The sequence below is a fragment of the Streptomyces sp. NPDC054796 genome (assembly GCF_053611545.1).
On the sequence record NZ_JBSHAO010000020.1, the window covers coordinates 84,899 to 141,839 of the forward strand.

Annotated in this window: 49 protein-coding genes, 1 pseudogene and 1 riboswitch (1 of these 51 only partly in view); of the genes and pseudogenes, 31 read left to right on the forward strand and 19 right to left on the reverse strand. The window is 71.1% G+C overall.

Annotated features, from left to right (window positions below):
- The first annotated feature begins 157 nt into the window (after positions 1-157).
- From ACWGJ2_RS18695 to ACWGJ2_RS18710, 4 genes are all read left to right on the forward strand, one after another.
- The gene (locus tag ACWGJ2_RS18695) at positions 158-925 is read left to right on the forward strand and encodes an enoyl-CoA hydratase/isomerase family protein (protein ID WP_453347211.1); all 768 of its coding nucleotides are present in this window, start codon (positions 158-160) and stop codon (positions 923-925) included.
- 348 nt (positions 926-1,273) lie between these two features.
- Positions 1,274-1,777, forward strand: a complete 504-nt coding sequence (locus ACWGJ2_RS18700; protein WP_453347265.1) for an ATP-binding protein — start codon at positions 1,274-1,276, stop codon at positions 1,775-1,777.
- A gap of 178 nt (positions 1,778-1,955) precedes the next feature.
- The gene (locus ACWGJ2_RS18705) at positions 1,956-2,612 is read left to right on the forward strand and encodes an ADP-ribosyltransferase (protein ID WP_453347212.1); all 657 of its coding nucleotides are present in this window, start codon (positions 1,956-1,958) and stop codon (positions 2,610-2,612) included.
- A 125-nt stretch (positions 2,613-2,737) separates the two neighbouring features.
- A complete protein-coding gene (locus tag ACWGJ2_RS18710) occupies positions 2,738-3,196 on the forward strand; it encodes a hypothetical protein (RefSeq protein WP_453347213.1) in 459 nt (152 codons plus the stop codon).
- 170 nt (positions 3,197-3,366) lie between these two features.
- On the opposite strand, the gene ACWGJ2_RS18715 is transcribed toward ACWGJ2_RS18710, so the two are convergent.
- The 4 genes from ACWGJ2_RS18715 to ACWGJ2_RS18730 all read right to left on the reverse strand — a co-directional run bounded on the left by ACWGJ2_RS18715 (position 3,367) and on the right by ACWGJ2_RS18730 (position 5,711).
- Positions 3,367-3,777, reverse strand: a complete 411-nt coding sequence (locus tag ACWGJ2_RS18715) for a rodlin (RefSeq protein ID WP_453347214.1) — start codon at positions 3,775-3,777, stop codon at positions 3,367-3,369.
- 310 nt (positions 3,778-4,087) lie between these two features.
- A complete protein-coding gene (locus ACWGJ2_RS18720) occupies positions 4,088-4,423 on the reverse strand; it encodes a hypothetical protein (RefSeq protein ID WP_453347215.1) in 336 nt (111 codons plus the stop codon).
- 334 nt (positions 4,424-4,757) lie between these two features.
- Complete coding sequence (locus tag ACWGJ2_RS18725) at positions 4,758-4,991, reverse strand: chaplin (RefSeq protein WP_453347216.1); 234 nt, start codon at positions 4,989-4,991, stop codon at positions 4,758-4,760.
- Positions 4,992-5,309: 318 nt separating this feature from the next.
- Positions 5,310-5,711, reverse strand: a complete 402-nt coding sequence (locus tag ACWGJ2_RS18730; protein ID WP_453347217.1) for a rodlin — start codon at positions 5,709-5,711, stop codon at positions 5,310-5,312.
- 282 nt (positions 5,712-5,993) lie between these two features.
- Between ACWGJ2_RS18730 and ACWGJ2_RS18735 the strand changes: the two genes are divergently transcribed.
- The gene (locus ACWGJ2_RS18735; protein ID WP_453347218.1) at positions 5,994-6,233 is read left to right on the forward strand and encodes a chaplin; all 240 of its coding nucleotides are present in this window, start codon (positions 5,994-5,996) and stop codon (positions 6,231-6,233) included.
- Positions 6,234-6,522: 289 nt separating this feature from the next.
- Entirely contained in the window at positions 6,523-7,464 is a 942-nt protein-coding gene (locus tag ACWGJ2_RS18740; protein ID WP_453347219.1) for a D-alanyl-D-alanine carboxypeptidase family protein, read from the forward strand.
- Positions 7,465-7,568: 104 nt separating this feature from the next.
- On the opposite strand, the gene ACWGJ2_RS18745 is transcribed toward ACWGJ2_RS18740, so the two are convergent.
- The 4 genes from ACWGJ2_RS18745 to gcvT form a co-directional block, all read right to left on the reverse strand.
- Positions 7,569-8,951 carry an L-serine ammonia-lyase gene (locus ACWGJ2_RS18745; protein ID WP_453347220.1) on the reverse strand — a complete coding sequence of 461 codons (1,383 nt, stop codon included), beginning with the start codon at positions 8,949-8,951 and terminating at the stop codon, positions 7,569-7,571.
- A 113-nt stretch (positions 8,952-9,064) separates the two neighbouring features.
- Positions 9,065-10,351, reverse strand: coding sequence for a serine hydroxymethyltransferase (glyA, locus tag ACWGJ2_RS18750; protein WP_453347221.1), 1,287 nt, complete (start codon positions 10,349-10,351; stop codon positions 9,065-9,067).
- A 57-nt stretch (positions 10,352-10,408) separates the two neighbouring features.
- On the reverse strand, positions 10,409-10,789 hold the full coding sequence (gene gcvH / locus ACWGJ2_RS18755; RefSeq protein ID WP_453347222.1) for a glycine cleavage system protein GcvH: 381 nt from the start codon (positions 10,787-10,789) through the stop codon (positions 10,409-10,411).
- A 210-nt stretch (positions 10,790-10,999) separates the two neighbouring features.
- Complete coding sequence (gene gcvT, locus ACWGJ2_RS18760) at positions 11,000-12,127, reverse strand: glycine cleavage system aminomethyltransferase GcvT (protein WP_453347223.1); 1,128 nt, start codon at positions 12,125-12,127, stop codon at positions 11,000-11,002.
- 143 nt (positions 12,128-12,270) lie between these two features.
- Positions 12,271-12,404, reverse strand: a riboswitch (glycine riboswitch).
- A 186-nt stretch (positions 12,405-12,590) separates the two neighbouring features.
- Here gcvT and ACWGJ2_RS18765 point away from each other — a divergent pair.
- Positions 12,591-13,271 carry an AAA family ATPase gene (locus tag ACWGJ2_RS18765; protein ID WP_453347224.1) on the forward strand — a complete coding sequence of 227 codons (681 nt, stop codon included), beginning with the start codon at positions 12,591-12,593 and terminating at the stop codon, positions 13,269-13,271.
- Positions 13,272-13,486: 215 nt separating this feature from the next.
- Here ACWGJ2_RS18765 and ACWGJ2_RS18770 read toward each other — a convergent pair whose 3' ends face one another.
- Positions 13,487-15,076, reverse strand: coding sequence for a hypothetical protein (locus ACWGJ2_RS18770; protein ID WP_453347225.1), 1,590 nt, complete (start codon positions 15,074-15,076; stop codon positions 13,487-13,489).
- A gap of 306 nt (positions 15,077-15,382) precedes the next feature.
- On the opposite strand from ACWGJ2_RS18770, the gene ACWGJ2_RS18775 reads away from it, so the two are divergent.
- From ACWGJ2_RS18775 to ACWGJ2_RS18810, 8 genes are all read left to right on the forward strand, one after another.
- Positions 15,383-16,156, forward strand: a complete 774-nt coding sequence (locus ACWGJ2_RS18775) for an enhanced serine sensitivity protein SseB (RefSeq protein ID WP_453347226.1) — start codon at positions 15,383-15,385, stop codon at positions 16,154-16,156.
- Between the two features lie 156 nt (positions 16,157-16,312).
- Positions 16,313-17,086: an enhanced serine sensitivity protein SseB C-terminal domain-containing protein gene (locus ACWGJ2_RS18780; protein ID WP_453347227.1), complete on the forward strand. Its 774-nt coding sequence runs from the start codon at positions 16,313-16,315 to the stop codon at positions 17,084-17,086.
- A 488-nt stretch (positions 17,087-17,574) separates the two neighbouring features.
- A complete protein-coding gene (locus tag ACWGJ2_RS18785; protein WP_453347228.1) occupies positions 17,575-18,576 on the forward strand; it encodes an ABC transporter permease in 1,002 nt (333 codons plus the stop codon).
- A gap of 82 nt (positions 18,577-18,658) precedes the next feature.
- Positions 18,659-20,428, forward strand: coding sequence for an ABC transporter substrate-binding protein (locus tag ACWGJ2_RS18790; protein WP_453347229.1), 1,770 nt, complete (start codon positions 18,659-18,661; stop codon positions 20,426-20,428).
- Positions 20,429-20,574: 146 nt separating this feature from the next.
- The gene (locus ACWGJ2_RS18795; protein WP_453347230.1) at positions 20,575-21,573 is read left to right on the forward strand and encodes an ABC transporter permease; all 999 of its coding nucleotides are present in this window, start codon (positions 20,575-20,577) and stop codon (positions 21,571-21,573) included.
- On the forward strand, positions 21,570-22,799 hold the full coding sequence (locus tag ACWGJ2_RS18800) for an ABC transporter ATP-binding protein (protein ID WP_453347231.1): 1,230 nt from the start codon (positions 21,570-21,572) through the stop codon (positions 22,797-22,799). The genes ACWGJ2_RS18795 and ACWGJ2_RS18800 overlap by 4 nt, the downstream gene beginning before the upstream one ends.
- Before the next feature lie 23 nt (positions 22,800-22,822).
- Positions 22,823-23,923, forward strand: a complete 1,101-nt coding sequence (locus ACWGJ2_RS18805) for an ABC transporter ATP-binding protein (RefSeq protein ID WP_453347266.1) — start codon at positions 22,823-22,825, stop codon at positions 23,921-23,923.
- A 117-nt stretch (positions 23,924-24,040) separates the two neighbouring features.
- A complete protein-coding gene (locus tag ACWGJ2_RS18810; RefSeq protein ID WP_453347232.1) occupies positions 24,041-24,697 on the forward strand; it encodes a trimeric intracellular cation channel family protein in 657 nt (218 codons plus the stop codon).
- A 40-nt stretch (positions 24,698-24,737) separates the two neighbouring features.
- Here the strand turns inward: ACWGJ2_RS18810 and ACWGJ2_RS18815 are convergent, their stop codons facing one another.
- The gene (locus ACWGJ2_RS18815; protein ID WP_453347233.1) at positions 24,738-26,195 is read right to left on the reverse strand and encodes an aldehyde dehydrogenase family protein; all 1,458 of its coding nucleotides are present in this window, start codon (positions 26,193-26,195) and stop codon (positions 24,738-24,740) included.
- Positions 26,196-26,370: 175 nt separating this feature from the next.
- Between ACWGJ2_RS18815 and ACWGJ2_RS18820 the strand changes: the two genes are divergently transcribed.
- The gene (locus tag ACWGJ2_RS18820) at positions 26,371-27,204 is read left to right on the forward strand and encodes a thioesterase family protein (RefSeq protein ID WP_453347234.1); all 834 of its coding nucleotides are present in this window, start codon (positions 26,371-26,373) and stop codon (positions 27,202-27,204) included.
- Between the two features lie 134 nt (positions 27,205-27,338).
- Here ACWGJ2_RS18820 and ACWGJ2_RS18825 read toward each other — a convergent pair whose 3' ends face one another.
- Positions 27,339-28,175, reverse strand: coding sequence for an alpha/beta fold hydrolase (locus ACWGJ2_RS18825; protein ID WP_453347235.1), 837 nt, complete (start codon positions 28,173-28,175; stop codon positions 27,339-27,341).
- A gap of 194 nt (positions 28,176-28,369) precedes the next feature.
- Here ACWGJ2_RS18825 and ACWGJ2_RS18830 point away from each other — a divergent pair, with 194 nt between their 5' ends.
- Positions 28,370-29,302 (forward strand): SRPBCC family protein, encoded by a 933-nt coding sequence (locus ACWGJ2_RS18830; protein ID WP_453347236.1) that lies wholly within the window; start codon positions 28,370-28,372, stop codon positions 29,300-29,302.
- 91 nt (positions 29,303-29,393) lie between these two features.
- Positions 29,394-29,870, forward strand: coding sequence for a Dps family protein (locus ACWGJ2_RS18835; protein WP_453347237.1), 477 nt, complete (start codon positions 29,394-29,396; stop codon positions 29,868-29,870).
- Between the two features lie 145 nt (positions 29,871-30,015).
- Here ACWGJ2_RS18835 and ACWGJ2_RS18840 read toward each other — a convergent pair.
- A pseudogene (locus ACWGJ2_RS18840) lies at positions 30,016-30,387 on the reverse strand (hydrolase); the annotation flags it as partial.
- Between the two features lie 178 nt (positions 30,388-30,565).
- Here ACWGJ2_RS18840 and ACWGJ2_RS18845 point away from each other — a divergent pair.
- Complete coding sequence (locus tag ACWGJ2_RS18845) at positions 30,566-31,426, forward strand: thermonuclease family protein (protein ID WP_453347238.1); 861 nt, start codon at positions 30,566-30,568, stop codon at positions 31,424-31,426.
- Between the two features lie 24 nt (positions 31,427-31,450).
- Here ACWGJ2_RS18845 and ACWGJ2_RS18850 read toward each other — a convergent pair whose 3' ends face one another.
- Together ACWGJ2_RS18850 and ACWGJ2_RS18855 are read right to left on the reverse strand one after the other, a co-directional pair.
- Positions 31,451-31,708 (reverse strand): holin, encoded by a 258-nt coding sequence (locus ACWGJ2_RS18850; protein ID WP_453347239.1) that lies wholly within the window; start codon positions 31,706-31,708, stop codon positions 31,451-31,453.
- Positions 31,709-31,886: 178 nt separating this feature from the next.
- Positions 31,887-33,173 (reverse strand): hypothetical protein, encoded by a 1,287-nt coding sequence (locus tag ACWGJ2_RS18855; RefSeq protein WP_453347240.1) that lies wholly within the window; start codon positions 33,171-33,173, stop codon positions 31,887-31,889.
- Between the two features lie 272 nt (positions 33,174-33,445).
- On the opposite strand from ACWGJ2_RS18855, the gene ACWGJ2_RS18860 reads away from it, so the two are divergent.
- Both ACWGJ2_RS18860 and ACWGJ2_RS18865 read left to right on the forward strand, forming a co-directional pair.
- Positions 33,446-34,624, forward strand: coding sequence for a cysteine desulfurase family protein (locus tag ACWGJ2_RS18860; protein ID WP_453347241.1), 1,179 nt, complete (start codon positions 33,446-33,448; stop codon positions 34,622-34,624).
- 172 nt (positions 34,625-34,796) lie between these two features.
- Positions 34,797-35,039, forward strand: a complete 243-nt coding sequence (locus ACWGJ2_RS18865) for a hypothetical protein (RefSeq protein WP_453347242.1) — start codon at positions 34,797-34,799, stop codon at positions 35,037-35,039.
- A 291-nt stretch (positions 35,040-35,330) separates the two neighbouring features.
- Here ACWGJ2_RS18865 and ACWGJ2_RS18870 read toward each other — a convergent pair whose 3' ends face one another.
- Both ACWGJ2_RS18870 and ACWGJ2_RS18875 read right to left on the reverse strand, forming a co-directional pair.
- The gene (locus ACWGJ2_RS18870; RefSeq protein ID WP_453347243.1) at positions 35,331-35,996 is read right to left on the reverse strand and encodes a biliverdin-producing heme oxygenase; all 666 of its coding nucleotides are present in this window, start codon (positions 35,994-35,996) and stop codon (positions 35,331-35,333) included.
- 201 nt (positions 35,997-36,197) lie between these two features.
- Positions 36,198-36,878, reverse strand: a complete 681-nt coding sequence (locus ACWGJ2_RS18875; RefSeq protein WP_453347244.1) for an N-acetylmuramoyl-L-alanine amidase — start codon at positions 36,876-36,878, stop codon at positions 36,198-36,200.
- A gap of 45 nt (positions 36,879-36,923) precedes the next feature.
- On the opposite strand from ACWGJ2_RS18875, the gene mnmA reads away from it, so the two are divergent.
- Positions 36,924-38,066, forward strand: a complete 1,143-nt coding sequence (gene mnmA, locus ACWGJ2_RS18880) for a tRNA 2-thiouridine(34) synthase MnmA (protein ID WP_453347245.1) — start codon at positions 36,924-36,926, stop codon at positions 38,064-38,066.
- A gap of 582 nt (positions 38,067-38,648) precedes the next feature.
- On the opposite strand, the gene ACWGJ2_RS18885 is transcribed toward mnmA, so the two are convergent.
- Positions 38,649-39,647 (reverse strand): rod shape-determining protein, encoded by a 999-nt coding sequence (locus ACWGJ2_RS18885; RefSeq protein WP_453347246.1) that lies wholly within the window; start codon positions 39,645-39,647, stop codon positions 38,649-38,651.
- 293 nt (positions 39,648-39,940) lie between these two features.
- Between ACWGJ2_RS18885 and ACWGJ2_RS18890 the strand changes: the two genes are divergently transcribed.
- The gene (locus ACWGJ2_RS18890) at positions 39,941-41,590 is read left to right on the forward strand and encodes a glycine/sarcosine N-methyltransferase (RefSeq protein ID WP_453347267.1); all 1,650 of its coding nucleotides are present in this window, start codon (positions 39,941-39,943) and stop codon (positions 41,588-41,590) included.
- Here ACWGJ2_RS18890 and ACWGJ2_RS18895 read toward each other — a convergent pair.
- Positions 41,587-43,599, reverse strand: a complete 2,013-nt coding sequence (locus ACWGJ2_RS18895) for an NAD-binding protein (RefSeq protein ID WP_453347247.1) — start codon at positions 43,597-43,599, stop codon at positions 41,587-41,589. The two genes, ACWGJ2_RS18890 and ACWGJ2_RS18895, sit on opposite strands and share 4 nt — an antisense overlap.
- 22 nt (positions 43,600-43,621) lie before the next feature.
- On the opposite strand from ACWGJ2_RS18895, the gene ACWGJ2_RS18900 reads away from it, so the two are divergent.
- The 7 genes from ACWGJ2_RS18900 to ACWGJ2_RS18930 all read left to right on the forward strand — a co-directional run bounded on the left by ACWGJ2_RS18900 (position 43,622) and on the right by ACWGJ2_RS18930 (position 54,931).
- The gene (locus tag ACWGJ2_RS18900) at positions 43,622-44,146 is read left to right on the forward strand and encodes an LOG family protein (RefSeq protein WP_453347268.1); all 525 of its coding nucleotides are present in this window, start codon (positions 43,622-43,624) and stop codon (positions 44,144-44,146) included.
- A 1,103-nt stretch (positions 44,147-45,249) separates the two neighbouring features.
- The gene (locus ACWGJ2_RS18905; protein ID WP_453347248.1) at positions 45,250-45,939 is read left to right on the forward strand and encodes an SDR family oxidoreductase; all 690 of its coding nucleotides are present in this window, start codon (positions 45,250-45,252) and stop codon (positions 45,937-45,939) included.
- Between the two features lie 54 nt (positions 45,940-45,993).
- Positions 45,994-47,028, forward strand: coding sequence for a methionine synthase (locus ACWGJ2_RS18910; protein WP_453347269.1), 1,035 nt, complete (start codon positions 45,994-45,996; stop codon positions 47,026-47,028).
- Positions 47,029-47,043: 15 nt separating this feature from the next.
- Positions 47,044-49,245, forward strand: coding sequence for an NAD-dependent DNA ligase LigA (gene ligA, locus ACWGJ2_RS18915; protein WP_453347249.1), 2,202 nt, complete (start codon positions 47,044-47,046; stop codon positions 49,243-49,245).
- A gap of 341 nt (positions 49,246-49,586) precedes the next feature.
- On the forward strand, positions 49,587-51,761 hold the full coding sequence (locus ACWGJ2_RS18920) for a putative bifunctional diguanylate cyclase/phosphodiesterase (protein ID WP_453347270.1): 2,175 nt from the start codon (positions 49,587-49,589) through the stop codon (positions 51,759-51,761).
- A gap of 226 nt (positions 51,762-51,987) precedes the next feature.
- The gene (locus ACWGJ2_RS18925; RefSeq protein ID WP_453347250.1) at positions 51,988-53,307 is read left to right on the forward strand and encodes an SLC13 family permease; all 1,320 of its coding nucleotides are present in this window, start codon (positions 51,988-51,990) and stop codon (positions 53,305-53,307) included.
- A gap of 115 nt (positions 53,308-53,422) precedes the next feature.
- Positions 53,423-54,931 carry an amidase gene (locus ACWGJ2_RS18930; protein WP_453347251.1) on the forward strand — a complete coding sequence of 503 codons (1,509 nt, stop codon included), beginning with the start codon at positions 53,423-53,425 and terminating at the stop codon, positions 54,929-54,931.
- A 64-nt stretch (positions 54,932-54,995) separates the two neighbouring features.
- Here ACWGJ2_RS18930 and ACWGJ2_RS18935 read toward each other — a convergent pair whose 3' ends face one another.
- On the reverse strand, positions 54,996-55,712 hold the full coding sequence (locus ACWGJ2_RS18935) for a FadR/GntR family transcriptional regulator (RefSeq protein ID WP_453347252.1): 717 nt from the start codon (positions 55,710-55,712) through the stop codon (positions 54,996-54,998).
- A gap of 179 nt (positions 55,713-55,891) precedes the next feature.
- Between ACWGJ2_RS18935 and ACWGJ2_RS18940 the strand changes: the two genes are divergently transcribed.
- A protein-coding gene (locus tag ACWGJ2_RS18940; protein ID WP_453347253.1) for a CaiB/BaiF CoA transferase family protein crosses the window boundary here: on the forward strand, positions 55,892-56,941 show its 5' portion. 231 nt of this gene lie beyond the right edge of the window; only the first 1,050 of its 1,281 coding nucleotides appear in the window; the start codon lies at positions 55,892-55,894; its stop codon lies off the right edge, out of view.

Sequence of the window (56,941 nt, forward strand, 5' to 3'; positions counted from 1 at the left end):
CGGCCCCGGCGGTGTGGTCCCCGGGTGTGGGGTGGTTCCGGGGCCCCCGGGGGGCTGCCGCGGGTTCGGGGGGGCGCGGGTTGGGGGTGCGCCCCCCCGCGCCCCCGCCGCGCGCAGCACAGGTCACGGTGCGCGTAACGGCCGTTAACCTTCCCCCATGACTGTGAACCTTGAGGTCGCCGAGGGCGTCGCCACCCTCCGTCTGGACCGTCCCCCGATGAACGCGCTGGACACCGCCACCCAGGACCGGCTGCGCGAACTGGCAGCCGAGGTCACCGACAGGGACGACGTACGGGCCGTCGTCCTGCACGGCGGCGAGAAGGTGTTCGCGGCGGGCGCGGACATCAAGGAGATGCAGGCCATGGACCACGCGGCCATGGTCGTACGGTCCAGGGCGCTCCAGGACTCCTTCACCGCCGTCGCGCGCATCCCCAAGCCCGTCGTCGCCGCCGTCAACGGCTACGCGCTGGGCGGCGGCTGCGAACTGGCGCTGTGCGCCGACATCCGCGTCGCGGGCGAGAAGGCCAAGCTCGGACAGCCCGAGATCCTGCTCGGCCTCATCCCCGGAGCGGGCGGCACCCAGCGCCTCGCCCGGCTGATCGGCCCCTCCCGCGCCAAGGACCTCATCTTCACCGGCCGCCAGGTGAAGGCCGACGAGGCGCTGGCGCTGGGCCTCGTGGACCGCGTGGTGCCCGACGCCGAGGTGTACGAGCAGGCGCACGCCTGGGCTGCGCGGCTCGCCGCAGGTCCGGCGCTGGCGCTGCGCGCGGCCAAGGAGGCCGTCGACACCGGTCTGGAGACGGACATCGACACGGGCCTCACCGTGGAGCGCACCTGGTTCGCCGGGCTCTTCGCGACCGAGGACCGTGAGACGGGGATGCGCAGCTTCGTGGAGGAGGGCCCGGGGAAGGCGAAGTTCCGCTGAGCCGAGGGCGCTTGCCGCAGGCATGAGGGCGGTGCGCGCGGGGCCGTGGCGCGGTGGCCGATGGCGCCGGGCAACCCTCCGGACGGGTGGGGTGGTTGGGGGTGGCGTGGAACGCGCCGCCCACGCGCCCCGCCTTGTGGGGGACTGAGCTACGGCTTAAATGAGCCTTAAGGGAAGCCCGTTCGTGGCGCCTTGTGATCACGGGTGCACACATCGTCATCCCTGGTCGCGCGGCACTGTCCGCTCCTTCACTGCCCTCGGCATATGCCTCGGCCGGGTGACGGATGGGGAGATTTCGCGACCGCGGATCCCCGCGAACGGACCCGCGAGCCCCACGGGGCCGCCATGATGGTGGCCATGGCGGGACAGGGAGATGTGGCGAGCGTGACCGACTGGGTTCCTGACGGCCCGAGTGAGCCGACGGGAGGTGAGCGCGCCAGCAGGGTCTTCGATCTGGTGGGCGATCCGACGGTGGCCGAGGTGTGCCTGCCCAACCGTCCCGAGTCCGCCGGCACCGCGCGCCAGCTCACCCAGGCCGTGCTCCAGTCGAGCTGGGCGCTGCCGTCCCAGTTGACCGAGCACGCCGTCCTCCTCGTCTCGGAGCTGGTCGGCAACGCGGTACGGCACACCGGCGCCCATGTCTTCGGCATCCGCATGCTGCGCCGCCGGGGCTGGATCCGCGTCGAGATCCGCGACCCGTCCCGCGGCCTCCCCTGTCTGCTCCCCGTCCACGAACTCGACACGAGCGGACGCGGTCTCTTCCTCGTCGACACCCTCTCCGACCGCTGGGGCGTCGATCTGCTGCCGCGCGGCAAGACGACGTGGTTCGAGATGCGGGTCGCCGACCACTGAGCGTCCCGCCGCTGCCGCTCGCTGTTGCCGCTCGCCGCTGCCGCGGCCGCCCGCTGCCGATGTCGCCCCGCCGCTGACGTCGCCGTCCGCCGCTGACGCCGCCGACGCCGCGCGGGACACGCCGCCGATCGGGTGACGGTGCCCAACTGGGGCCGCGCGAGGGGCGATTCTCCTGCTCGTGACGACTACTCGTATCCGCGGCCGTGTCGCCGCCGCCGTACTGACCCTGGCCGCCCTCCTCACCCCGGCCGCCGCAGCGGCCTCCCCCGGGTCTCCGGGGGCCGCGTCCGCCGCGCCGGACAAGTCCACGGCGGCGCCGTCCGCCACGTCGAAGAAGGCCGCCAAGCCCTCCTCCTGCCCCGTGGTCAGCGACCGCCTCCACGCCGCCGCGACGCGCGACGTCGACCTCGGCCGCATCACCCCGAAGCCGCACTACCGCACCACCTGCCAGCAGCTCTACCGCTCCGACGGCCGCCCGCCGTCGGTCATCTTCGCCGAGGGCTTCCAGCCCAGGGATACGAAGAACGGGCAGTACGACCTGGAGGCGTACGTGCTGAAGAACCAGCACTCGCCCTTCGTCAGCACCAGCTACGACCACGACCTCTACAAGAGCTGGCGTCCGGGCTACAACTACTACATCGACGCACCCGGCGGCATCGACGTGAACAAGACCATCGGCGACGACCACAAGTACGCGAGCCAGGTGGAGGTCGCGTTCCCCGGTGGTATCGACAACGACTTCATCGTGGGCGCCTGCCCCGTCGACAAGGAGAAGCGCGTCGAGATCATGTCGGAGTGCGTCGACAACCCCTCCTACGACCCCTGGCGCAACTGACCGGCGCGGCAGCGGGGTCATATCGTAAGCAAAGGGGTGGCATTGGGACGACAGGGCCACAATGGACTACCGTGTGCGATGGAACGGTTACACATGGTTTCTCTCATTCGCACCTGGTGGTGGTCGTGGCTTCCCGCGCATCTCGCACGTCGTCCTACACACAGCGCGCCCTGTTGCGCGCAGGTCTGGTGGCCGCCGCCGCCGGTGCCGCACTCGGTGCCGGCGGCGCGGCCACCGCGAGCGCGGACTCCCCCTCGGCGGCGCCCGCCTCCTCGGGCGACTCCGGGGCCACGGGCGAGGAGGAGTCCTCGCTGTCGGCGGCGGTCGGGGGGCTCGGCGAGGCCGGCGTGCAAGGGGTGCGGGGCGCGCACGAGGGCCTCGGTGGCTCCATCGGCGCGGTCAAGCGGCTCCAGCTCGACCCCCTGGCCAACACCGGCTCGGACCCGCTCGACAACGGAGTCGTCACCCAGGTCGCGGACTTCCGCCCCATCAGCACCCGCACGGTCACCGGCCCGATCACCCGCGGCGACTCCCTCTCGGAGCTGCCGCTCGTGGGCCCGGTGACGAAGGTGCTGCCCGGCTGACCTCTCCGGCCGCACCGCCCCACCCACGTCGAACGGCGCGGTGAGCGGTCCCGTACGCGACTTCCGTACGGAACCGTCCACCGCGCCGTTCGCGCGTCTGATCCCACAGGCGGACAGCACACGGCCCGGGACGAGCGCACTCGTCCCGGGCCGGGGTGACGGTCAGGCTGTCAGCGGTTGTTCTTGCCGTTGCCCGAGAGGATCGGGATGTCCTGCAAGATGTGCGAGAGCGGCTCGTCACCCTTGGCCTGGGTGGAGTTCTCGGTGCACTGCTGGTTCTGCGGGGAGGACAGGATGTTGATGTCCTGGACCGTGATCGGCACCAGGCCGACGAGGGAGCCGAGGTTGGCCTTCGCGGGCAGGGCGATGCAGGGCTTGTTGAGCGAGCCCTGGATCAGCGCGAACTGCGGGCTCCAGTTGCCGTGAGTGGCGGAGTTGCCGTACGTCTGCGCCGCGCCGTTGCCGTTGACCGAAGTGGTGCCCTGGTCGTCACCCACCGCCATGGCCTGCGGGGCCGTCATGGCCGAGACACCGGCGATGGAGACGGCGACGGTGGCCGTCGACAGAATCTTCTTGATCACTTTTTACCCTTCATATGACGTGCGGGCATCCCGACCCGGGACACCGTGCCTAACTCCCGCACCTGCGGTAAGTTCTTCCGATTCACCTGAACGGTGTTGGACCGGGCCGTTCAGGAGGCGGCCGGATTCTGGAGGAAGAAAACCGGCGGAAATCACCGAGGGCGGTTCCCTGGCGCACGTCGGTCCGGTCGGGAATTCTCGAACGGTGGAGGGTCGACAGCGACGCTGAAGTCGCTTCCGGCCAGGCCGCGTGCGCCGACGGGCGCGGCCCGGGGAGAAATTCCCCGCGTGCGGTGAACCGACGGGAGAGTCAGCGACCGAGCGGGAGGCCGCCGAGCAGCTTCTTGCCCAGCTTTTCGTCCGAGTCGGAGCTGAGCAGGGTCTTCTTCTCGCCCTTGGCCGTGCTCTTGGGGGCGCCCTTGGCCGCTCCTTCGGTGGCTCCCTTGGTCGCGCCCTTGGTCGCACCCTCGACAGTGCCCACGACATTGTCGATCTGGGGGCCGGGCTTGCTCAGGGCGTCCGAAATACCGCCGTTGAGGCTGAACTGGGGACCTGTCGGGGCGCTGTCACCGGCGAAGGCGGGCGCCGCCGCACCCAGGGCCATCATCGAACCGGCGACGACTGCGGCTGTCTTCGCGTGCTTCATGCGGGGTTACTCCCAGAATAGTTGCGTGTTGCCTGTGGCTGAAAGCCTGACTGCCCGGGCGAATCAGTCCGCGCCCGTTGCTCCGTCTTCGATGGTGATAACGACTGCACCGGCCAACGGAAACTGCGGAACTCCGGGTTCGGTCCAGAGCCACCCGAAAGATGGGATCCTGGGCACAGAGAGGCGAGTTCGGCAATGCCGCGCAGGGAAAACCGGGCGGGGAAACGTCGTTCAGGGATACGCAGGGACGGAAAACGATGGGGCCTCGGTGTGCGGGAATCGCACTCCGAGGCCCCATCGGCAAGGCGCTCTCCTGCGCTTCGGCGCGGGAACGTCAGTCGTTCACGCAGGTGTTGCCGAAAGCCGGGTTCAGGATGCCGATGATGTCGATGGTGTTGCCGCAGAGGTTCACCGGCAGGTGGATCGGAACCTCCAGCACATTGCCGGACAGGACGCCGGGGGAGCCGGTGGCGCTGCCCTGGGCACCCGAGTCGGCGAACGCCGGAGCGGCAGTGCCCACGGCCATGAGGGTGCCGGCCGCGACAGCGGCGGTCTTCGTGTACTTCACTTTTTCAGCCCTTTCCGCAGCGGGGTGGGTTCGGTCACGGCCTTCGTGCCTGTAGGGCGCTGGATCGCGCCCGGAACTCCGCTGCCGGTATTCGTAACGATCGCCGCATGTGTACGGCACGAGAAAGAGGAGGGAGCGTCGGCTAACTCGCCCGTGCGGCCCAACAGTTCGGAAACCAGTAGGACTAATCGTCATCCGATTGTTTCCACCGGACGGATTACCGTATGAATGGCTCATCCGAAGGTCGAATGCCCGAAGGGCCGCGCACGGCAAAGGCCCGGGCCGGTTCCGGGTGGCCCGGGCCTCTTCCGGTGGGCGTCAGCGGTTGCCGGCGCCGTTGGCCGAGAGCACCGCCAGGTCGTCCAGAATGTGGGAGAGCGGCTCGTCGCCCTTCGCCTGGGTGGAGTTCTCGGTGCACTGCTGGTCCTGCGGGGAGGACAGGACATTGATGTCCTGGACCGTGATCGGGATCAGGCCGACGAGGGAGCCGAGGTTGGCCTCGATCGGAATGCCCAGGCAGGGCTTGTTGAGCGAGCCCTGGACCAGGCTGTTCTGCGGGCTCCAGTTGCCGTGGGTGCCGGAGTTGCCGAAGGACGACTCAGCACCGTTGCCGTTGACCGAGGTGGTGCCCTGGTCGTTACCGGTCGCCATGGCCGACGGGGCCGCCACGCCGACAATGGCGGTAGCCACAGCGGCTGCGGCGAGAGCGTTCTTGATCATGATTCACCCTTCTGGAAGTGGAGCCCCAACTGCGGAGCGAACTGACCAACTCGTGACCCTCGGTTTGGTTCCGCACGTTCACCCGTATGACACGGATACATCGGCTAATCCCGTTGAGCTGCATGCGTGTTTCGGGGGGCGGGCCCTGGCGTGCCGGTTACGCCGGTTACACCAATCGAAGGAAAAAGCGGGCTTTTGGCTAACCAGCGCGGACTCCGCCCGTTTATCAGGGCACGGTGTCAAATAGGGGCCGTCGAGTATCCATCTGGAGGAGTACGCTCCATGAACGCTGCCAAGAAGGCCGTCCTGGTCCTCGCCTCGGCCGGCATGGCCGCCGGTGCCGCTGCCGGCACCGCCGCCGCCGACAGCGGTGCGCAGGGTGCCGCGGCCAATTCGCCGGGCGTGCTCTCGGGCAACGCGGTTCAGCTCCCGATCCACATCGGGGCGCAGGTCTGTGGCAACACCATCGACATCATCGGCCTGCTGAACCCCGCTTTCGGCAATACCTGCGTGAACGACTGATCCGCCGATCCGTCGGCGCGTCAGCGCCAGTGAAGGGCCCCGCTGCCAGCGGGGCCTTTTTGCTTGTCCGGCGCGGACGGGGCCACTGGAGGCGCCGGGGACACCGGGGCATGTGGGGGCGCGGTGAAGAGGGCTCCTCGGGATCTCTCCAGGGGGCAGTGGGACGCGCGTGAACTCGGGGCCGTTTGCCCGCGTCTACCTGTAGGGGCCACATTTTATGTTTGACCCGTCGGTCCCTCCGGTGCACCACTGTTCCCCCACACGCAACGCAGATACGGAGCGTTACTCCTTGACTGCAAGAACCACAAGCAAGCGCAAGATATCCAAGCGCAAGATCATCATCGCCGCCTGCACGGGCGGCGCGCTGCTGGCCGTCTCCCCCCTCGTCGCGCAGGCCGCAGCACCGCCCCCGCCCACCGTCGCCGCCAAGGGCGCGGCGCTGCTGGACGCTGAGAGCGGCGAGAAGGTCTTCGGCAAGGCCGACAACACCGCGCGCCCGCTGGCCAGCACCACGAAGCTCGCGGTCGCCTCGGTCGTGCTCGACACCAAGGGCGTGAACCTGGAGCAGCAGGTTCCCGTCAAGCAGGAGTACCGCGACTACGTGACGGAGCACGAGGCCAGCACCGCTGACCTCCAGACCGGCGACAAGGTCACCGTCAACCAGTTGCTCTACGCGGCCCTCCTGCCCTCCGGCGCCGACGCGGCCTACGCGCTCGCCGACACCTTCGGCGAGGGCGACACCCCCGCCGAGCGCAGCGAGTCCTTCATCGGCAAGATGAACAAGAAGGCCGACGACCTCGGGCTCACCAAGACCGAGTTCAAGACCTTCGCCGGGATCAGCAAGAAGGACGTCAGCACTCCGCTCGAGCTGGCCAAGCTGGCCAAGCACAACATGGAGAACGCCACGTTCCGCGAGGTCGTCAAGACCAAGGAGTACAAGGGCGACGCCCCGGCCGAGAACGGTGGCACCCGCCACTACACCTGGACGAACACCAACCAGCTTCTCGGCTCCTACAAGGGCGTCGTCGGCATCAAGACCGGCACGACCACCCCGGCGGGACCCTGCCTGGTGTTCGCGGCCACCCGTGACGGCAAGACCCTCGTCGGCACCATCCAGAACAGCAAGGACCGGTACGCCGACGCGGCGAAGATCCTGGACTACGGGTTCGACTCCGACTCCGCGGAGGACATGAAGCTCCGCAAGCTCCCCTCGGGCGCCCAGACCGACTGATCTCCGAGTCCGCCCGACCTGACGCACGGGGGCGCGGCCACCACGACCTGGTGTCCGCGCCCCTTCGGCGTGTCAGGGGAGGCCCAGCCCCCCTCAGTGCCCCGTCAGCACTCGATGACGTTCACCGCGAGCCCGCCCCGAGCCGTTTCCTTGTACTTCGTCTTCATGTCGGCCCCCGTGTCGCGCATCGTCTTGATGGCCTTGTCGAGGGAGACGTGGTGGCGGCCGTCGCCGCGGAGGGACATGCGGGCCGCCGTGACCGCCTTGACCGCGGCCATGCCGTTGCGTTCGATGCAGGGGATCTGGACGAGGCCGCCGACGGGGTCGCAGGTCAGGCCCAGGTTGTGCTCGATGCCGATCTCGGCCGCGTTCTCCACCTGCTCCGGGCTGCCGCCCAGGATCTCCGCGAGGCCCGCAGCCGCCATGGAGCAGGCCGAGCCGACCTCACCCTGGCAGCCGACCTCGGCGCCGGAGATGGAGGCGTTCTCCTTGAAGAGCATGCCGATGGCGCCCGCGGTCAGCAGGAAGCGGACGACGGTGTCCTCGTCGGTGCCGGGAACGAAGTTCATGGCGTAGTGCAGCACGGCCGGGATGATGCCGGCGGCGCCGTTGGTGGGCGCGGTGACGACCCGGCCGCCCGCCGCGTTCTCCTCGTTGACCGCCATCGCGTAGAGGGTGATCCACTCCATGGCGTGCGCCTCGGGGTTCCCCTCGGCGCGCAGCTGGCGGGCCGAGGTGGCGGCGCGGCGGCGCACCTTCAGGCCGCCCGGAAGGATGCCCTCCTGGCCCAGGCCGCGGGCCACGCACGCGCGCATCACGTGCCAGATCTCCAGCAGCCCCTCGCGGATCTCCTCCTCCGTGCGCCACGCCTTCTCGTTCTCCAGCATCAGCCCGGAGACCGAGAGGCCCGTCTCGCGGGTGAGCCGCAGCAGTTCGTCGCCCGTGCGGAACGGGTGCTTCAGCGCCGTGTCGTCGAGCTTGATGCGGTCCTCGCCGACGGCGTCCTCGTCGACGACGAAGCCGCCGCCCACCGAGTAGTAGGTCTTCTCCAGCAGCGGCGCGCCCGATTCGTCGTAGGCGAAGAGCGTCATGCCGTTGGCGTGGTACGGCAGGGAGCGGCGGCGGTGCAGGATCAGCTCCGTCGAGGCGTCGAAGGCGATCTCGTGCGCGTCGCCTATCTCGGCGGCCAGCAGCCGCAGCCGCTTGGTCTGCTTGATGTGCGCCACGCGCTCGTCGGCCGTGGTCACGTCCACCGAGCGCGGCGACTCGCCCTCCAGGCCGAGCAGGACCGCCTTGGGCGTGCCGTGCCCGTGGCCCGTCGCGCCGAGGGAGCCGTACAGCTCGGCCCGTACGGACGAGGTGTGCGCGAGCAGCCCCTCGTTCTTGAGGCGGCGGGCGAACATCCGCGCCGCGCGCATCGGGCCCACGGTGTGTGAGCTGGAGGGGCCTATACCGATCGAGAACAGATCGAAGACGGAGATGGCCATGGTGACGGACTCCCTCGTGGGGGTTGGTGGTGCGCGGGGGCGCCCCGCGGGGTGGGCGGGGGCGCCCCCGTGGTGGCCGGTGGCCAGGGGCCGGTTGGCCGGTGGCCGCTGTGTTACTTGTCCTTGCCCTTGCCCAGGTCCGGGTAGAGCGGGTGCTTCTCGGCGAGGGCCGTGACGCGCGCGGAGAGCGCCTTGGCCTTGGCCTCGTCGAAGGAGGGCAGCAGGGTCTCGGCGATGATGTCCGCGACCTCGCGGAAGTCGTCCTCGCCGAAGCCGCGGGTGGCCAGCGCCGGGGTGCCGATCCGCAGCCCCGAGGTGACCATCGGCGGGCGCGGGTCGTTCGGGACGGCGTTGCGGTTGACGGTGATGCCGACCTCGTGGAGGCGGTCCTCGGCCTGCTGGCCGTCCAGCTCGCTGTCCCGCAGGTCGACGAGGACGAGGTGGACGTCGGTGCCGCCGGAGAGCACGGAGACCCCCGCGCCGACGGTGTCCTCACGCAGCAGGCGCTCCGCGAGGATGTGGGCGCCCGCGAGGGTGCGCTGCTGGCGCTCCTTGAACTCGTCGCTGGCGGCGATCTTGAAGGAGACGGCCTTCGCGGCGATGACGTGCTCCAGCGGCCCGCCCTGCTGGCCCGGGAAGACCGCGGAGTTGATCTTCTTCGCGTACTCCTTCTTGGAGAGGATCACGCCACCGCGCGGACCGCCGAGGGTCTTGTGCGTGGTGGTGGTGACCACGTCCGCGTACGGGACGGGGGAGGGGTGCAGACCCGCGGCCACCAGCCCGGCGAAGTGCGCCATGTCCACCATGAGCAGGGCGCCGACCTCGTCGGCGATGCGGCGGAAGGCGGCGAAGTCGAGCTGGCGCGGGTAGGCGGACCAGCCCGCGACGATCATCTGCGGGCGGTGCTCCTTGGCGAGCCGCTCGACCTCCTCCATGTCGACCAGGCTCGTGGTCCCGTCGACGTGGTAGGGGACGACGTTGTAGAGCTTGCCGGAGAAGTTGATCTTCATGCCGTGCGTGAGGTGACCACCGTGCGCCAGGTCCAGGCCCATGATGGTGTCGCCCGGCTTGAGCAGCGCGAACATCGCGGCGGCGTTCGCGGAGGCGCCGGAGTGCGGCTGGACGTTGGCCGCCTCGGCGCCGAACAGGGCCTTGATGCGGTCGCGGGCGATGTCCTCGACGACGTCGACGTACTCGCAGCCGCCGTAGTAGCGGCGCCCGGGGTAGCCCTCGGCGTACTTGTTCGTCAGGACGGAGCCCTGGGCCTCCAGCGAGGCGACGGGGGCGAAGTTCTCCGACGCGATCATCTCGAGGGTGGACTGCTGGCGGTGAAGCTCGGAGTCGACGGCGGCGGCGACGTCCGGGTCCACCTCGTGGAGAGAACCATTCAAAAGCGACATGAAACCATCCCTGTTGGCACGGCTGGGGGTGGGTGGGCGGGAGACGGGCAGAGCAGCTCAGCTTCCGGCGGCGAAGGCGGTGTACTCCTCGGCGGAGAGCAGGTCGTCCGGCTCCTCCGAGACCTTCACCTTGAACAGCCAGCCGCCTTCGAAGGGCGCCGAGTTCACCAGTGCCGGGTCGTCCACGACGTCCTGGTTGATCTCGGTGATCTCGCCGGAGACCGGTGCGTACAGGTCGCTCACGGACTTGGTCGACTCCAGTTCGCCGCAGGGCTCGCCCGCGGTGACCGCGTCGCCGACCTCAGGGAGCTGGACGAAGACGACGTCGCCGAGTGCCTCGGCGGCGTGCGCCGTGATCCCGACCGTCGAGACGCCGTCCTCGGCGGCCGACAGCCACTCGTGCTCCTTGCTGTAGCGAAGCTGCTGGGGGTTGCTCATGGTGCGATTCTCCTGGATGAGAGGGGTGCGGGGGAAAACGGTCTTGGAAGATGGGACGAGTTCCACAGCGCGGGCGCCCGCACGGGCCGGAGCGCGGGCGCCCGCACGGGCCGACGCGGGGTGCGTGCCGACGGGTGCCCGTACGGCGGTGGCGCGTCCGCTCCCGGAGTGCGCCTCCGTCCGCCGGTGGCGGGCCCGTGACGGGTGGTTTCAGCGCTGCCTCTTGTAGAAGGGCAGCGCGACCACCTCGTACGGCTCGTGGGAACCGCGGATGTCCACCGCGACCCCCTTGGTGCCCGGCTCCGCGTGCGCGGCGTCCACGTAGGCGATGGCGATCGGCTTGCCGAGGGTCGGGGAGGGGGCCCCTGAGGTGACCTCGCCGATCACCTCGCCCTCGGCCGAGACCACCCCGTACCCCGCGCGCGGCACCCGGCGCCCCTCGGCGATCAGGCCGACCAGCTTGCGCGGCGGGCTGTTCCGCGCCCGCTCGGCCGCCGCCTCCAGGGGCTCGCGGCCGACGAAACGTCCCTCGTTCGTCGTCTTCTCGAACTTCACCGTCCGGCCGAGACCCGCGTCGAAGGGCGTGGTCGACGTGCTCAGCTCGTGCCCGTACAGCGGCATCCCCGCTTCCAGGCGCAGCGTGTCCCGGCAGCTCAGGCCGCACGGCACGAGCCCCGCGCCGGAGCCCGCCTCCGTCAGCGCCTCCCACACGGCGACGGCGTCACCGGGCGCGACGAACAGCTCGAAGCCGTCCTCGCCGGTGTAGCCCGTACGGGCGATGAGCGCGTCCTTGCCCGCGACCGTGCCCGGCAGGCCCGCGTAGTACTTCAGCCCGTCCAGATCGGCGTCGGTCAGCGTCCGCAGGATGCCGACGGCCTCGGGGCCCTGGACCGCGAGCAGCGCGTAGGCGTCGCGGTCGTCGCGCACCTCGGCGCCGAAGCCCTCGGCGCGCGCGGTGAGCGCGTCCAGGACCACCTGCGCGTTGGCCGCGTTGGCGACGACCATGTAGGTGTCCTCGCCGGTGCGGTAGACGATCAGATCGTCGAGGATGCCGCCGTCCTCGTCGCAGATCATGGTGTAGCGGGCGCGGCCGACGGCGACCGCCGACAGGTTGCCGACCAGCGAGTAGTCCAGCAGCGCCCCGGCGTCCCGGCCCGTGACGGTGATCTCACCCATGTGGGAGAGGTCGAACAGGCCCGCGCGAGTGCGGACGGCGTTGTGTTCGTCACGCTCGCTGCCGTAGCGCAGCGGCATGTCCCAGCCCGCGAAGTCGGTCATCGTCGCGCCGAGCGCGCGATGAGTGGCGTCGAGTGCGGTCTTACGAGGGGTGTCGCTCATGTCAGTCAGGCTCCAGGGGCAAGTGACCGGATGTCCTCCCCATCTGTCATCGGAACCTGAGAGGTTCGCCAGGAGCCCGTTACCGTGGGCCTCGGCTTGCACCTTGGGTGGAGCCGCGCGGCGGCTCGCTTTTCAGATCTGCCTCATCCTGTGCGGTATCGGGGCCTGAGAGATTCAAGGGAGGACTTGCTCCTTCGGCGCCCCGTGGACGCCGCCTCCGTGCACACTGTGCGAGGGGCGGACGGCGTACGGACGGGGACTCTCCCGCGCGGATTCAAGCGGCCGTTATGGAGTTGGCCCGCACATCATGGCACGGCGCGGGTACCCGTGGTGCTCCTGGCGGGGAAGCAATCGTCTTGAACCGCATTACCTTTTCTTGACACTCTCGGGGAAAGCCGCGGTGGAGCGCCGGGGGCCCGGGGGAGGCCCCCGGGAAACGCAGGTATCCGGGGAGGGCGATCAGGTGGGCAGTCTGCGCAGTGCTTACGCGACGGTGACCGCGACGGTCACGGGGGGCGGAGCGGGAGGCGGTGCGGGTGCGGTGGTGCCCGCGCAGGCCCCCGTGCCCGTCCTGGAGCGGGATCTGCGCGGCACCGCCGCCAGACGCACGCTGCGCTTCGCGGCGGGTGACCTGGTCGTGGTCTCGGGACTGCCGGGCAGCGGCAAGTCGACGCTGATCCGGCGCACGGTGGCTCTCCACGACACCGTCAGCAGGATCGACTCGCAGGACACCAGGGAGCGCTGGGAGGCCAGGCTGCCCGGCTGGCTGCCCTACGGCGTCTACCGTCCCCTGGTCCGCCTCGCGCACTACGCGGGGCTGCGGCGGGCGCTGGCCTCGGGCGCGAGCGTCGTCGTGCACGACTGCGGGACGCAGGGCTGGGTGCGCGGCTGGCTGGCCAGGGACGCGCGGCGGCGCGGCAGAGGGCTGCACCTGGTGCTCCTCGACGTGCCGCCCGTGGTCGCCCTGGAGGGCCAGGCCGAGCGCGGCCGCGGCGTCTCCGGGTACGCCTTCGCCCGGCACCGCAGGGCCGTGGGCCGCCTGATAGCGCAGGCGGAGGCAGGGCGGGTGCCCGAGGGCTGCTCCTCGGTCGTGCTGCTGGACCGGGAGGCGGCGGCTGCGCTGCGCGGGGTGGCGTTCGAGTAGGGGCGAGCCAAGGCACGTAGGGGACGAGCAGGGGCACGGTTCGGGGTGCTTTCCGGGTCCGCTTCGGGGATGCGTCCGGGGCGTGTTCCGGCGTGTTCCGGGGCGTACCAAGGCGTGCGCGGTGCCCCGCACGCGCGCGGCCCGTCACCGCTCAGCGGTGACGGGCCGCGCACGGGGACAGAGCGCGCGGTCGCCCGCGCCCTCGTGTGGGTGCGTCAGAACGCCGGGGTGTGGCCCATGTGCAGGATCGGGGCCTTCGGCGACTTGGGGGCCTTGTCGCCCTCTGCGGCCTCGGCACGCTTGGCGCCCTTGGCCTCCGGCATCGGCGCCGCCTTCGGCAGCCCCTTCAGGTCGGGCTCGGGCAGCGCCCCGCCCAGGGCGACGCTGGCCAGCACGTTGACGGTGGAGGTGAGCATGGTTCTCGCCTCGTTGGTGACCTTGCGCTCGTCGCCGGAGGACGCGGCCCTCAGGAACCCGTCGACCTTGGAGCGCAACTGGGTGCTCGCCTTGAGCGTCAGTCTGCTCCCCTCCGAGGGGCGGTCGGCCGCTCGCGTGCCGCTCTTCCGCACCGGGAGCGCCTGCTCCTGCTCAGGGCCCTGCTGCTGCTGAGTGTCCTGCGGCTTCGGCTGGTCCTGCTTCGGCTGGTGCTCCGGCGCCTCCTTCTCCCGCTCCGGCTGCGCCTGCTGCTTCCGCTCGGGCTGCTGCTCCGGCCGCTGTTCCGGCTTCTGCTCGGGCTTCGGTGCCTCCTGGCGCGGTTCCTGGGCGTTCTGCTGCTGCTCCGGCTGCTCCGGCTGCTCCGGCTGCTTCTGCTCGGGCCGGGGCTTCTCCTGCGGCTTCTGCTCCTGCGGCTTCTGCTGTTGGGGCTTTTCCTGGGGCTTCTCCTGCTGTCCGGGCTGGGGCTGGTCCTGCTGGGGCTTCTCCTGCTGGTCCTGCTGACCCGGCTGGGGCGGGGTCTCCTTCTGGGGGTTCTCGTCCCGCGGCTGCTGGGGGTCGGGCCGCTGGGACCTGGTCCGCTGGAGCTCGGCCAGCCCGTCCTTGACGGCCTTGCCCATTCTCTGGAGGTCCGCCTCGTTGTGCTTGGCCTTCGGGTCCTTGAGCACCGTGTTCAGTACTCGGCCCACCGGCACGATGACGTTGCCGGTGTCGCCGACCAGCTCGCTCTGCCGGGCCAGCTCACCGGCGCCGCGCAGCCCCGAGGGCGTGGGGGCCTCCAGTGCGCGGGGCGCGGTGGCCGCCCCGGGCCCCTGCTGGGTCCCGGACAGCTTCGGCAGGCCCTTGAGGTCGGCGGCGGGCAGCCGCCCGTCGGAGAGGCCGCCCGCCATCACGTTGACGGCGCCGGTCAGGGTGGCCTTCACGGCGCCGGACGTCCGCTGCCTGTCGCCGGCCGCGGACGCCTTGAGCAGCGCGTCGACGCGGGTACGGAGGTCCTCGGCGGCCTTCAGGGTCATGTCCGAGGGGGCCTGGGCGCGGTGGGAGCCGGTGGCCTGCTTCGCCGCCGCGGCCTTCTTCAGCGTGCTGATCGCCTTCCCGACCTCGGCCGAGTGCTCCTTGGCCTCGTTCTGGGGGAGCTTGCCGTTCTTGGCCTGGAGTACCCCGTCCACGAGGTTCGAGACGGGAGTGAGGAGGCCGCCGATGTTCTTGAGGGCTTCGACCTGCGGAATGAGCGCCGACGACGACCCCGGCGCGGGCGGGGCCCCCTCGTGGCGGGGGCCATGATCGAAGGCGGCGGCCGTGCCGGCCCCGAGGGCCAGCGAGCCGGTGAGAGCGGCGGCGATGCCCGCCGCCGCGGTCTTGCTGAGACGCATGGGAGATTCCTCCGTTAGGTACCGACATAGGTCGATAGGGACGAGAACCACCCTTCGAGGGTTGGGTGCGCTCCGCAACTGGACGGTCGCCATACGTGAGCATCCGGGTTACGGGTCTCGCGCTGCCCCCTCGCGCCTTCCCTCTGCCTGCGCCTCCCCTGCGCCTCCCCCGCGCCTCCCCCGCGCCTCCCCCGCGCCTCCCGTGCCGCCCGGTACCGTCCGGCTCGCGGTGCTCCGTCCCCCTTGCCTCGTCGCTTCCGGCGCCTCCCCGACGCAGCTCAGAGGGCCGCGGCTAGGGTTGCCCCCATGACCTTTCCGCAGCAGTACGGACCGGGCCACGGTGGAGGCTGGCCCGGGAACGAGCTGGAGGAAACCCTCGCGGCCTCCCTCCAAGTGCCCCACGCGGGCGCCCGGCTGCTGGAGGTGCTCGGGCGCAGCAGCGTCTGGGTGCCGCTGCCCGAGGGCGGCGGGCCCGACAGCCCGAACCTCGATCTGCCGACGATCCAGCTCGAAGGGGCTCCCTACGTCCCCGTCTTCAGCTCGGAGCAGCAGTTCCTCCAGGTCGTGGGCTCGCACATGTCCTTCACCGTCGCGCCCGCGCGCGAGTTCGCGCGCGGCCTGCCGCCGCAGGTGGGCATCGCCGTGAACCCCGAGGGCACCGTCGGCATGCCGCTGCCTCCCGAGGCCGTCGCCGAACTGTGCGCGAACACCCCCTCGGAGCAGGCCGCCTGGGGCGTGGCGCGCGGTGCCCGGGTCAGGCTCTTCGAGCCCGACTGGCAGGACGAGCCGGTGGACTTCCTCGGCGCCGCCGCGGGCGAGTTCGCGGTGCTGCCCTCTCTCCGTACGGCCAGACGCGCCCTCGCCAGCACCGAGGGCGAGCCGCCCTCGCTCTTCGTCGGCGTCGAACTGGACCTGCTGGACCCCGAATCCCGCCAGGCAGCGCACGACGCGCTGGGCAGGGCGCTGGGCAGGGCCCCCGTGAAGTGGCCCGTGCAGCTCGTCCTGCTGGATGCCGCGCAGGACCCGGTGGTGGAGTGGATGCGCCAGTGCGTGCGGCCCTTCTACACGCGGGAGACCTAGCCCGGAGCTGCCGGGACGAAAAACGCGCGAGCCGGATAACCGGGGCCCGAGTACGGGGACTCATGTCGTATCCGGCTCGTAAGCTGGTTTGATGACGGGGCGGGGCGCACGAGCGTGCCCGGAGCGGGTGACCGATGCGGGAGAAGGGGCGGCTACGTGAGCGCGGGAGGCAGTGTCGAACAGTTGCTGAAGCAGGTGTCGCCGGGCCGGTTCGACACCTACGAGGCGCTGCTGGACGTGCTCGCCGACAGCCAGATGTGGATGCTGCTCTGGACAGGGCAGGCGGGCTCGCCCGACGCGCAGTACGGGAACATGGAGGTGGCCGGTTACGGCTACGCGCCGTGTGTCACCTCGGCGCAGGAGCTGGCCGCCTCCGGCTGGAACCGCGCGCACGAGGTGGTGACGGGGCGCGAGATCGCCACGGCCCTCTTCCCCGAGCGCTGGGGGATCTGGCTGAATCCGCACGCACCGGGCGGCGGCGTCGGCATCCCCTGGCTGGACCTGCGGCGCATCGCCACAGGGCTCGACCGCCTCCCGGCAGGACCCCTGCGCATCTCCGAACCGGCCCTGGAAATCCCGCAGTTCTACGCCCTGCTGACCCACAACGCGCACCGCACACCCGCCGTGCGCTCGCTGCGCCGCTGCTGGGTGCAGCCCGCTCTGGGCGCCCCGTATCTGGCCATCGGGCTCGATCTGTACGACGGCGCCGAGTCCTCCGTCGAAGCGGTCCGGCAGATGATGCGGCAGTCGGTGTCGGCGGTGCCCGAGGGGCTGCCGGTCTCCAGCGTCTCCATGGCGGACGATTTCGACCCCGTCGCGATGTGGCTGCGCCGCAATTCGCGGCCGTTCTTCGACCGCGACGCGCCGCACGCGGGCGCGGCTCCGACGGCGGCCCCCGGCTTCGGATACGGGTACCCCAGGCCGTACTGATACGGGTGCCCCCGGCCGTTCTTCCGGTGCCCCCGCCTTTCCCGGCCCTTTCTGCGGTTTTCCCCGTCTTTCCGCGCTTTCCCGCGCCTTTCGGCGACTTTCCCCGGTTCCCCGGTTCTCCCGGCCCTTTCCCGGCCCTTACCGGGGCTCTTTCCGCGCCCCTTCCCGGGCTTTTCCCGTCCCCTTCCCTCTCCCCTTCCCGTCCTCTTCCGGAAGGTGAGAATCGTCTGTGCGCAGGGGGACCAGAACCGTACATACCCACGCGTCCGGCACCGCTCAACGTCAACTTCCGTCCGCATAACGGAAGCTGTCGCGTCACATCACAGTTGCGCATCCTTTCCCCTTGAAGTCTGGCGGGTGATCGTGAGCGCGTTGAAGACTCCCGAGCCATAGGGCCATCGGCCTTGTGTACGAACTGCTTGCGAACTGGCCGCTACAGCGGCGGACGTGGGCTGGTCACCACCGGCCGAGAAGGGGTTCTCACCACCATGACGGCACCAATCCACGAGCCGACCCCGGTGTCCGACGCGGCGAACGCGGAGGCAGCCGCCGAGGTCGCCAGGACGGCGGTCGAGGGGCGCTCCCTCGGCCGTATCGCGTGGACCCGTCTCAAGCGCGACAAGCTGGCCCTCGCGGGCGGCTGCGTCGTGCTGTTCCTGGTGCTGGTGGCGATCTTCGCGCCGCTCATCGTCGGCCTGCTCGGGCACCCGCCGAACGAGTACCACGAGGACAAGATCGACCCGCTGACCAGCACCCCGCTGGGCGCCTGGGGCGGCATCAGCCCCGACTTCCTGTTCGGCGTCGAGCCGGTCAACGGGCGCGACGTCTTCAGCCGGGTCGTCTACGGCGCCCGCATCTCGCTGCTGGTGGCCTTCCTCGCCGCCATCGTCGCGGTGGCGCTGGGCACCCTGCTCGGCGCCATGGCCGGGTACTTCGGCGGCTGGCTCGACGCGGTCATCAGCCGCGTGATGGACATGCTCCTCTCGTTCCCGCAGCTCCTGTTCGCCATCGCGCTGATCTCGGTCGTGCCGAACGAGCTGTTCGGGCTGAGCGGTACGGGACTGCGCATCGGCGTCCTGGTCACCGTCATCGGCCTCTTCGGCTGGCCCTACATCGGGCGCATCGTGCGCGGGCTGACGCTGTCGCTGCGTGAGCGGGAGTACATCGAGGCCGCGCGCAGCCTCGGGGCCGGGCGGCGCTACATCCTCTTCAAGGAGCTGCTGCCCAACCTGATCGCGCCCATCACCGTCTACATGACGCTGATGATCCCGACCAACATCCTGACCGAGGCCGCGCTCAGCTTCCTCGGAGTCGGCGTCAAGCCGCCCACCGCGTCCTGGGGAAAGATGCTGTCCGACGCGATCAAGACCTACGAGGCCGACCCCATGTTCATGATCATCCCCGGGGCGGCGATCTTCGTGACCGTACTGGCATTCAACCTCTTCGGCGACGGCGTACGCGACGCCCTCGACCCGAAGGGAACCCGCTGATGAAGCGAGCGGCTGCCAGCCCCATCGAATCCCCGGCCCTGCGCAGCGCACGGGCCGTGACCCACACGGAGGATGCGAGATCGTGACAACTCAACGCTCATCGAGGCGCAAACAGGCCGCGGCGGCGGCCGTTGTGGTCGCGGCTCTGCTGTCCACCGCGGCGTGCGGCGGCAATGGCGGCGACGGCGACGGCGAGGGCGGGCCCGGCTACAACAAGGCGAGCGCCAAGCTGCTGAACCCGTCGGACAAGAAGGGCGGCACGCTCAAGTACATCGGTACCCAGGACGCCGACTCCTGGGACCCGCAGCGCGGTTACTACGGCTTCATGTGGGACTTCGCGCGGTACTACACGCGCACGCTCATCACCGCCAAGCCCGCGCCGGGCAAGGAGAGCGAAGAGCTGGTCCCGGACCTCGCCAAGTCCAACGCCAAGATCTCGGACGACAAGAAGACCTACACGTACGAGCTCAAGGACGACATCAAGTGGGAGGATGGCAAGCCCATCACTTCCAAGGACATCAAGTACGGCATCGAGCGCATCTGGGCGCAGGACGTCATCTCCGGCGGCCCGGTCTACCTCAAGGACGTCCTGGACCCCGACGGCAAGTACAAGGGCCCGTACAAGGACAAGTCCGAGGACAAGCTCGGTCTGGACGCCATCGAGACGCCGAACGACAAGACCATCGTCTTCAAGCTCCCGAAGCCGAACGTCGACTTCGAGCAGATGCTCGCGATGCCCTCCGGCGCCCCCGTCCGGCAGGACAAGGACACCAAGGGCAAGTACGGCCTCAAGCCCTTCTCGGCGGGCCCGTACAAGTGGCAGGCGTACACCCCGAACAAGTCGATGACGCTGGTGCGCAACCCGCACTGGGAGCGGTCGACGGACGAGGTGCGCAAGGCGCTCCCGGACAAGATCACGCTCCGTCTGATCACCAACGCCGACGAGATGGACAACCGTCTCATCAACGGTGACTACGACGTCGACATCAACGGCACGGGCCTCAGCGCCGCCGGCCGCGCCAAGGCCATCAAGGACCACCGCGGCAACATCGACAACCCGAGCACCGGCTACATCCGCTACGCGGTCTTCCCGCAGACGGTGAAGCCGTTCGACAACATCCACTGCCGCAAGGCCGTGATCTACGGAGCCGACAAGAAGTCGCTCCAGACGGCGCGCGGCGGCCCCCTCGCGGGCGGTGACATCGGCACCAACATGCTGCCGAAGACGGTCCCGGGCAGCGACCCCTCGTACGACCCGTACGGCGCCACCAAGAACGACGGCAAGCCGAACACGGAGAAGGCGAAGGAGGAGCTGAAGAAGTGCGGCAAGCCGGACGGCTTCAAGACCACCATCGCCGTCCGTAACAACAAGGACGTCGAGGTCAAGTCCGCCGAGTCGCTCCAGGCCTCGCTGAAGAAGGTCGGCATCGAGGCCGAGCTGGACCAGTACGACGGCGCCCAGACCACCGGCATCATCGGCAACCCCGACGTGGTCAAGAAGAAGAACTACGGGATCATCATCATGGGCTGGGGCCCGGACTTCGCCTCCGGTCAGGGCTACATGATGCCGCTGGTGCACTCGAAGTACATCCTGCCCAACGGGAACAACAACTACAGCGAGCTGAAGGACCCGGAGATCGACAAGATGTTCTCCGAGGCCATCGCCGCCGAGACGCCCGAGGAAGCCGCGGGCATCTACAGCGAGATCAACAAGAAGGTCTCCGAGCACGCCGTCTACCTGCCGTTCGTCTTCGAGAAGAACATCAAGTGGCGCAGCTCCCGGCTGACCAACGTCTACACCACCACCAACAACAACGGTTTCTACGACTACGCCTCCCTGGGCGTGAAGTGACCGACCGCACGTTCCGTCGGCGCACCCGCCGCTAGTAGCTAGGCACGAAGGGCAGGTGAGGGCCGCGGAGGTGGCCCGGTGAACCGCGCCCCCGGATGATCTCCGGGGGCGCGGTCCCCGCCGGGCGGCCAACGGGCCGGAGTGCAGTGCTCGCATATCTCATCAGGCGGCTGTTCGCCGTCATCGTGATGTTGCTGATCGTCATGCTGGTGACCTTCGGCATCTTCTTCCTGATCCCGAAGTGGACAGGCGTCGACGTCGCCTCCATGTACGTCGGCAAGCAGGCCGACAAGGCGGCGATCGAGGGCGTACGGGAGAAGCTGGGTCTGGCCGACCCGATCTTCGTCCAGCTCTTCGAGTTCGTCCGCGGCATCCTCGTCGGACGCGACTACACGGGCGGCGGGGACACGATCCACTGCTCCGCGCCCTGCTTCGGCTACTCCTTCCGCACGGAGCAGGCGGTCTGGCCCACGCTGGAGGACCGCTTCCCCGTCACGCTGTCGCTGGCCGTCGGTGCGGCCATCATCTGGCTGATCTTCGGCATCGCGGCGGGCGTCATCTCGGCGCTCAAGCGCGGCACCCTGTGGGACCGCGTCGCGATGGGCATCGCGCTCGGCGGCGTCTCGCTGCCCATCTACTTCACAGGACTGCTCTCGCTGGCGATCTTCTCCTACGGGCTCGGCTGGGTCGACGGGGAGTTCGTCGAGTTCTCCGAGAGCCCGACGGCCTGGTTCGGGGGGCTCCTGCTGCCCTGGATCACCCTCGCCTTCCTGCACGGGGCGATGTACGCCCGCATGACCAGAGCCACCATGCTGGAGGTGATGGGCGAGGACTACATCCGCACCGCGCGTGCCAAGGGGCTGACCGAGCCCGTCGTCATCGGCAAGCACGCCATGCGCTCCACCATGACCCCGATCCTCACGCTGCTGGGCATCGACCTCGGGGCCCTGATGGGCGGCGCGATCCTCACCGAGACCACGTTCGGCATCCCCGGACTCGGGCAGGCGGTGCTCAAGGCGATCAGTGACCGGGACCTGCCGCTGATCCTCGGCGTCGTCCTGATCACGTCGGCCGCCGTCATCATCGCGAACCTCATCGTGGACATCCTGTACGCCGTGATCGACCCCCGAGTGAGGCTCGGATGACAGACCCGAAAGACAAGAAACAGAGCGAGCAGACCGAACAGGCGGCCCCGGCGGTGACCGAGAAGGACACGGCGTCCGAGGCGGCGGACGCGGCACCCGCGAAGGGCGCGGCACCCGGCGAGGGCGAGGACGCGCTGAGCCGCACCGGTGCCTCCGCCGTCGCCGAGCCCGTGACCGAAGGCCGCCCGCCCACCTCCTTCCTGGAGGTGCGCGATCTGCGCGTCCACTTCCCGACGGAGGACGGCCTCGTCAAGTCCGTCGACGGGCTGACCTTCCAGTTGGAGAAGGGCAAGACCCTCGGCATCGTGGGCGAGTCCGGGTCCGGCAAGTCGGTGACGTCGCTGGGCATCATGGGCCTGCACACGGTCGGCCAGTACGGGCGTCAACGCGCGAAGATGTCCGGCGAGATCTGGCTCGACGGGAAGGAGCTGCTGAGCAGCGACCCGGACGAGGTGCGCAAGCTGCGCGGGCGCGAGATCGCGATGATCTTCCAGGACCCGCTGTCCGCGCTGCACCCGTACTTCACCATCGGCCAGCAGATCGTCGAGGCGTACCGCGTCCACCACAAGGTCGACAAGAAGACGGCGCGCAAGCGGGCCGTCGAACTCCTCGACCGGGTGGGCATCCCGCAGCCGGACCAGCGCGTCAACAGCTACCCGCACGAGTTCTCCGGCGGCATGCGCCAGCGCGCCATGATCGCGATGTCGCTGGTCAACAACCCCGAGCTGCTCATCGCCGACGAGCCCACCACCGCGCTGGACGTCACCGTCCAGGCCCAGATCCTCGACCTGATCAGGGACCTCCAGAAGGAGTTCGGCTCCGCGGTCATCATCATCACCCACGACCTGGGCGTCGTCGCCGAGCTGGCCGACGACATCCTGGTGATGTACGGCGGCCGGTGCGTGGAGTACGGCACGGCCGAGCAGGTCTTCTACGAGCCGCAGCACCCCTACACCTGGGGCCTGCTGGGCTCGATGCCGCGCATCGACCGCGACCAGACCGAACGCCTCATCCCGGTCAAGGGCTCCCCGCCCAGCCTGATCAACATCCCGGACGGCTGCGCGTTCAACCCGCGCTGCCCGTACGCCGACGTGCCCAAGGGCGACGTCACCCGCACCGTGCGGCCCGAGCTGCGCGACGTGGGCGCGGGCCATCTGTCGGCCTGCCACATGGACCGGGAGGACCGGGAGCGGATCTGGAACGAAGAGATTGCCCCGAAGCTGTGAGCGGCGCGAGCGAGGACGAGCGGATGACCATGCCCGAACAGACGAGGGGCCCCGAACAGACGAGGGGCGAGGCCGGGACCAAGGCCGAGCCGGAGCCGGGCGAGTCCCTGCTGAAGGTCTCCGGGCTGAAGAAGCACTTCCCCATCACCAAGGGCGTGCTCAAGCGCCAGGTGGGCGCCGTCAAGGCGGTCGACGGCATCGACTTCGACGTGCGCGCGGGGGAGACCCTGGGCGTCGTCGGCGAGTCGGGCTGCGGCAAGTCCACGATGGGGCGGCTGATCACGCGGCTGCTGGAGCCCACCGACGGGAAGATCGAGTTCGAGGGGCGGGACATCACCCACCTCGGCGTCGGCGGGATGCGGCCCATGCGCCGCGACGTCCAGATGATCTTCCAGGACCCGTACTCCTCGCTGAACCCCCGGCACACGGTCGGCGCCATCGTCAGCGCGCCCTTCAAGCTCCAGGGCGTCTCGCCCGAGGGCGGCGTCAAGAAGGAGGTGCAGCGGCTGCTGGAGGTGGTCGGGCTCAACCCCGAGCACTACAACCGCTATCCGCACGAGTTCTCCGGCGGCCAGCGCCAGCGCATCGGCATCGCCCGCGCCCTCGCGCTCAACCCGAAGCTGGTCGTGGCCGACGAGCCGGTCTCCGCGCTCGACGTCTCCATCCAGGCGCAGGTGGTCAACCTGCTGGACGACCTTCAGCAGGAACTGGGCCTCACCTACGTGATCATCGCCCACGACCTCTCGGTCATCCGGCACGTCTCGGACCGGATCGCGGTGATGTACCTCGGCAAGATCGTCGAACTGACCGACCGCGCCTCGCTCTACGCGTCCCCGATGCACCCGTACACCAGGGCCCTGCTGTCCGCCGTGCCGGTGCCCGACCCGCGGCGCAAGAAGCAGGGCGGCCGTGAGCGCATCCTGCTCCAGGGCGACGTGCCCTCGCCGATCAAGCCGCCGTCGGGCTGCCGCTTCCACACCCGCTGCTGGAAGGCGACGCAGGTCTGCAAGACCGAGGAACCGCCGCTGGTCGCGCTGGCGCCCGGCCACGAGGTCGCGTGCCACCACCCCGAGAACGCGGAGGACCAGCGGCCCGAGGACAGCAAGCCGCTCGTGACGGCGTAACGCCCTTGCCGCGCCCCCGCCGCCGTCCCCGCTGTGGCCGCGGCGGGGGCGGGGGCGGCGGCGGTCCTGCTCTGCGCGGAACGCGCGCCTCCGCGGAAGCCGTGTAGAAAAGGGCAGGTGGACCACCTCTACGACCCGGACGTGCAGCACTGGCTCGACATCGCCGGGATCTTCGTCTTCGCGATCTCCGGCGCGCTGCTCGCCGTACGCAAGAACTTCGACGTCTTCGGCATCGCGACCCTCGCAGCCGCGACCGGGCTCGGCGGCGGCCTCTTCCGCGACGTCGTCATCGGCGCCGTACCGCCCGCCGCCTTCACCGACCTCGGCTACTTCGTCACCCCGCTCATCGCGGCCGTGTTCGTCTTCTTCCTGCACCCGCACGTCGAGCGCATCAACAAGGCGGTCAACGTCTTCGACGCGGCCGGGCTCGGCCTCTTCTGCGTCACCGGCACGATCAAGGCGCACGAGTACGGGCTCGGACTGCCCGCCTCGGCCGCGCTGGGCCTCGCCACGGCGGCGGGCGGCGGGGTGCTGCGGGACGTGCTCGCCAACGAGGTGCCCTCGCTGCTGCGCTGGGACCGCGAGATCTACGCCGTGCCCGCCGTCGTCGGCGCCTCGGCCGTCGCGCTGCTCATCCACCTCGACGAACTGAACGCGCTCACCATGACGCTGGCCGCCGCGCTCGGCTTCGTGCTGCGGCTGCTCGCGCTCACCTACGGCTGGCGTGCCCCGCGCGCCTGGCGCCGCCACAGCACGGCGGCCGACGAGGGGTAGCGGTACGGTGCCGGGTCCGCGAGGCGGCCCGGGGCAAGGCTCAGAAGGGGAAGCCGCTGCGGCCGTACTGGACCGAGACCCAGCGCTCGGTGGTGAACGCCTCCAGCGCCGCGTCCCCGTTCAGCCGCCCGAGCCCGGAGTTCTTCTCGCCGCCGAACGGGACGAGTGGCTCGTCGTGCACGGTCGCGTCGTTGACGTGGAACATCCCCGTCTCCACGCGTCGGGCCAGGGCGACCCCGCGCTCGATGTTCCGAGTGTGCACGGCACCGCCCAGTCCGTACGGGGTGTCGTCGGCGAGCCGGACCGCCTCCTCGTCGTCCTCGAAGGGCATCAGCAGAGCCACGGGCCCGGAGATCTCCTGGCGCAGCACGGCGGAGCCCTCGGGCACGTCCGTCAGTACCGTCGGCTCGGCCAGACAGCCCCGGACGCGCCCCCGCAGCAGGGCCGTGGCGCCCTCGGCCATGGCCTGCGCGGTGAGCGCGGAGACGGCGTCGGCCTGCGCGGGGGTGATGAGCGGCCCGATCACGGTCTCCGGGTCCCGTGGATCGCCCGCCTTCAGCGCGCGGGCCCGCTCGACGAACGCGCCGGTGAACTCCTCCCACACGGCGCGGTGCACCAGCACCCTGCCGGCGCACGCGTACCCCTGCCCCTGGTGGACGAAGCGGCTGTAGACGGCGGCGTCCACGGCGTAGCCGACGTCGGCGTCGTCCAGCACGACGAAGGGGCTGTTGCCGCCCAGTTCGAGTACGCAGCGCTTGAAGCCGCTGGCGGCGACGGCGGCCACGTGTCTGCCCGTGCGGTCGGAGCCGGTGAAGGAGATGACCTTGGGCACGGGGTGGTCGAGGAGGGCGTCCCCGATCTCGGCGATGTCGGTGACGACGAGGTTGAGGACACCGGGCGGCAGCCCCGCGTCCTCCAGGATCCTGGCCACCAGCACGCCGCCGACGACCGGGGTGCTCTGGTGGGGTTTGAGGACGACGGCGTTGCCGAGCGCGAGCGCTGGCGCGACGGACTTGAGGGAGAGCAGGAAGGGGAACGTGAAGGGGCTGACGACCCCGGCCACCCCGACCGGCTCGCGGTGGACGTGGTTCTCCTTACCGTCGGTGACCGAGGGCAGGATGCGGGCCTGTGGGCCGAGCGCCAGCCGGACCGCCTCGCGCAGGAATTCCTTGGCCAGGCGCAGTTCGCAGGCCGCCTTGACGTGGGTGCCGCCCACTTCGCTGACGATGGCCTGGGTCAGCTCCGCGGCGCGCTCGTCGATGAGGCGGATCGCCCGTTCGAAGACGGGGCGCCGCGCGTAGGGGCCCGCCGCGGCCCAGTCGCGCTGGGCGCGTTCGGCCGCACGGTACGCCTCGTCGACCTGCCGCGCGGTGGCGACGGTGAACGCGGCCAGCTTCTCCCCGGTCCACGGGTCGAAGTCGATGATGTCCCAGGCGCCCGCGCCGGGGCGCCACTCGCCGTCGATGTACTGCGGTGCGGCGCCCTTGAAGGAGGACATGACGCCCCTTTCCGAGTGGAGCGGACGTACGGGGCACGGCCGCACAGCCGTGCGGCCGAGGGGGCGGACCATGTTACGTACGGGAAAGGGGCGCGGGGGCCGTTTGGGAAAGCCCGGCGGAGGTCGTCCAACATCGGACTACCGGCGGGTAACATTTACGTGTACCGTGCGGTACATGTCCGACGCCACCCTCAGCCGCAGCGAGTTCGACCGGGACACCGCGATCCATCCGCGCGAGCCCGGCGTCTATGACGTCAGCCTCTCCCCGGGCTGGGCCATCGGGCACGCGCTCAACGGCGGCTACCTCCTGGCCGTCATCTGCCGCGCGCTCGGCGAGGCGCTGCCCCACCCGGACCCCTTCACCGTCAGCGCGCACTACCTCACCGCGTCCACGGCGGGACCCGCCGTCATCCGTACGGACACCGCGCGCGTCGGCCGCACCCTGTCCACAGGGTCCGCGGGGCTCTTCCAGACGGAGGAGGACGGCGAGGAGGTCGAGCGCATCCGCGTCATCGCCACCTACGGCGATCTCGACGCGCTGCCCGACGACGTACGTACGAGCGCGAAGCCCCCGGCCTTTCCGCCGCCCGAGCAGTGCTTCAGCACCAAGGACCAGCCCGGCGGCGAGGACGCGGGCCCCGAGATGGGCAAGCGGCTCGATCTGCGGCTCGACCCGTCCACCTGCGGCTGGGCGGTCGGAGCCCCCAGCGGCGAGGGGGAGATGCGCGCCTGGTTCGGCCTGGCCGACGGGCGCGACGCCGACCCGCTGTCCCTGCTGATGGCCGTCGACGCGCTGCCGCCCACCGCCTTCGAGCTGGGGCTCAGCGGCTGGGTCCCCACCGTCGAACTCACCGTGCACGTCCGCTGCCGCCCCGCGCCCGGGCCGCTCCGCGTCTCCATCACCACCCGCAACCTCGCGGGCGGCTATCTGGAGGAGGACACGGAGATCTGGGACAGCGAGGACCGTCTCGTCACGCAGGCCCGGCAGTTGGCGCGGGCGCTGAAGTGACGTCGGCGCCTGAGCTGACGCGTTGACGCTGAAGAAGCGCCGCTGAGGCTGAGCGCGCCGGGCCGGGAGGGGCCCCGCCGACGGTGTCCGGTCTCGCCGTCGGAGGGGCCCCTGCCCTTTCCCGGCCCCGTCGGCTACCCGGCCTCGTGCAGGAAGCCCAGCAGCGCGGCCGTCAGCTCGGCGGGGGCGTCCTCCTGGACGAGGTGGCCGGCGCGCTCGACGAGCCGGACCCGCGAGCCCGGGATCAGCCCGGCCAGGCGGCGCGCCCGGTCCACGGGGATCCAGGTGTCGGCGGTGCCCCAGCAGATGAGGACGGGCGGCTCGACCTGCCCGTAGAGGCCCTCGATCTCGTCCGTCCAGCGCTGGCCGTTCTGCGCGATCTGCCGGTAGAAGGCGCTCTGGCCCGCCTCGCCCAGCCACGGAGCGACGAGCCGGTCCAGCACCGCTGGGTGCAGCCCGTGGCGACTGGCCGAGCGGATGTACTCGCGCACCAGCGCCGCGTGCAGCGCGGGCGGCAGTTGCCCGAACACCTCGGCCCGCTCGCCCAGCAGCCGGTAGGCGGGCGACCCCCACGGCGCGAGGGCCACCGGATCGACCAGCGCGAGGCGCTCGTACCGTGCCCCGTGGAGCAGATGGGCGCGCAGTGCGACGCAGCCGCCGAAGTCGTGCGCGAACACGGCGGGCCGCGTAAGGCCCCAGTGCGCCAGCAGCCCGGCGAAGATCCTGCCCTGCGCGGCCAGTGACACGTCCTGGCCCTCGTGCTTGGCCGAGTGCCCGTAGCCCGGCATGTCCCAGACGAAGACCTGGTGACGCGGCGCGAGGGCGCGCGCCGTGCCGCGCCAGGTGTACGAGGACCACGGGGTGCCGTGCAGCAGCACGACGGGCGGGTCTCCCGGCGTGCCGAAGGTGGCCCAGCGGACCGTGCCCGAGGAGCTGTCGTAGGTGCGGTCCAGGTTCCAGTCGTCGGTCATGCCTCCCAGGGTGGGGTGGGGGAGGGGACCGGACCATTGTCGTAAATGACGTTCACCCGAAGATTCACGCCAAGGGCGGTACGCGGGGCGGCGGCAACAGGCCCCTTCGACGCGACGGGACACGCGCGGGGCGCGATGCTGGACGGGCCGGAGCACGCCCGTCCCCCGACCCCGAACCCATGCGAGGCAGACCGATGAACGAGGACCGGAACAGGGAGCAGGCGGACCGGGGCGGACCGGCGTCGGCCCGTACGGGCAGGAAGAAGGACGAGCTGCGCACCGGGGGTGCCCGCCCGGCCATCCGGCTGGAGCGGCGGCTCGGCCATCCGCCCGAGAAGGTGTGGCGCGCGCTGACCGAGCCGGAGCAGCTCGTGCACTGGTTCCCGGCGGCCGTCGAGGCCGAACCCTTCGTCGGGGGCGGGGTCGCCTTCGCCTTCCCCGGCGAGGAGCCCGCGACGGGTGGCGAGGTCACCGAGTTTGATCCGCCGCGCGTCTTCGCCTTCACGTGGGAGGGCGACCACCTGCGCTGGGAGGTCGCCCCGGACGGGACGGGCGGGGTGGGCGGGGTGGCCGGTTCGGAGGGGGAGGGCGGTTCGGTGCTCACCCTCCTCCACTCCTTCGACGACCGCTACGGCGCCGCCAGCTTCGCCACCGGCTGGAGCGCCTGCATGGCAGGGCTGGCCGCGCTGCTCTCGGGCGAGCCCGTCCCGGAGGGCGACCCGGACGACATGGCCGCGACGCACGAGCGCTACGTGCGCGAGTTCGCGCTGTCCGAGGGCGTCTCCTCGGTGCTGCCGGGCGGCGGCTGGCAGGTCCGCTTCGAGCGGCAGCTCGTGCGCCCGGCCGAGGTCGCCTGGGAACGGCTCGACCCGGAGGTGGACGCGGAGCTGTTCCCCCTGGGCGGAGAGACCGCCGCCGAGCCTCCCGTACTCCTGGAGCGCGAGTGGCTGGCCGGGGGTGGCCCCGGCGGGCGCGTCCGGTGGGAGTTCACGGTGGGCACGGGCCACGGCGCCCGCCTCGTCCTCACCCTCACCGGGCCACCCGGCGACGACGAGCGGCAGCGGGGCGCCCTGGCGGCGGGGCGTGCGCGGGTGGAGCGGTTCGCGGGGCTGCTGCTGGGGGTGTAGGGAGCGGGACAGCGGCCCCGGTTGTCCTATTTTCGAGTGATACCTGTACTTTGGGTGGCGAAGGTGACATTCGAGAGAAAGTGATCCCGTCGTGGCGAACGCAGTCAAGAGCACACTTCCGGAAGAGGACCTCAAGATCGTCGGTGGGGCGCTCCAGGGCGCACTGGTGGACCTCGTGGACCTCTCCCTCGTCGCGAAGCAGATCCACTGGAACGTGGTCGGCCCGCGCTTCCGGTCCATCCACCTCCAGCTCGACGAGGTCGTCGACACCGCCCGCGGCTACTCCGACACGGTCGCCGAACGCGCCTCGGCCGTCGGCATCTCCCCCGACGGGCGCGCCGCCTCCGTGGCCTCGGGCAGCGTCATCGACAAGGTCAAGGACGGCTGGCAGCAGGACACCGACGCGGTCCAGGCCATGGTCAGCGCCCTGAGCGCGGTCATCGGCAAGGCGCGCGTGCGCATGAAGTCGGTCGGTGAGGTGGACCCGGTGACCGAGGACATCTTCATCTCCATGATCGGCGAGCTGGAGAAGCACCACTGGATGTTCCAGGCCGAGAACAGGGGCTGAGGCCAGACCGCGATCACGGATCTGAGCTGCCCGGACTGGCCAGCGTCGACTGCCGCAACTGCTACAAGCGGTAGCAGTTGCCGTCGCCCGTATGCGTGGGGCTCACACGGCGTGGCACCAGGCCGCGTAGTTCGACAGGTCTTCTGTCGGCGGGCAGGCTGAGCCCGCGCAACAGCGCGCCCGCCCGCGCCGTCTGGTTCCCCGCGATGTGCACCCCGTACCCGGCGTCGCGCAGTGCCGCCAGGCCCGGCCGTACATCCTCGTACAGGTCCGTCTCGTCCAGTTGCTCCCCCGCCCCCGCGGCCTCCTTCGCGGCGCGCTCGGCATCGATGTCGATGTCGATGCCGGGCCGCACGAGACGCACCGCGTCGGAGTTGTCACGGCCCTGCGCGACGACAGCGCCGACGAGCGCGGAGAGAGTGTGCCGGGGCACGCCGAGCCAGTCCGCCCAGGAACCCCAGTACCGGTCGTCGCGGGTAAGGGTTTCGCCGACGTCGAAGACGATGCTTTCCCTCACTCGACGAACCCTACGAGCCCGACCCTGGCCCCCCGCACCACGGTCCGCGTCCCGTTGCCGCGCGACACCTGGGCAGACACCCGTCCCTGTGCTGCAATCGAGGCACATCCAGGCAAACCGACGCGCTGACAGCGCCGGTTCAGGCCGCGGCAGGGCACCAGGGCAGCAGGGGGCAGTTATGCCGATGCTCGTGATCAAGGGTGAGTACCGGGTCGTCGGGGCCAGTCCCGACGGGGACTCCGTGAGGTTCTACCCGGACAATCCCGACCAGTGGCGGAAGGTCCCCGGGCGAATACGCCACAACCGCTCAGGCGGTGCCCAGCTCAGGCTCGACGCCATCGACGCGCTGGAGACGCACTACCGCCCCGAGCACGGGCGCGAGCTGCACCAGCCGCGGGAGTTCGGGGACAAGGGCGCGGCCTCGCTGCTGGGGTGGCTGGGGTTCGAGGACGTCGAGCGTGACGAGCGCGGGATCGTGACCAGCGCGCGCCCCGAGCACAGCCCCGGCTACGTGCTGACGCGCGGCGCCGACAAGTACGGCAGGTGCGTCGCGCTCGCGGGGCGCGGCGACGCCCCGGGGCGCAGCGGCGACGACATCGTCGTGGACGCCGACCTGCTCAAGGAGACGGTGAACCACCATCAGATCGCCGAGGGCCTGGCCTATCCCACCTACTACCGCAAGCTCTTCGTCGATCTGCGCGAGGCGCTGACGGCGGCGTCGGACGCGGCCCGTGAGGCGGGCAAGGGGCTGTGGCCGGGCGACGACACCCAGCGGGGGGCGAAGATCCAGGGCGTCGACTCGCTGACCGAGGACGCGGTGCTCCTCCCCAAGCTGTTCCGGCGGCTCGCCGACTACTTCGCGCTGAACGACGGCGACGTGTCCCTCGCCGGGTTCAAGGACTACCTGGAGCAGCGCGAGGACCGGCTCTTCATCATCTCCAACGGGCAGTCGACGGGCTTCGGCACCGTCGTGGACGTCACCGACAGCACGGTGCGCATGAACCGCCCGCCCACTGACCTGGTCTTCGAGGAGGGCTGAGGCGGGGACCGAGGCGCGGTCGGGTCAGGCCGGGCCCACCGGCTTCGGCGCCCCCTTGGGCGCCGGCCGCTCGGTGAGGCCAGGACCGTCGTGCGTACCGCCCGACGTGGCCACCGCGGTGAGCAGCGCCAGCACGGCGGCGCTCCCGGCGAGGGAGAGGCCGTCGGCCCAGTTCGCGTCCACGATGCCCGTCGACTCCAGGCCGAGCGAGGCGATCAGGGTCTGCGCGAACGTGCGGATCATGCGCTCGAAGGTCGCGATCCAGAAAGCACGTGTCGTCATCGGTGCTCCGTCCCCCTGCGTGAAGGTTCCCCCGTGCGACGGGATTTCAAGGGACCAGAGTGCTCCCGTACGCCGGGCCGCGTCGCGGAACGGGGGACGTATCTTCGGGTACGTACGCCGCCTCGCGCAGGTGTGCGGCGGCCGTGTGCGGGCGTACGTACGGGAAAGGGCGCGGCGCCTACGCTCCCGGTGGCGGCGGGCCGAAGCCGCCGCCCTGGGGCGGGGTCTGTGGGGCCGCCGGGGGCTGCTGCGGCGGGAAGTACGGCTGAGGCGGCTGCTGCTGCGGGAACGGCGGCGCCCCCGCCTGGCCAGGGCCGGTACCCATGGGCCCCGGCCCCATCGGTCCCGGCGCCCCCATCGGTCCCGGACCCATCGGACCGGGCGCACCCATCGGCATCGGCCCCATGGGCCCCATCGGCCCCGCCGGAAGCGGAGCACCGGGCTGCGCGGCCACCCCCGGCCGCACCGCCAGCACGATCAGCGCGACGCCGCCCACCACCGTCAGGAACAGCTCCAGCTTGGTGAACACGCTCGCGATCTGCCCCTCCTCGCCCAGTGTGAACAGGGCGCCCCGCTCCACGAGCCCCCACAGCGCCAGCAGCGCCACGGGCAGCGAGGCCAGCGCGACGCCCAGCGAGTAGCCGCGCGCCGAGACCCGTCGCGTCATGGCCAGCAGCGCACCGACCGCGCACAGCGGAGCCAGCGTCAGCCAGTCCCAGACGGGGGCCACGTCCAGCAGCGCGAAGAGGGCGTGTTCGCCGGTGAGGAGCGAGAGCCAGGTCTGGAAGTCGGTGTCGATCAGGAGATAGACGCACCAGCCCAGGCTGAAGGCGCACAGTACGGCGAGGTAGCCCCCGGCCACGGCGGCGCCGGGGCCCGTCGGGTGCTGCGGCGACTCGCTCGGCAGTGGCGGTTCGGGCTCCTGCGCGGGCTGGACGGGCAGCCCGTCAGGGCCGACGAGGGCGGTGGGGCGCGGGGGAGCGGGCCAGGGGCGTATACCCGCCAGCAGCACGATGAACAGTACGGGGGTGAGGAGTGTGGACAGGGCGCTGGTGGCCATCGCGACGTCGAGCGAGGAGTCGCCGAAGAAGCGGGGGAAGACGTAGAACGGCGTCGAGCGGGTGTGCGCGCCCGCGTGCCAGATCACCGGCAGCCGGTAGGAGAAGGTCAGCGCGGCCATCACGGTGAGCAGCCCGCCCGACGTCCAGGCGCCGGTGAACGCCGCGAAGACGGCGGCGAGCTGGAGCAGTCCGAGGCCGAGGTCCGTCGCGGTCGTCGCGGGCATGGCCTCCAGATGCGGCCCGCCCCCGGCGCTGACGGCTCCGGCCCACATGTCCCAGCAGGTGCCGAAGCCGAGGTTGGCGATGTCGTACACCACCCACGACCAGGTCTGGAGCGCGAACAGGAGGGCGAAGACGCCTCCCGTGATCCGCGCACCCTTGCTCAGTGCCCGTATCTGTGGCATTCCGCTTCTCCCCCGATGTGTCCCGGTGTGTGTCCCGGTGTGTACGGTCCGCGCGCCCGCGCGGGGCCCGTGCGCTGTGCACCGTGTGACGATCCGTGCGCCGCGTCACGATCTTGACGGTCGGGCGGCCCCGAGAGGCTAACAGGCACCAGGCGCCCCGGATCCGGCGCGTCCGCCGTCGTCCGCCGCCGTCCGCCACCGCCCTCCGGGGTGTCCGGCCCGTGGTCGCGACCGGCGCGTTCGCGCCGGGGACTCGTAGAATCGAGCACATCATGGCCCACTCTGCCTACCTCGATCATGCCGCCACCACCCCGATGTTCCCGGAGGCGGTGCGCACGATGGCGGCCCAGCTCGCCGTCGTCGGGAACGCCTCCTCGCTGCACGGCTCGGGGAGGCGAGCGCGACGCACCGTCGAGGAGGCGAGAGAAGCGCTCGCCGCCTCGCTCGGCGCGCGCCCGAGCGAGGTGGTCTTCACCTCGGGCGGCACGGAGGCCGACAACCTCGCGGTGAAGGGCCTCTACTGGTCCCGTCGCGCCGAGGACCCGCGCCGCACGAGGGTGCTGGCCAGCCCCGTCGAGCACCACGCGGTCCTCGACGCGGTCCACTGGCTCGCCGACCACGAGGGCGCCACCGTCGAGTGGCTGCCCGTCGACGCCTACGGGCGCGTGCACCCGGACGCGCTGCGCGAGGCCGTCGAGCGGGACCCCTCCACCGTGGCGCTGGCCACCGTGATGTGGGCGAACAACGAGATCGGCACCGTCATGCCGATGCGTGAACTGGCCGCCGTCGCCGGGGAGTTCGGGGTGCCGCTGCACTCCGACGCGGTGCAGGCGGTCGGCCAGGAAGAGGTCGTCTTCGGCGGCTCTGGGCTCGCCGCGCTGACGCTGACGGGGCACAAGATCGGCGGCCCGTACGGGGTCGGCGCGCTGCTGCTGGGGCGCGAGTACGCGCCCGTGCCCCTGCTGCACGGCGGCGGACAGGAGCGCGACGTGCGCTCGGGAACCCTGGACGTGCCCGCCGTCGCCGCCTTCGCGACGGCGGCCGAGCTGTCGGCCGAGCGGCGCGCGGACTTCGCGCGCGACGCGTCCGCGCTGCGGGACGCGCTCATCGACGCCGTGCGCGCCGCCGTGCCCGACGCGGTGCTCAACGGGGACCCGGACCCGGAGGGGAGGCTCCCCGGCAACGCGCACTTCTCCTTCCCAGGCTGCGAGGGCGATTCGCTGCTGCTGTTGCTGGACGCGCAGGGCATCGAGTGCTCGACGGGCTCGGCCTGCACGGCCGGGGTCGCCCAGCCCAGTCACGTGCTGCTCGCGACGGGCGCCGACCCCCGGCTCGCCAGGGGGACGCTGCGCTTCTCGCTCGGGCACAGCTCGGGCAAGGCGGACGTGGAGGCGCTGGCCGAGGCGATCGGGCCTGCGGTGGAGCGGGCCCGCAGCGCGGGCCTCAGCTAGGGCCTGACCCTCGTCGGGGTTGTCGGCGTTGTTGTTCGGTCTCATGGGGGCCACCGGGGGCATTGGGCCGAACGGGGTCAGATTTTCGCCCTATTAGCGTGTCAATTCGCGCGATACATGAGGTTCGCGGAGATTGGGAAGCGTTCGTCCCCTTCATGGAAGGTTGTTCCGCATGCGTACTGCACTCCGCCCCCTCGTCGTGGGCGTCGCCATTCTCGGGCTCGCGGCCTTCGGCACCGCCTCGGCGCAGGCCGACGGCGACGACAACAACGCACTGAGCCACAACTCGTCGACCAGTAGCTGGTACGAAGGTGACCACGACACCGAGGCCGGTAACCAGGACGAGAGCATCCGCGTCGACTACGAGGACAGCCTCAACACGGGCCTCGTGTTCGGTGACCTGGAAATGAACTGATCTCTCCGGTCACCGACGGGCCGGTCCCTGCCGCAGCGGCCGGGACCGGCCCGTCGTGTGTCCGGAGGCCGTACGCCGTGGGCCCAGGGCCTGGAAGACCCACGGCGTACGGCCGGAGGGCTGGACCGTCAGCCCTCCTCACGCGGCGGCGCGACCAGCATGCGCCGTCGCATCCGCCGCCACAGGGGCGGCGGAGCCGTGCGGGGCCCGTGATGCGCGTGAGCGCCGGGCCCGGTGTGGCGGCAGGGGTCCGGGTGCTCCAGTTGCCCCGGGTGCCCTCATCGCGCCGGTTCAGGCGCTCACGCGGAAGTGATCGCCCAGCTCGTGGAAGACGGCCGTGTTCAGCGCGAAGGCGTGCTTGCACTCGTCCACGATGCGCTGCTTCTCCAGATCGTCGGCCGGCACCGCGTCCAGCAGCGCGCGGTACTCGCGCTTGAACGCCGCCGGGTTGGCGATCTCCTCGAAGACGTAGAACCGCACGCCGTCACCCTTGCGCGCGAAGCCCCAGGTCTTCTCCGCCGTGCCCCGGATGATCTGACCGCCGGAGAGGTCACCCAGATAGCGGGTGTAGTGGTGGGCGAGATAGCCGCCGGGCCACTCGCGGGCCAGCTCGGCGACGCGGGCCGCGTAGGCGGCGGTGGCCGGGAGTGGCGCGGCGCTCCCGCGCCAGCCCTCGCCGCCGTACATGTGGGTCAGGTCCCGCTCCAGCGAGGGCAGCCGGAAGAGGCCGGGCCGGATGAAGGGGCCGGCCACCGGGTCACCGGCGAGGGCTTCCGCCGGTTCCTCCAGGGCGCGGTAGACGAACCAGAGCTGCTCGGTGTAGCGCGCGTACGCCTCCACACCCAGCCTGCCGCCGAGCATCTCCGACATGAACGAGGCGTTCTCCGCCTCGGTGTGCTGCTCGTGCGAGGCGGTCCGGATCAGCGTGGAGAACGGGATGGCGTCGGATACGGACAAGGTCACCCTCCGGTGCGGAAGCGGCGGCGCGACGTGCGGGGAACACGGGGCGTTCTCCGTGCACTCTCCTACTTAGGCTTGCCTAAGTCAATGTTTTGCCGACAGATCGTCGGGAAAAGCCTGCCCCGTACCCCACGCCCGAACCCCCTCGCTCACCTCGCCCGACGCCTCCGCGAGGCTGCTACGAGGCCGCCGCGCCGCCTACTCCACGGCCTTCCGGTGCCGCGCCCCCGGCACGTTCTTACGGCTGCGCGCGACGAGATCCATGTACCGGTCCCAGTCCCAGTGCGGCCCCGGATCGGTGTGATCGGTGCCCGGAACCTCGACGTGGCCCACGATGTGCTCGCGGTCGACGGGGAAGTCGTAGCGGGCGCAGATGTCGGCCGAGAGCCGCGCCGACGACTCGTACATCGCGGCCGTGAAATCCTGCGGCTTGTCCACGAACCCCTCGTGCTCGATGCCGATGCTCCGCTCGTTGTACGCGCGGTTCCCCGCCTGGAACGCCACGTCCAGCTCCCGCACCATCTGCGTGATGTGCCCGTCACTGGCGCGGACGACATAGTGCGCGGCGGCGGCGTGCAGGGGATCGCGGAAGACCTTGACGGCCGTCGCGAAATCGCTCTGGGTCACATGAATGACGATGCGGTCGACCGCGTAATCATCGGGGCGGTCCGCCGTGCGGAGGTTCGCCGCCGAGGCGGGGACCCACTTGGCACCGGGGTAATCGACCTCACCTTCCGTTCGCTGCTTGTCCACGCCGGGCAGCCGCCACCACAGACGCGAGCCCTTGTCCCAGGTCAGCGCCCCTGCTGTGCCCAACGCCACCGCGCCGGCACCTCCGAGGACCAGGGCGCGCCGAGAGATCCGTTCCATGCTCCGCATAACGCCCGCGAGTGGCCGGGCGGTTCCGTCTACCCTGGAGAGGTTATGACTGACACCCCCAGCCGCCCGCGCCGTCTCCGTGTGCTCGCCGCCATGTCCGGCGGCGTCGACTCCGCCGTCGCCGCCGCCCGCGCCGCCGAAGCAGGACACGACGTCACCGGTGTCCACCTGGCCCTCTCCGCCAACCCGCAGTCGTTCCGTACGGGCGCGCGCGGCTGCTGCACGGTCGAGGACTCCCGCGACGCGCGCCGCGCCGCCGACGTCATCGGCATCCCGTTCTACGTGTGGGACCTCGCCGAACGCTTCCGTGAGGACGTGGTCGAGGACTTCGTCGCCGAGTACGAGGCGGGGCGCACGCCCAACCCGTGCCTGCGCTGCAACGAGAAGATCAAATTCGCGGCCCTCCTCGACAAGGCGCTCGCCCTCGGCTTCGACGCCGTCTGCACAGGCCACTACGCCACCGTCGTCACCCGCGAGGACGGCACCCGCGAACTCCACCGCGCGAGCGACGCGGCCAAGGACCAGAGCTATGTGCTCGGGGTGCTGGACGAACGGCAGCTCGCGCACGCCATGTTCCCGCTCGGCGACACGCTCACCACGAAGGACGAGATCCGCGCCGAGGCCGAGCGGCGGGGCCTCGCCGTCGCCAAGAAGCCCGACAGCCACGACATCTGCTTCATCGCGGACGGCGACACCCAGGGCTTCCTCGCGAACCGTCTCGGCAGGTCGGAGGGCGACATCGTCGACGAGGACGGACAGAAGCTGGGCACGCACGAGGGTGCGTACGGCTTCACGATCGGCCAGCGCAAGGGCCTGCGCATCGGTCACCCGGCGGCCGACGGCAAGCCCCGCTACGTCCTGGACATCTCGCCCGTCGACAACACCGTCACCGTGGGCCCCGCCGCCGCGCTGGACGTCATCGCGCTGACGGCCGTCAGGCCCCGCTGGTGCGGGGCGCCTCCGGCGGGGGCGGGAAACTACACGGCTCAGCTCCGTGCGCACGGCGGGGAGACCGAGGTCAGCGCGGAACTGGACCGTGCTGGTGTGCTGAGGGTTCGGTTCAGTGAGCCCGAGCGCGGGGTGGCGCCGGGGCAGGCGATCGTGCTGTACGACGGCACGCGCGTGGTGGGCTCCGCGACAATCGCCGCAACGGAACGTGCGTCGGCGACTGCGTCCGCTGGTCGCTGACCCCTTCACGGGGTGCGCCTTGCCTGGTGCCCTCTTGGGGTTTCGTTCGCGTGCTGCGGTCCGGTGGCACGGGTTGTGCCCACCCTCCCCAGCTACCGCCGGGAGGTGCCCCCTCGCCTGCGGGACGCTTGCCCACAACAATGCTGGCCGGGCCCGTACCGCGAGATGCGGGCACACGGCATGGCAACAAGCGGAGGGGTCACCGGCCGTTAGTTGGCCACCGGGTGGGAGGGGACGTGGTGGGGTGTCCCCGCAAGTGGTGGCGACGAGTGCCGGGGGAAACCCGTAAACGAGACCCGCACTTGTCGCCGCCCGAGGAGACACCCCGGCGCGGCACCGACCCCCACCACACACCAACCCCACACGACCACCGGCACAAGCCAAGAACCACGCGGCGCCAGCCGCACCCCACCGCAACCACACACCGCACCGAAGCCACCGACCCGCACCCGAAAACGGCGGCGAACCCCACAAACCCAGCGCGGGACCCTACGGCACCCACCACACCGGCCAACCGTCCCGCGCAACACCCCCGTGAAGGGCGAACCCCCCGTTTCCTTCCGCAGCCCCGCGAAGGGGCTGTTACGCCACCGCCCCCGAGCCCAGTTTGTCGAACTCCTCGAGGCAGCGCCCCGTACCCACGGCCACGCAGCCCAGAGGCTCGTCGGCGACGATGACCGGCATCCCCGTCGCCTCCGCCAGCCGCTCGTCCAGCCCGTGCAGCAGCGCGCCGCCCCCGGTGAGGACGATGCCGCGTTCCATGATGTCGCCGTACAGTTCGGGCGGGCACTCGGTGAACGCGGTGCGTACCGCGTCGATGATCGCGGTGACCGGTTTTTCCACGGCTTCCTCGATCGCCGCCGCGTCCAGTTCGACGGTCTTGGGCATGCCCGTGTTCTTGTCCCGCCCCCGCACGGGGAAGCTCTCACCCGTGCCGAGGGACATCTTGATCTCCTCCGCCGTGCGCTCGCCGACAGCCATCGCGTGGTGCGTCTCGATGTACGACGCTATGGCCGCGTCCAGCGCGTCCCCCGCGATACGGGCGGAGTGCGACGCGACCATGCCGCCCAGCGAGATGATCGCGATCTCCGTGCTGCCGCCGCCGATGTCCACGACCATCGAGCCGCGCGCCTCGTGCACCGGCAGCCCGGCGCCGATGGCCGCGGCCATCGGCTCCTCGATGAGGTGCACGGACCGTGCCCCGGCCCGCGTCGCGGTCTGGAGCACCGCGCGCCGTTCCACGCCCGTCACCCCGCTCGGCACGCAGACGATCACGCGCGGGGAGCGGACGCGGCCGACCTTCGCCGCGCGGATGAAGTGCCGCAGCATCCCCTCCGTCGCCTCGAAGTCCGTGATGACGCCGCCCTTGAGCGGGCGCGTCGCCGTGATCGTGCCGGGGGTGCGGCCCACCGCCTCCTTGGCCTCGGTGCCGACGGCGAGGACCTTTCCACTGCGGGAGTCGACGGCGACGACGGAGGGTTCGTTGAGGATCACCCCACGCCCTCTGGCATAGACCAGGGTGTTGGCCGTGCCGAGATCTATGCCGATGTCGCGGGTGCTGAACGAGGTGCTCTTAGCCATGTGGTCTCGCCGTGTTCGGTGCGTGCTGTGCCGAATTGTCGTGCTGGGATCGCAGCATACCCAACTGTCCTGGTTTACGTGCGGGCGGGGCCCCGGAAATCTGGGACGATGAAGATGCTGGTCGGAGCGCCTTTTTACATCAACGAAACCGGTGTGTCCGCCAGTTGGTGGCATAGATCTCGTGGGCTCGGATAGGTATGCGCTGAGTCCGAGCGCGGTTCCCGTGACCTGGCGATTGAGGCGTCCTGGGTGGCCGCGCCGTAGGCCACCGTCTCGCTAGTGGAGGTTTCGTCATTACCGCGCGACCGGTACAGGAGTTCGGAGACAACCCCGTGGAGGTCCGGGAAACCGGGCACTACACCGAAGAATACGTACCTAGCTTCGTCGAGAAGTGGGACTCTCTCATAGACTGGGAGAAGAGAACACAGAGCGAAGGCAATTTCTTCATCGACCTGCTGCGCAAGCGCGGGGTGCGGAGCGTACTCGACGTCGCGACGGGCACCGGGTTCCACTCGGTGCGTCTGCTGGAGGCCGGTTTCGAGACCGTGAGCGCGGACGGCAGTGCCGACATGCTCGCGATGGCCTTCGAAAATGGAATGAAGCACGGCGATCACATTCTGCGCGTCGTGCAGGCGGACTGGCGTTGGCTCAATCGCGACGTCCACGGCGAATATGACGCCATCGTCTGTCTGGGAAATTCCTTCACCCATCTCTTCTCGGAGCGTGACCGTCGAAAGGCACTCGCGGAGTTCTACGCGATGCTGAAGCACGACGGAATCCTCATCCTGGATCAGCGTAACTACGACGCGATGCTGGACCGGGGATACTCAAGCAAGCACACCTTCTACTACTGCGGCGAGGACGTCTCGGTGGAGCCGGAGTTCCTGGACGAGGGGCTGTGCCGCATGCGGTACAACTTCCACGACAACTCCGTCTACCACCTCAACATGTTCCCGCTCCGCAAGGACTACACCCGTCGCCTCATGTCCGAGGTCGGGTTCCAGCGGGTGGAGACGTACGGCGACTTCCAGCACACCTACCGGGACGAGCAGCCCGACTTCTTCGTGCACGTGGCGGAGAAGGAGTACCGCATGGAGGACGCGGAGGACGCGTACTCCTCCGTCGTCAGTACGGCCCGCAGCTACTACAACTCCCCGGACGCCGACACGTTCTACTCGGCGGTCTGGGGCGGCGAGGACATCCACATCGGCCTCTACGAGGGCGACAAGGAGCCGATAGCCGACGCCAGCCGCCGCACCGTCGCGCGGATGGCGGGCAAGCTCGGGCTGACCGAGGAATCGGTTGTGCTCGACCTCGGCTCGGGCTTCGGCGGCTCGGCGCGCTATCTCGCCGAGAACCACGGCTGCCGCGTCCTCGCGCTCAACCTGAGCGAGGTCGAGAACCAGCGTGCCCGCGAACTGAACGCGCAGCGCGGGCTCACCGACAAGATCGAGGTGACGGACGGCTCCTTCGAGAGCATCCCGTACCCCGACGACAGCGTGGACGTCATCTGGTCCCAGGACGCCTTCCTGCACAGCGGCAACCGGCTGCGCGTGCTGGAGGAGGTGGCGCGGGTGCTCAAGAAGGGCGGTCAGCTCATCTTCACCGACCCCATGGCCGCCGACGGCTGCCCGGAGGGGGTGCTCCAGCCCATCCTGGACCGCATCCACCTGGACGACATGGGCTCGCCCGACTTCTACGGCCGTAACCTCAAGAGGCTCGGGTTCACCCCGGTCGAGGGCGACGGCTTCGAGGAGCACCGGGACCAGTTGGTCAACCACTACGGGCGCGTCCTGGAGGAGACGGAGCGCCAGGAGGGCGAGGGACTGGGCCAGCGGGTCAGCTCGGAGTACCTCACCTCGATGAAGAAGGGCCTGGGCCACTGGGTCGACGGTGGACGCGCGAAGCACCTCACGTGGGGCATCTTCCACTACCGCCGCTAATCGCCGGCCGCTGGGCGCCGGCCCTCGCCGGGTGCCTGGTGGGAACGAGGGGCGAACACCGCGTCGCTGACGCGGTGTTCGCCCGTTCCGGGGATGGGGGAGCGGGCCGTGCCCGCGCCGGCGGAGAGCAGGGCGCCGAGGCCGCGACGGGTCGCGGCGACCACGACCCGGTCGCCGGGGTTCAACACCTGCCCCGGGTGCAGCCGCCACTCCAGTTCGCCCTCGCCCGTCGAGGAGACGGACGTCAGGTCCTCGCGCCGCTCGTCCTCCGCGGCCACGTCGAGGGCGACGACGCGCCACGCGCCCGGCTCGAACGCCTCGGCCACCGTCCGCCCCTCCAGCATCGGGTTGCCGCCCACGTCGACGACGGCGAAGACCAGCACCCGCCGCCCCACGGGGATCGCGCCGAGTACCTGACGGCCCATCATCGCGCCGCCGAACGCGGGCGCGGCGAGGGCCGAGACGCTGCGGCTGCGGGTCTGGGCCGACGGGTACGTGTCGCGCAGGGTGCGGTAGACCGTCGCGGCGAAGTCGTCATCGAACAGCCGCATCACCACGCGCAGCCCCGGCTTGATGCGGCGGGCCGAGAGCGACGCCTCCAGGTTGATGCCGTCGTTGCTGGTGAGGGCGAGCAGCGCGCGGCTCCGCTTGATCTTCGCCGCCTCCAGGACGCCGTCCTCCGTCACGTCGGCGATCAGCGTCGGCACCCGCTTCGCGCGCGCCTTCGCTATGCCGCGCGCCTCGTGGTCCCGCTCGACGCAGACGACGGGGATGCCCAGCTCCAGCAGCCGGTCCAGCACCCGCGTCCCGACCTTGCCGAGCCCCAGCAGCACCACATGGCCCGACAGCCCGCGCGGCGGGTCCGGCAGATAGGTGGCCTTGCGGAACGCGCCGTAGCTCTCCAGGACGACGGCCAGCAGCAGCGGCAGCATCATCAGCCCCGCGAGGCCCGCCAGCAACTGGAGCAACTGCTCGTCCCAGGGCTCGTCGATCTTCGGCTCGTTGATCGCGAAGAAGTCCAGCAGTGTCACATAGGCCGCGTGCAGCGCGGTCTCGCCGCTCATCACCCAGTTCAGGGAGGCGAGCGTGAGCAGCACGGCCGTCATCGCCAGCAGCGAATACCGCAGCCGCGCCGAGAACAGCTCCTTGAACGCCAGCAGCCTCGGCAGCCGGGGCGCCCGCACGGACGAGGCGCTCGGCCGCCGCGTGATCGCCTCCAGGACGACGGCGCCCCTGTCCCGCGGCAGCCCGGCCAGCTCCTCCTCGCTCGGCAGCAGTACGGGCCCGTCGTGCCGCTGCCGTGCCCCGTCGGTTGCGCTCCCGGCCGCCGTGCCGTCCGGGGCCTCCTCGTCGCAGCCCTCGTCCGAGTCCTCGGGCCCGGGGAGCAGCGCGAGGGTGCACAGCGGGTTGCGGCGGCCGACGGTGCCCAGGGTGCGTTCCTTGGCCCGCAGCAGCAGTCCCTCCGCGTACACGATCTTGTCGCTGCCGACGACGGCGGCGGCGACGAGCGAGGGCGCGGCCGTGTCGGAGTCCGAGAGCACCGTGGTCGTCGCGTCGAGCGCCCTGCGGTCCAGCCCCGGGCGCCGCACGCGCACGGCCCGGTCCAGCAGATCCTCCAGATAGCCGCCCAGCGTCGGGTTGAACATCCGGATGACCAGGCGCAGTTCGGGGTTGATGCGACGGGCGCGCAGCGCGATGTGGATGTTGAGCTGGTCGTCGCCCGACGTCAGCGCCAGCGCGCTGGCCCGCTCGACACCGGCGCGCAGCAGCGCCGCATCGTCCGGAATGCTGGCCTCCACGGCCTCGACGCGCAGCTCCGCGTTCTCCACCAGCTCCGCGATCTGCGGCCCGTGATCGCCGCCGCGCAGCGAAGGCAGCACGACGGTGACGCGCTGCCCGTACACGGTGGCCAGCTCCCGGGAGAGCCGCTGCGCGAGCGAATTGTCGCCGCAGACGACCATATGACCGGCGTGAACGCCAGGACGGCCGCGGCTTAGGCTGCTGTCCATGGTCGCCAAGGACAGTTCCCCCCTGAACATCTGTGTCTTCTGCTCCGCCGCCGAACTCGACGCCGTATACACCGAACCTGCCCGTGAGTTCGCCGAGCTTATCGGCAAGCGCGGACACAGCCTGGTGTGGGGCGGCTCCGACGTGGGCCTGATGAAGGTCGTCGCGGACGGGGTGCAGGGGGCAGGGGGACGCCTCGTGGGGATCTCCGTCGAGTTCCTGGCGGCCAAGGCCCGCGAGGGCGCCGACGAGATGATCATCACGGCCGACCTCGCCGAGCGGAAGGCGCTGCTGTTGCAGCGCGCCGACGCGATCGTGGTGATGGTGGGCGGTACGGGGACGCTCGACGAGGCGACCGAGATCCTGGAGCTGAAGAAGCACGGGATGCATGTGAAGCCGGTGGTCGTTCTGAACACCGCCGGGTTCTACGACGGGCTGGAGCAGCAGATGCGGCGCATGGAGGCGGAGGGGTTTCTTCCGCGCCCGCTGTCCGAACTGGTCGTCTTCGCCGACACGGGCCCCGACGCGCTTTCAGCCCTCACGGGCTGAGCACGAAACACAGGGTTCCCGCTTCACCGGGGGTGCCGCTTCACGGGGCACGGGTCCCTTCGCGGGGTGCGGAAGGTAACGGGGGTTGCCGGTTCGTCGGGGGTGTTGCGCGGGACGGTTGGCCGGTGTGGTGGGTGCCGTAGGGTCCCGCGCTGGTTTTTTGGCCGGGGCACGCCGTGGGGGTGCGGTGCGCGTCGTGTTTCGGCTGTCTGCCGGTGGCTTCGGCGCGGCGTGTGGTTGCGGTGCGGTGCGGCTGGCGCCGCGTGGTTCTTGGCTTGTGCCGGTGGGCGTGTGGGGTTGGTGTGTGGTGGGGGTCGGTGCCGCGCCGGGGTGTCTCCTCGGGCGGCGACAAGTGCGGGTTTCGTTGCTTGCTTTCCCCCGGCACTCGTCGCCACCACTTGCGGGGACACCCCACCACGTCCCCTCCCACCCGGTGGCCAACCTCCGGTCCGCTCCAACCGTTGTGGGCAGGCGTCCCGCATGGCGAGGGGGCACCTCCCAGCGGTAGCTGGGGGAGGGTGGGCACAACCCGTGCCACCAGCCCGCAGCACGCGAACGAAACCCCAAGAGGGCACCGGGCTGCGCACCCCCGACAGGGGGAGTTGCGCGGGACGGTTGGCCCGGGGAGTGGGGACCGTAGGTCCCGCGCTGGTTGTTGTGCCGCCGCATGGCAAGGAGGCGCACCCCGCGAAGGGGGGTGGGCATTGGCCCACCCCGGGGGGAGGTGGGCCACCGGCGGGACGGGGACGCGGTGGGGTGTCCCCGCAGGTCGAGACGAACGACGGCGGAAAGCCGACAACGAAAGCTTCACGCCGAGGAGACACCCCACCGCGGCACCGGACACCCCCCACCCACACACCCCACACGGCCACCGTCGGACACCAGGAATCACGCGGCGCCAGCCGCGACGCACCGCAACCACACACCGCGCCGAAGCCACCGGCCAGACAGCCGAACACGGCGCCAAGCCACACAATGCCGCCCCGCCGGACAGGGGCACAAAAACCAGCGCGGGACCCTGCGGCGCCCACCACACAGGGCAACCGTCCCGCGCAACACCCCCGGCGAACCGGCAACCCCTCGCGAAGAGGGATCATGGGGGCATGGCAACACATCTCATCACCGGGGCCGGGTCAGGGATCGGGGCCGTGGTCGCGGAGCGACTGCTGGCCCGTGGCGACGACACATGGCTCCTGGCCCGCAACGCGGCCCGCGCCAAGGACCTAGCGGAACGCTTCGAGGGCGCCCACACCCTCGTGGGCGACCTCGCCGAGCCGGAACGGCTCTCCTGGGCGCTCAGCCACCAGACGCTCCCGGAGACCCTGGACTCCCTCCACCACATCGCGGGCGTGGTCGAGCTGGGCGAGATCGGTGAGACGTCGGCGAAGGTGTGGAACGACACGCTCGCCGCCAATCTCGTCGCCCCCGCCGAACTGACCCGCCTGCTGCTGCCCCAGCTCCGTCAGGCACGCGGCCACGTCCTGTTCGTCAACTCGGGCGCCGGTCTGCGCGCCAACCCCCAGTGGGGCGCGTACGCGGCCAGCAAGCACGGCCTGAAGGCCCTCGCCGACGCGCTGCGCGGCGAGGAGGGCGGCAACGGCGTGCGCGTCACGTCCGTGTACCCGGGGCGTACGGCCACGCCCATGCAGGAGAAGGTGCACCACCAGGAGGGCAAGGACTACGAGGCGGAGAAGTGGATCACCCCGGAAGCGGTGGCCACCACGCTCCTCACCGCGCTCGACCTGCCGCGCGGCTCCGAGGTCACGGACCTGACCGTACGCCCGGGCGGCTGACCGCCCACGCGACCCCGGCCCGTCGGCACACGTACGCTTCCGGGCGTGAGTGGTGTGAGTGAGACGACGCAGGGGTTCCCGTGGGGCACGGCCGCCGCGACCGGGATCGGGTCGATGCCGGGCGAGGACGCGCGGGAGGCGGCGCGGACGGTCACGGGGACCTTCGAGCGGTTCCCGTACCTCCCGGAGCTGCCCGCGCGCGGTCCTGGCGCGGACATGATCGGGCGGACCATCGGGATGCTGGTGGAGCTGTACGCGCATGTGGAGCCCAGCGGCTGGCGGCTGAGCGACCGTCCGGGCCGGGACACCCGTCGGGCCAGGGCGTGGCTGGGCGAGGATCTGGACGCGCTGGAGGAGTTCACCCAGGGGTACGAGGGCGCGCTGAAGGTCTCGGCCGTCGGCCCGTGGACCCTGGCCGCCGCGCTGGAGCGGCGCAACGGCGAGGCTGTACTCGGCGACCACGGCGCCTGCCGCGATCTGACCGCCTCGCTGGCCGAGGGGCTGCGGGACCACCTCGCCGATGTGCGCAGACGGGTGCCGGGGGCCCGCGTCGTGCTCCAGCTCGACGAGCCGTCGCTGACGGCGGTGCTGCGCGGCAGCGTGCGCACCGCGAGCGGCTACCGCACCCACGCGGCCGTGGACCGCGCCGTGGTGGAGGGCGCGCTGCGGGAGCTGACGGAGCTGCACGACGGGCCCGTGGTGGTCCACTCGTGTGCGCCGGGCGTGCCGTTCGGGCTGCTGCGGCGCGCGGGGGCCGACGGGATCTCCTTCGACGCGACGCTGCTCACCGAGAGTGAGGACGCGGAGTTCTACGACGCGCTCGGCGAGGCGGTCGAGGGCGGCACCGCGCTGTTCGCGGGAGTCGTGCCGACGCTGGAGCCCGGCGCCGGGGGATTGTCAGACCCTGCCGGTAGCGTCGGGGGTGTCAGGTCGCTGTGGCGCAGGCTCGGGCTGTCCCCGGCACTCCTCGCGGAGTCGGTCGTGGTCACTCCGGCGTGCGGGCTGGCGGGCGCTTCGCCCGCCTACGCGCGTACGGCTCTCGCACACTGCGTCCGGGCCGCGAGATCACTCGCTGACAACCCTGAGTAACGGGAGGACGACACGGTGGCTGGTCAGCAGCAGGCGCGGACAGGGGTCCCCGCGGAGGCGCGGGAGAAGCACGCGCGACTGGCGGAGCAGATCGAGGAGCACCGCTTCCGGTACTACGTGAAGGACGCGCCCGTCGTCAGCGACGCCGAGTTCGACCGGCTGCTGCGCGAGCTGGAGGCGGTCGAGGAGGAGCACCCCGAGCTGGTGACGCCCGATTCGCCCACCCAGAAGGTGGCCGGGCAGTACGAGACGGAGTTCACCGAGGTAGCGCACCGGGAGCGGATGCTCTCGCTGGACAACGCGTTCGACGACGAGGAGCTGGGCGAGTGGGCCGATCGCGTCGCGCGTGAACTGGAGGGCGTGGAGTACCACTTCCTGTGCGAGCTGAAGGTCGACGGCCTGGCCGTCAACCTCACCTACGAGCACGGGCGCCTCACCCGCGCCGCCACCCGGGGCGACGGCCGCACGGGCGAGGACATCACGCCCAATGTGCGCACGATCGCGGACATCCCCGAGCGGCTGAGCGGGGACCGTGTGCCCGATCTGGTCGAGGTGCGCGGTGAGGTGTTCTTCCCGATGGAGCGCTTCGAGGAGCTGAACGCGCGGCTTGTAGAGGCGGGCGAGAAGCCGTTCGCCAACCCCCGTAACGCGGCGGCGGGTTCGCTGCGCCAGAAGGACCCGAAGGTCACCGCCACCCGCCCGCTGCACATGGTGGTGCACGGCATCGGCGCCCGCGAGGGCTTCGGGATCGACCGCCTCTCGGAGGCGTACGACCTGCTGCGCGAGTGGGGTCTGCCCACCTCCACGCACGGCAAGGTGGTCGAGGGGCTCGAAGGCGTCCGCGAGTTCATCGCCTACTACGGCGAGCACCGCCATTCCGTCGAGCACGAGATCGACGGTGTCGTGGTCAAGGTGGACGAGATCCGCCTCCAGGGCCGCCTGGGCTCCACCTCGCGCGCCCCGCGCTGGGCCATCGCCTGGAAGTACGCGCCGGAGGAGGTCAACACCAAGCTGGTGGACATCCGCGTGGGCGTCGGCCGCACGGGCCGGGTCACGCCGTACGCGGTGGTGGAGCCCGTCACGGTCGCGGGCTCCGAGGTCGAGTTCGCCACCCTCCACAACCAGGAGGTCGTCAAGTCCAAGGGCGTCTTCATCGGGGACACCGTGGTGCTCCGCAAGGCGGGCGATGTCATCCCCGAGATCCTGGGGCCCGTCGCGGATCTGCGGGACGGCAGCGAGCGCGAGTTCGAGATGCCGTCCGAGTGCCCGGACTGCGGGACGGCGCTGCGCCCCATGAAGGAGGGCGACATCGATCTGCGCTGCCCCAACGCGCGCTCCTGCCCCGCGCAGCTCAGGGAGCGGATCTTCTATCTCGCGGGCCGCAAGTGCCTGGACGTCGAGCACTTCGGCTATGTCGTGGCCAGCGCCCTCACCCAGCCCCTGGAGCCCGCCGAGCCGCCGCTCAAGGACGAGGGCGGGCTCTTCGATCTGACCGTCGAGGATCTGCTGCCCATCAAGGCGCATGTGCTGGACCAGGACAGCGGGCTGCCCAAGCGCGATCCGAAGACCGGCGAGGAGAAGGTCGTCACCGTCTTCGCCAACCAGAAGGGCGAGCCGAAGAAGAACACGCTGGCCATGCTGGAGAACGTCGCGGCGGCCAAGGAGCGCCCGCTGGCCCGCGTCATCACAGGGCTGTCGATCCGTCATGTGGGCCCGGTGGCGGCCGAGGCGCTGGCGCGCGAGTTCCGTTCGCTGGACCGCATCGCCGAGGCGGACGAGGCCGAACTGGCCGCGACGGAGGGCGTGGGGCCCACCATCGCCGCCTCGCTCAAGGCGTGGTTCGCCGAGGACTGGCACCGCGAGATCGTCGAGCGGTGGCGCGCGGCCGGGGTCCGCATGGAGGAGGAGTCCACGGGCGAGGAGGGCCCGCGCCCGCTGGAGGGGCTCGCCATCGTCGTCACGGGCACCCTCGGGACGTACACGCGGGACGGGGCCAAGGAGGCTCTCCAGTCGCGCGGGGCGAAGGTCACCGGGTCGGTTTCAAAAAAGACCGGGTTCGTCGTTGTGGGTGACAATCCCGGATCCAAGTACGACAAAGCGGTCCAGCTGAAGGTGCCGATTCTGGACGATGACGGCCTTGCGGTTCTGTTGGAGAAGGGGCCCGATGCCGCCCGTGAAGCGGCCGTCACGCCGCCCGAGGAGGAGACGGCCACATGAACGTTTCCCCTCTCCTCCCTCACTGTTGTGCAAGTGCCCCACGAACCCCACCAGTTTCGTTCCGGGCCTCTCACTGAATCCGCACAGCACTCGTACAGCGCAGGGCACATCCGCCAGTTCGGCCGGAACGCGTTGTGGCAACCCCGGCCGATCGCTGCCCCTGGCAGCAGTGTGCGTCCTACTGTTGAAGCGGGAGCCTGTCGTGGCGAGGGCAGGCACGGACGGCAGTGAGAGGGACCGGCATGCAGGAAACCCCCGGGGGTCACCGCCCCCCGTACTCCCGCCTGCCCTCTGAGGCCGCGGGCGGGCGTACGGGCGGGTCCATGAGCGCCGCCGAGGACATGCCCTGGTTCCAGCGGGCCGCCTCGCTGAGGGTGCCGGGGCTGCCGTTCGCGGCCGTCGCCGTGGCCGGGGTCGCGCTGGCCGTCGGCATCTGCCGCGTCCTGCTCGGCGGCCACGCACTGTTCCCCGCGGGCACGGCGGGCTGGTCCATCGCCGTGCTGACGGGCATCGTCGTCGGCCACCTCGTCGCACTCGGCCGCGACCGCTGGTGGGGCGGCACCGGCTCGGGCGCCGCGCTCACCCTCGCGATCCTGCTGCTCTACGGCTGGGTGCCCGCCGTGCTGGTGAGCCTCGCCGTCGTGCTGCTCGTCGCCGGGGCGCGGCGCCACCGCTGGCGGCAGGCCGTCGTCCACGGCGCCGTCGACATCCTCGGCATCGGCGCCGCGGCCCTCGGCCTCGCCGCCTTCGGCATCCGTCCCTCGGTCGAACAGCCCTGGGAACCCGAGCGCTGGGACCTGCTCGCGGCGCCCGGCATCGTCCTCGCCGCCTGCGTGTATCTCCTGGTCACCCGCGCGCTGTCCTGGTACTCCTTCGCGCCGCGCAAGACCGGGCTGCCCACCGCGCTGCGCACGGCGCTGCTGCGCCAGGGCATCGTCGCGCTCGCGCTGCTCGGCATCGCGCCGCTGATCGCCGTGGTCGCGGCCGCGACGCCGCTGCTGCTCCCGCTGTTCGCCGTGCCGCTCATCGCGCTCGACTCCACGCTGCGGATCGCCCGCGCCCGCGCCGAGGAGCAGTTGCGGGACCCGCTCACCGGGCTGCCCAACCGCCAGTGGCTGCTGGAGCGCACATGGTCGGCGCTGGACGAGGCGGACCGCACGGGAGCGCGCTCCGCGCTCGTCCTGATCGACCTCGACCGCTTCCGCTCCGTCAACGACACACTCGGCCATCTCGCGGGCGACCGGCTGCTGTTGCAGATAGCCGAGCGGCTGCGGACCGCGCTCCCGCGCGGCGCCGAGGCGGCGCGGCTGGGCGGCGACGAGTTCGCCGTGCTGCTCCCGCTCGCCGACTCCACGACGAGCGCGCAGCGCGTCGCCCGCGCGCTCGTCTCCGCGCTCGGCTCGCCGCTCGACCTCGACGGGCTCACGCTCGTGCTGGAGGCCAGCGCGGGCGTCGCCGTCTTCCCCGACCACGCCCGGGAGGCGGAGGGGCTGCTGCGGCGGGCCGACGTGGCGATGTACGAGGCGAAGCGGGACCGCACGGGCGTCGAGGTGTACGAGGCCACGCGCGACGGCAACACCCCGGACCGGCTCGGCCTGCTGGCCGATCTGCGCCGCGCGCTCGACGCGGGCGAGGTGGAGCTGCACTACCAGCCCAAGGTCGGCTTCGACGGCGTCGTCTCCGGGCTCGAAGCGCTGGTGCGGTGGGTGCACCCGGAGCGCGGCCGGGTGCCCCCGGACGAGTTCATCGCCATCGCGGAGACGTCCGGGCTGATGCCGCGCCTGACGGAGTATGTGCTGGAGACCGCGCTCGCGCAGATAGCCCGCTGGCGCGCTTCCGGCCTGACGGTGCCCGTCGCGGTGAACGTCTCGCCGCGCGACGTGCACACACCCGGGTTCGCGGGCGCCATCGCGGCCCGGCTGGCCCGGCACGGAGTGCCCGCGGGGGCGCTCCAGTTGGAGATCACGGAGCATGTGCTGCTGGAGGACCCGCAGCGGGCTGCGGACACGCTCGCGGGGCTGACGGGGCACGGCGTGAAGATGTCCCTGGACGACTTCGGCACCGGCTATTCGTCGCTGGTGCATCTGCGGCGGCTGCCCGTCAGCGAGTTGAAGATCGACCGTTCCTTCGTGGCCCGGCTCGCGGTGGACGCGGAGGACGCGGAGATCGTCCGCTGCACCGTGGACCTCGCGCACTCGCTCGGGCTGCTCGTGGTCGCGGAGGGCGTCGAGGACGACGAGACGTGGGAGCGGCTGCGCGATCTGGGTTGCGACGCGGTGCAGGGCTGGCTGGTCGCCGCCGCGATGCCGCCGCGTGAGGCGACGGCCTGGCTGCGGGCGCGGGACCGCGCTTACGGGGCGAAGGACGGGTACGCCGCCGGGGCGGCGGAGGCGAAGAGCGGGTACGGCCCGAAGGACGCGGGCACGTCCTCGCCGGGCACCGGTGAGCACGGGCCGCTGGAGACGCCCGTCCCCTCGTCGTCCACGCCGACGAAGTCGCCCGACCGGGTGCAGTGACGCCGCGCCGCGCGTGAGCGGTTGCGGGGCGCGTGGCTCGGGGTGTGGTGCGGTACGGGCCCGCCCGGTGGCCGTCGCCTCCCTGCGGGGACGCCCCGCCACGCGCCCTTCCCGGTGCGACGCCTCCCGCGTGAATCCGTGTCCAGCCCATTGACTTCGTCCTGACCCGCCCCCAAAGTGGGCTAGCCAGTGAGCCACTGGTCCACGGGGAGTGCGAGGAGGCACGGTGTCACCGGAGCTGATATCCATCGCGGCGTTGGTCGTCGCTTTCGTGATCGCCACGGCGCTGTCGGTGAACATGGGCGTGCTGGCCTTCGCCGCCGCCTTCCTCGTGGGGAGACTCGCGGGCGGCCTGACCGAGGACGATATCCTCGCGGGCTTCCCGGGAGACCTCTTCGTCGTCCTTGTCGGCGTCACCTATCTGTTCGCCATCGCCAAGGCCAACGGCACGACCGACTGGCTGGTGAGCCGGTCCGTACGGCTGGTGGGCGGGCGCATCGCCGTCATCCCCTGGGTGATGTTCGGGATCGGCGCGCTGCTGACGATGATCGGCGCCGTCAGCCCCGCGGCCTGCGCGATCGTCGCGCCGATCGCCCTCAACCTCGCGGCCCGGCACGGCATCAACCCGCTGCTCATGGGCGCGATGGTCGTGCACGGTACGCAGGCGGGCGCGTTCTCGCCGATCAGCGTCTACGGCACGATCGTCAACGGCGTCGTCGAGAAGAACGACCTCCCCGGCAGCCCGCTCGTCCTCTTCTTCGGCTCGCTGGTCGTCAACATCCTCATCGCGGCCGTCGTCTTCGTACTGTTCGGCGGCACCCGTCTCGTACGGGCCGACCGCGCGCGCCGTGCGGAGGGGGCCGGGGCGGGGGCCGGGACCGGACCTTCGCCGGGCGACGAGGAGGCGGCTTCCGCCGAAAGGGAGGACGCGGAGAGTGCCGCTGTCGGGCTCGACCGGGACCGGGCGCTCACGCTCGGCGGGCTCGTCGTGCTCGTGCTCGGCACGCTCGTCCTCGATCTGGACGTCGGCCTCATGTCGCTCACCATCGCCGTCGTGCTCAGCGTCATCTCGCCGAAGGCGTGCCGGAAGGCGCCGTCCGAGGTCGCCTGGCCCACGGTGCTGCTGGTGTGCGGGGTGCTGACCTACGTCGCGGTGCTGGAGGAGATGGGCACCATCGACTACGCGGGACACGCCGTCGCGGACGTCGGCGTACCCGTGCTCGCCGCGCTGCTGCTCTGCTACATCGGCGCGATCGTCTCCGCCTTCGCGTCCTCCACCGCGCTGATGGGCGCCCTCATCCCGCTGGCGGTGCCGTTCCTGCTGGACGGCAGCATCGGCGCCATCGGCATGGTCACCGCGCTCGCGGTCTCGGCCACGGTGGTCGACGTCAGCCCGTTCTCCACCAACGGCGCCATCGTCATGGCGAACGTGAAGGTCACCGACCGCGACGCCTTCTACCGCAGGCTGCTCACGTACGGCGGTGTCGTCGTCGCCGTCGTCCCGCTGCTCACCTGGCTCGTCTTCGTCGTGCCCGGCTTCGGGTGACCCCGGCCGGACCCGGCTGAGCACGCCGGATTCGCTCTCGTCGGCGGGGCGTGGGAGCAGCAGAATGGCGGACCGTCCGTCCCCAGGCGGCAGGAGCAACAGGAAGGGAGCCCCCATGTCCGACATCGTGTCGCTGGACGCGCTGGAACTCTCGCGCGCCATCAGGCGCCGCGACGTCTCCTGCGTCGAGGTGATGCGCGCCTACCTCGCCCACATCGAGCGCGTCAATCCGCACGTCAACGCGCTGGTGGCCATGCGCGACCCGGAGGAGTCGGTCAGGCTGGCGGGGGAGCGGGACAGGCAGCTCAGGGCGGGCGAGTACCGGGGCTGGATGCACGGCCTCCCGCACGCCGTGAAGGAGCTGGCCGCCGCCGAGGGCCTGCCCTGGACGGAGGGTTCGCCCCTCTACGCGGACCGGGTGGCGGCCTCGGACGACCTGTTCGTGCGACGGATCAAGGACGCGGGCGCGATCGTCATCGGCAAGACCAACGCGCCCGAGTTCGGGCTCGGTTCGCAGACGTACAACCCGGTGTGGGGCACGACGGGCTGCGCCTACGACCCCTCCCGCGCGGCGGGCGGCAGCAGTGGCGGCGCGGCGAGCGCGCTGGCGCTGCGGATGGTGCCCGTCGCCGACGGCAGCGACTACATGGGCTCGCTGCGCAACCCCGCCGCCTTCAACAACGTGCTCGGCATGCGCCCGACGTGGGGCCGCGTGCCGGGACCGGGCTTCATCGCGCAGCTCTCCGTCGCGGGCCCCATGGCGCGCACGGTGCCCGAACTCGCCGCGCTGCTCGGTGTGATGGCGGGCCCCGACCCGAGCGCGCCGCTCGGCGCACAGGGGGAGCCTGGCGTGTTCGCCGCGCTCGCGCGCGACCTCGCCCGCGACCGCGACCGGGGCGGCGAGGGCGACCTCGGCTCCCTGGTGGAGGGAGAGGGAAGGGGCGTCGGCGGGGCCCGCATCGCCTGGGTCGGCGACTGGAAGGGCCACCTGGCGACCGAGCCGGGCCTGCTGGAGCTGTGCCGCGGCTCCTTCGCCGCGTTCGAGGCGCTGGGCTGCACGGTGGAGGAGGCACTGCCCGACTTCGCGCCGGACAAGATCTGGGAGACGTTCCTGACGTGGCGCTGGTGGGCCGCGCTGGAGCGGTACGAGCTGTACGAGGACCCCGCGAAGCGCGCGCGGATGAAGCCCGAGGCACGCTGGGAGACCGAGCGGGGCGCCCGGCTCAGCGCGCTGGACATCACCCGCGCGGCCCACTCGCGCGCCCTCTTCCACGAGGCGGTGCTCAAACTCTTCGAGACGTACGACTATGTGCTGGCGCCCTCGGCGCAGGTCTTCCCGTTCGACAAGGACGTCCACTGGCCCGCCGAGATCGACGGGCGCCCCATGGACACCTACCACCGCTGGATGGAGACGGTCGCGCCCTGGTCCCTGACGGGGCTGCCCGCCATCGGCATGCCCGTCGGGTTCGACGCCAGGGGGCTGCCCATGGGGGTCCAGCTCATCGGGAGGGAGCACGCGGACCTCGCGCTGCTGCGGCTCGCGTACGCGTACGAGCGGGAGACGGGGTGGGTGAGCAGAATGCCCCCGCCCCTGCTGGGCGAGGCGCCCGCGCCGGCGGGGTGACGTTGCGGTGGGGTGACGGTGCGGGGGTCTGGCCCGTCAGGCTTCGGGGCGCGGGCCCGGCCCGTCAGACCTCCTCGTCCCCCGGCTTCCAGTCCAGCAGCCGCACCCGTCGCACCGTCTCCAGATGCTCGCGCATGGCGGCGACGGCGGCGTCGGGGTCCTGGGCGCGGATCGCCTCGGCGATGCGGGTGTGCTGCGTCAGTGACTGCGCGGGACGCCCCGGCTGCTGGAGCGACTCGTGGCGGCTCTCGGCGATCTGCTCCGCGATCTCGCGCATGAACTCGGCGAGCAGGTCACTGTGCGCGGCGGCCGTCACGGCGGCGTGGAAGAGGCGGTCGCCCTCCTCGCCCGCCTCCTCGCCCTCGACCTCGGCACGCATGGTCTCCAGCGCGGCGTCGATGCCGGTGAGGTCCTCGTCCGTGCGGCGCAGCGCCGCGAGTTCGGCGAGCTTGGCCTCCAGCGCCTCGCGCGCGTCCAGTACGTCGGGGAGGCGTCGGCGGCGGTCGACGAGGGTGGCGACGGGCTCGGCGCTCAGGCTGTTCTTGAGCAGGTACGTGCCGCCGCCGTGCCGGATCTCGACCAGCCCCTGGACCTCCAGGACGACGATCGCCTGCTTGATGGAGGCCCTGCTCACACCCAGCCGCTCGGCCAGCTCGCGCTCGGACGGCAGCCGGTCGCCGCGCTTGAGGCCCGCGGCCTCCGCGTGCTCGCGGAGCTGGGCGACCACCTGCTCGTAGAGGCGCGAGCGGGTCACCGGGCGCAACGGCTCAGAGCTGGTCACTTCGTCCCCCTCGTCCCCCTTGACAGGCCGACGGTCAACATAACAGGATCCCTCCCACTGGTCTACTGGCCTATTGGCTCAGCCAATTTCAACTGGCTCATCCACTCGCCCACTCAGCCAAATCCCTCGCCCGCCGGTCCAGGCCCAGCACAGGACAACCCAGGAAGGTGCGCCCCCCCATGGACGACCCGGTTCCCTCCCCCTCCCCTTCCCCCCAGTCCGCCGACCCGTCCACCCAGACCCCACAGCCCTCCACCCCCTGGCTCCGGCACGAGGGTGCCCTCGCGGGGCTCCGGGTGCTCGACCTGTCCCGGATCATGTCGGGCCCGTTCAGCACCATGGCCCTCGCCGATCTCGGGGCCGACGTCATCAAGATCGAGAACGGCGGCACGGGCGACGACACCCGCGCCTGGGGCCCGCCGTTCCAGGGCGGGGAGGCCGCCTACTTCCTCAGCGTCAACCGCAACAAGCGCAGCCTCGCCGTCGACCTCAAGGACCCCGAGTGCCGCGAACTGGTCCAGCGGCTGGCCCGTAGCGCCGACGTGGTCGTGGAGAACTTCCGGCCGGGCACGGCCGACCGCCTGGGTCTCGGCTACGAGGAGGTCTCGGCCGCCAACCCCGGCGTCGTCTACGCCTCGATCAGCGGCTACGGCCAGACCGGCCCGTACCGCCAGGAGCCCGGCTACGACGCCATCGCGCAGGCGCTCTCCGGGATCATGAGCGTGACGGGCGAGGCGGACGGGCCGCCCGTGCGGTTCGGGGTCTCCGGGGCCGATCTGGCCGCCGGGATGTGGGCCACCATCGGCGTGCTGGCAGCGCTGCGCGAGCGCGACCGCACCGGGGCCGGGCAGTGGGTGGACGTCTCGCTGCTCGACGGGCAGATCGCGTGGCTGACGTACGTCGCCGGGGGCTGGTTCACCAGCGGCGAGGTGCCGGGGCGCTACGGCTCGGCCCACCCCACGATCGTGCCCTACCAGGCGTTCCCCACGGCCGAGGGGCATCTGATGATCGCGGTCGGCAACGACGCGCTCTGGCGCCGCTTCGCGCCCGCCGTCGGACTGGACTCCCTCACCGAGGACCCGAGGTTCGCCACGAACCCCGACCGGGTACGCAACCGCGATGAACTCCTCCCCCTCGTCGAGAAGGCACTCTCCGCGCGCCCGGCGGAGGAGTGGGCCCGCGTACTGGCCGACGTCTCGGTCCCCGCCGGCCGCATCAACACCGTCGAC

Coding starts and splice junctions, on each gene's coding strand:
- ACWGJ2_RS18695 (WP_453347211.1), top strand. CDS start 158: ATGACTGTGAACCTTGAGGTCGCCGAGGGCGTCGCCACCCTCCGTCTG.
- ACWGJ2_RS18700 (WP_453347265.1), top strand. CDS start 1,274: ATGGTGGCCATGGCGGGACAGGGAGATGTGGCGAGCGTGACCGACTGG.
- ACWGJ2_RS18720 (WP_453347215.1), bottom strand. CDS start 4,423: ATGAAGCACGCGAAGACAGCCGCAGTCGTCGCCGGTTCGATGATGGCC.
- ACWGJ2_RS18730 (WP_453347217.1), bottom strand. CDS start 5,711: ATGATCAAGAACGCTCTCGCCGCAGCCGCTGTGGCTACCGCCATTGTC.
- ACWGJ2_RS18735 (WP_453347218.1), top strand. CDS start 5,994: ATGAACGCTGCCAAGAAGGCCGTCCTGGTCCTCGCCTCGGCCGGCATG.
- ACWGJ2_RS18745 (WP_453347220.1), bottom strand. CDS start 8,951: ATGGCCATCTCCGTCTTCGATCTGTTCTCGATCGGTATAGGCCCCTCC.
- glyA (WP_453347221.1), bottom strand. CDS start 10,351: ATGTCGCTTTTGAATGGTTCTCTCCACGAGGTGGACCCGGACGTCGCC.
- gcvH (WP_453347222.1), bottom strand. CDS start 10,789: ATGAGCAACCCCCAGCAGCTTCGCTACAGCAAGGAGCACGAGTGGCTG.
- gcvT (WP_453347223.1), bottom strand. CDS start 12,127: ATGAGCGACACCCCTCGTAAGACCGCACTCGACGCCACTCATCGCGCG.
- ACWGJ2_RS18770 (WP_453347225.1), bottom strand. CDS start 15,076: ATGCGTCTCAGCAAGACCGCGGCGGCGGGCATCGCCGCCGCTCTCACC.
- ACWGJ2_RS18775 (WP_453347226.1), top strand. CDS start 15,383: ATGACCTTTCCGCAGCAGTACGGACCGGGCCACGGTGGAGGCTGGCCC.
- ACWGJ2_RS18785 (WP_453347228.1), top strand. CDS start 17,575: ATGACGGCACCAATCCACGAGCCGACCCCGGTGTCCGACGCGGCGAAC.
- ACWGJ2_RS18800 (WP_453347231.1), top strand. CDS start 21,570: ATGACAGACCCGAAAGACAAGAAACAGAGCGAGCAGACCGAACAGGCG.
- ACWGJ2_RS18805 (WP_453347266.1), top strand. CDS start 22,823: ATGACCATGCCCGAACAGACGAGGGGCCCCGAACAGACGAGGGGCGAG.
- ACWGJ2_RS18815 (WP_453347233.1), bottom strand. CDS start 26,195: ATGTCCTCCTTCAAGGGCGCCGCACCGCAGTACATCGACGGCGAGTGG.
- ACWGJ2_RS18820 (WP_453347234.1), top strand. CDS start 26,371: ATGTCCGACGCCACCCTCAGCCGCAGCGAGTTCGACCGGGACACCGCG.
- ACWGJ2_RS18825 (WP_453347235.1), bottom strand. CDS start 28,175: ATGACCGACGACTGGAACCTGGACCGCACCTACGACAGCTCCTCGGGC.
- ACWGJ2_RS18830 (WP_453347236.1), top strand. CDS start 28,370: ATGAACGAGGACCGGAACAGGGAGCAGGCGGACCGGGGCGGACCGGCG.
- ACWGJ2_RS18845 (WP_453347238.1), top strand. CDS start 30,566: ATGCCGATGCTCGTGATCAAGGGTGAGTACCGGGTCGTCGGGGCCAGT.
- ACWGJ2_RS18850 (WP_453347239.1), bottom strand. CDS start 31,708: ATGACGACACGTGCTTTCTGGATCGCGACCTTCGAGCGCATGATCCGC.
- ACWGJ2_RS18855 (WP_453347240.1), bottom strand. CDS start 33,173: ATGCCACAGATACGGGCACTGAGCAAGGGTGCGCGGATCACGGGAGGC.
- ACWGJ2_RS18860 (WP_453347241.1), top strand. CDS start 33,446: ATGGCCCACTCTGCCTACCTCGATCATGCCGCCACCACCCCGATGTTC.
- ACWGJ2_RS18865 (WP_453347242.1), top strand. CDS start 34,797: ATGCGTACTGCACTCCGCCCCCTCGTCGTGGGCGTCGCCATTCTCGGG.
- ACWGJ2_RS18875 (WP_453347244.1), bottom strand. CDS start 36,878: ATGCGGAGCATGGAACGGATCTCTCGGCGCGCCCTGGTCCTCGGAGGT.
- mnmA (WP_453347245.1), top strand. CDS start 36,924: ATGACTGACACCCCCAGCCGCCCGCGCCGTCTCCGTGTGCTCGCCGCC.
- ACWGJ2_RS18885 (WP_453347246.1), bottom strand. CDS start 39,647: ATGGCTAAGAGCACCTCGTTCAGCACCCGCGACATCGGCATAGATCTC.
- ACWGJ2_RS18895 (WP_453347247.1), bottom strand. CDS start 43,599: ATGGACAGCAGCCTAAGCCGCGGCCGTCCTGGCGTTCACGCCGGTCAT.
- ACWGJ2_RS18905 (WP_453347248.1), top strand. CDS start 45,250: ATGGCAACACATCTCATCACCGGGGCCGGGTCAGGGATCGGGGCCGTG.
- ACWGJ2_RS18920 (WP_453347270.1), top strand. CDS start 49,587: ATGCCCTGGTTCCAGCGGGCCGCCTCGCTGAGGGTGCCGGGGCTGCCG.
- ACWGJ2_RS18930 (WP_453347251.1), top strand. CDS start 53,423: ATGTCCGACATCGTGTCGCTGGACGCGCTGGAACTCTCGCGCGCCATC.